Source organism: Aneurinibacillus thermoaerophilus (genome assembly GCF_900099925.1).
In the GTDB taxonomy this organism is placed as follows: Bacteria; Bacillota; Bacilli; order Aneurinibacillales; family Aneurinibacillaceae; genus Aneurinibacillus; species Aneurinibacillus thermoaerophilus.
Genome location: NZ_FNDE01000010.1, coordinates 1,812 through 59,482, shown reverse-complemented (window position 1 = coordinate 59,482; position 57,671 = coordinate 1,812). Strand labels below are relative to the sequence as shown.

General features: G+C 44.0%; 60 protein-coding genes, 3 pseudogenes and 2 riboswitches (1 of these 65 only partly in view). Of the genes and pseudogenes, 16 read left to right on the top strand and 47 right to left on the bottom strand.

The window, feature by feature from the left end; translation table 11 throughout:
• Together BLR88_RS07400 and BLR88_RS07395 are read right to left on the bottom strand one after the other, a co-directional pair.
• Window positions 1-479, bottom strand: a pseudogene (locus tag BLR88_RS07400) (YheC/YheD family endospore coat-associated protein) (it extends 549 nt beyond the left edge of the window).
• A gap of 21 nt (window positions 480-500) precedes the next feature.
• The gene (locus BLR88_RS07395) at window positions 501-1,712 is read right to left on the bottom strand and encodes an ATP-grasp domain-containing protein (protein ID WP_057898816.1); all 1,212 of its coding nucleotides are present in this window, start codon (window positions 1,710-1,712) and stop codon (window positions 501-503) included.
• Between the two features lie 270 nt (window positions 1,713-1,982).
• Between BLR88_RS07395 and BLR88_RS07390 the strand changes: the two genes are divergently transcribed.
• On the top strand, window positions 1,983-2,714 hold the full coding sequence (locus tag BLR88_RS07390; RefSeq protein WP_057898815.1) for a hypothetical protein: 732 nt from the start codon (window positions 1,983-1,985) through the stop codon (window positions 2,712-2,714).
• A gap of 400 nt (window positions 2,715-3,114) precedes the next feature.
• Here BLR88_RS07390 and BLR88_RS07385 read toward each other — a convergent pair whose 3' ends face one another.
• The gene (locus BLR88_RS07385) at window positions 3,115-4,482 is read right to left on the bottom strand and encodes a copper amine oxidase N-terminal domain-containing protein (protein WP_057898814.1); all 1,368 of its coding nucleotides are present in this window, start codon (window positions 4,480-4,482) and stop codon (window positions 3,115-3,117) included.
• Window positions 4,483-4,792: 310 nt separating this feature from the next.
• On the opposite strand from BLR88_RS07385, the gene BLR88_RS07380 reads away from it, so the two are divergent.
• The gene (locus BLR88_RS07380; protein WP_057898813.1) at window positions 4,793-5,173 is read left to right on the top strand and encodes an HAD-IIB family hydrolase; all 381 of its coding nucleotides are present in this window, start codon (window positions 4,793-4,795) and stop codon (window positions 5,171-5,173) included.
• A gap of 100 nt (window positions 5,174-5,273) precedes the next feature.
• On the opposite strand, the gene BLR88_RS07375 is transcribed toward BLR88_RS07380, so the two are convergent.
• The 3 genes and pseudogenes from BLR88_RS07375 to serC all read right to left on the bottom strand — a co-directional run bounded on the left by BLR88_RS07375 (window position 5,274) and on the right by serC (window position 9,619).
• On the bottom strand, window positions 5,274-7,367 hold the full coding sequence (locus tag BLR88_RS07375) for a molybdopterin-containing oxidoreductase family protein (RefSeq protein ID WP_091260322.1): 2,094 nt from the start codon (window positions 7,365-7,367) through the stop codon (window positions 5,274-5,276).
• A 69-nt stretch (window positions 7,368-7,436) separates the two neighbouring features.
• Window positions 7,437-8,336, bottom strand: a pseudogene (gene gnd, locus BLR88_RS07370) (phosphogluconate dehydrogenase (NAD(+)-dependent, decarboxylating)); the annotation flags it as partial.
• 185 nt (window positions 8,337-8,521) lie between these two features.
• Window positions 8,522-9,619 (bottom strand): 3-phosphoserine/phosphohydroxythreonine transaminase, encoded by a 1,098-nt coding sequence (gene serC, locus BLR88_RS07365; protein ID WP_057898810.1) that lies wholly within the window; start codon window positions 9,617-9,619, stop codon window positions 8,522-8,524.
• Window positions 9,620-9,786: 167 nt separating this feature from the next.
• On the opposite strand from serC, the gene BLR88_RS07360 reads away from it, so the two are divergent.
• Window positions 9,787-10,893, top strand: coding sequence for a deoxyribonuclease IV (locus BLR88_RS07360; protein WP_057898809.1), 1,107 nt, complete (start codon window positions 9,787-9,789; stop codon window positions 10,891-10,893).
• A gap of 76 nt (window positions 10,894-10,969) precedes the next feature.
• Here BLR88_RS07360 and BLR88_RS07355 read toward each other — a convergent pair whose 3' ends face one another.
• The gene (locus BLR88_RS07355) at window positions 10,970-11,854 is read right to left on the bottom strand and encodes a LysR family transcriptional regulator (RefSeq protein ID WP_091260320.1); all 885 of its coding nucleotides are present in this window, start codon (window positions 11,852-11,854) and stop codon (window positions 10,970-10,972) included.
• Window positions 11,855-12,021: 167 nt separating this feature from the next.
• On the opposite strand from BLR88_RS07355, the gene BLR88_RS07350 reads away from it, so the two are divergent.
• Window positions 12,022-13,053 carry a YeiH family protein gene (locus BLR88_RS07350; RefSeq protein ID WP_057900316.1) on the top strand — a complete coding sequence of 344 codons (1,032 nt, stop codon included), beginning with the start codon at window positions 12,022-12,024 and terminating at the stop codon, window positions 13,051-13,053.
• A gap of 119 nt (window positions 13,054-13,172) precedes the next feature.
• Here the strand turns inward: BLR88_RS07350 and BLR88_RS07345 are convergent, their stop codons facing one another.
• Window positions 13,173-14,285 carry an enoyl-CoA hydratase/isomerase family protein gene (locus BLR88_RS07345; RefSeq protein WP_091260319.1) on the bottom strand — a complete coding sequence of 371 codons (1,113 nt, stop codon included), beginning with the start codon at window positions 14,283-14,285 and terminating at the stop codon, window positions 13,173-13,175.
• 236 nt (window positions 14,286-14,521) lie between these two features.
• On the opposite strand from BLR88_RS07345, the gene BLR88_RS19490 reads away from it, so the two are divergent.
• The gene (locus BLR88_RS19490; protein ID WP_156424037.1) at window positions 14,522-14,680 is read left to right on the top strand and encodes a hypothetical protein; all 159 of its coding nucleotides are present in this window, start codon (window positions 14,522-14,524) and stop codon (window positions 14,678-14,680) included.
• A 53-nt stretch (window positions 14,681-14,733) separates the two neighbouring features.
• On the opposite strand, the gene BLR88_RS07340 is transcribed toward BLR88_RS19490, so the two are convergent.
• From BLR88_RS07340 to BLR88_RS18975, 3 genes are all read right to left on the bottom strand, one after another.
• Entirely contained in the window at window positions 14,734-14,919 is a 186-nt protein-coding gene (locus BLR88_RS07340; protein WP_057898806.1) for a type Z 30S ribosomal protein S14, read from the bottom strand.
• A gap of 191 nt (window positions 14,920-15,110) precedes the next feature.
• A complete protein-coding gene (locus BLR88_RS07335) occupies window positions 15,111-17,015 on the bottom strand; it encodes an ABC-F family ATP-binding cassette domain-containing protein (protein WP_057898805.1) in 1,905 nt (634 codons plus the stop codon).
• Window positions 17,016-17,054: 39 nt separating this feature from the next.
• Window positions 17,055-17,219 carry a TRAP transporter large permease subunit gene (locus BLR88_RS18975; protein WP_139184942.1) on the bottom strand — a complete coding sequence of 55 codons (165 nt, stop codon included), beginning with the start codon at window positions 17,217-17,219 and terminating at the stop codon, window positions 17,055-17,057.
• Between the two features lie 285 nt (window positions 17,220-17,504).
• Between BLR88_RS18975 and BLR88_RS07330 the strand changes: the two genes are divergently transcribed.
• Genes BLR88_RS07330 through BLR88_RS07320 form a run of 4 tightly spaced genes read left to right on the top strand, consistent with a single transcriptional unit; the run spans window position 17,505 to window position 19,374 of the window.
• Window positions 17,505-18,644 (top strand): IS110 family RNA-guided transposase, encoded by a 1,140-nt coding sequence (locus BLR88_RS07330; RefSeq protein WP_091260317.1) that lies wholly within the window; start codon window positions 17,505-17,507, stop codon window positions 18,642-18,644.
• Between the two features lie 2 nt (window positions 18,645-18,646).
• Complete coding sequence (locus BLR88_RS19485; RefSeq protein WP_156424036.1) at window positions 18,647-18,790, top strand: hypothetical protein; 144 nt, start codon at window positions 18,647-18,649, stop codon at window positions 18,788-18,790.
• The gene (locus BLR88_RS19480) at window positions 18,783-18,992 is read left to right on the top strand and encodes a hypothetical protein (protein ID WP_217639380.1); all 210 of its coding nucleotides are present in this window, start codon (window positions 18,783-18,785) and stop codon (window positions 18,990-18,992) included. Before BLR88_RS19485 ends, BLR88_RS19480 begins: the two co-directional genes overlap by 8 nt.
• Window positions 18,979-19,374, top strand: a complete 396-nt coding sequence (locus tag BLR88_RS07320; RefSeq protein ID WP_057898802.1) for a hypothetical protein — start codon at window positions 18,979-18,981, stop codon at window positions 19,372-19,374. The genes BLR88_RS19480 and BLR88_RS07320 overlap by 14 nt, the downstream gene beginning before the upstream one ends.
• Before the next feature lie 229 nt (window positions 19,375-19,603).
• Here BLR88_RS07320 and moaD read toward each other — a convergent pair whose 3' ends face one another.
• From moaD to BLR88_RS07255, 12 genes are all read right to left on the bottom strand, one after another.
• Window positions 19,604-19,846 (bottom strand): molybdopterin converting factor subunit 1, encoded by a 243-nt coding sequence (moaD, locus tag BLR88_RS07310; RefSeq protein ID WP_057898800.1) that lies wholly within the window; start codon window positions 19,844-19,846, stop codon window positions 19,604-19,606.
• On the bottom strand, window positions 19,843-20,310 hold the full coding sequence (locus BLR88_RS07305; protein ID WP_082705973.1) for a molybdenum cofactor biosynthesis protein MoaE: 468 nt from the start codon (window positions 20,308-20,310) through the stop codon (window positions 19,843-19,845). The genes moaD and BLR88_RS07305 overlap by 4 nt, the downstream gene beginning before the upstream one ends.
• Complete coding sequence (gene mobB, locus BLR88_RS07300; RefSeq protein WP_057898799.1) at window positions 20,307-20,810, bottom strand: molybdopterin-guanine dinucleotide biosynthesis protein B; 504 nt, start codon at window positions 20,808-20,810, stop codon at window positions 20,307-20,309. Before mobB ends, BLR88_RS07305 begins: the two co-directional genes overlap by 4 nt.
• 12 nt (window positions 20,811-20,822) lie before the next feature.
• The gene (locus BLR88_RS07295; protein ID WP_057898798.1) at window positions 20,823-22,076 is read right to left on the bottom strand and encodes a molybdopterin molybdotransferase MoeA; all 1,254 of its coding nucleotides are present in this window, start codon (window positions 22,074-22,076) and stop codon (window positions 20,823-20,825) included.
• Window positions 22,073-22,660: a molybdenum cofactor guanylyltransferase gene (locus tag BLR88_RS07290; RefSeq protein ID WP_057898797.1), complete on the bottom strand. Its 588-nt coding sequence runs from the start codon at window positions 22,658-22,660 to the stop codon at window positions 22,073-22,075. Before BLR88_RS07290 ends, BLR88_RS07295 begins: the two co-directional genes overlap by 4 nt.
• A gap of 130 nt (window positions 22,661-22,790) precedes the next feature.
• On the bottom strand, window positions 22,791-24,008 hold the full coding sequence (locus BLR88_RS07285) for an aminotransferase-like domain-containing protein (protein WP_057898796.1): 1,218 nt from the start codon (window positions 24,006-24,008) through the stop codon (window positions 22,791-22,793).
• Window positions 24,009-24,045: 37 nt separating this feature from the next.
• Window positions 24,046-24,276: a hypothetical protein gene (locus tag BLR88_RS07280; RefSeq protein WP_057898795.1), complete on the bottom strand. Its 231-nt coding sequence runs from the start codon at window positions 24,274-24,276 to the stop codon at window positions 24,046-24,048.
• Complete coding sequence (locus tag BLR88_RS07275) at window positions 24,269-25,027, bottom strand: CoA-transferase subunit beta (protein ID WP_057898794.1); 759 nt, start codon at window positions 25,025-25,027, stop codon at window positions 24,269-24,271. Before BLR88_RS07275 ends, BLR88_RS07280 begins: the two co-directional genes overlap by 8 nt.
• A gap of 5 nt (window positions 25,028-25,032) precedes the next feature.
• Window positions 25,033-26,049, bottom strand: coding sequence for a CoA transferase subunit A (locus BLR88_RS07270; protein WP_236781841.1), 1,017 nt, complete (start codon window positions 26,047-26,049; stop codon window positions 25,033-25,035).
• 37 nt (window positions 26,050-26,086) lie between these two features.
• Window positions 26,087-26,929 (bottom strand): MetQ/NlpA family ABC transporter substrate-binding protein, encoded by an 843-nt coding sequence (locus tag BLR88_RS07265; RefSeq protein ID WP_246615623.1) that lies wholly within the window; start codon window positions 26,927-26,929, stop codon window positions 26,087-26,089.
• A 177-nt stretch (window positions 26,930-27,106) separates the two neighbouring features.
• Window positions 27,107-27,216, bottom strand: a riboswitch (SAM riboswitch).
• Window positions 27,217-27,312: 96 nt separating this feature from the next.
• Window positions 27,313-28,170 carry a tyrosine-type recombinase/integrase gene (locus BLR88_RS07260; RefSeq protein WP_057898792.1) on the bottom strand — a complete coding sequence of 286 codons (858 nt, stop codon included), beginning with the start codon at window positions 28,168-28,170 and terminating at the stop codon, window positions 27,313-27,315.
• A gap of 303 nt (window positions 28,171-28,473) precedes the next feature.
• Window positions 28,474-29,655 carry a thiolase family protein gene (locus tag BLR88_RS07255; protein ID WP_057898791.1) on the bottom strand — a complete coding sequence of 394 codons (1,182 nt, stop codon included), beginning with the start codon at window positions 29,653-29,655 and terminating at the stop codon, window positions 28,474-28,476.
• A 207-nt stretch (window positions 29,656-29,862) separates the two neighbouring features.
• Between BLR88_RS07255 and BLR88_RS07250 the strand changes: the two genes are divergently transcribed.
• Window positions 29,863-30,291, top strand: a complete 429-nt coding sequence (locus BLR88_RS07250) for a L,D-transpeptidase (protein ID WP_409359887.1) — start codon at window positions 29,863-29,865, stop codon at window positions 30,289-30,291.
• Between the two features lie 166 nt (window positions 30,292-30,457).
• Here BLR88_RS07250 and BLR88_RS07245 read toward each other — a convergent pair whose 3' ends face one another.
• Together BLR88_RS07245 and BLR88_RS07240 are read right to left on the bottom strand one after the other, a co-directional pair.
• Window positions 30,458-30,967 (bottom strand): MogA/MoaB family molybdenum cofactor biosynthesis protein, encoded by a 510-nt coding sequence (locus tag BLR88_RS07245; RefSeq protein ID WP_057898789.1) that lies wholly within the window; start codon window positions 30,965-30,967, stop codon window positions 30,458-30,460.
• A 52-nt stretch (window positions 30,968-31,019) separates the two neighbouring features.
• Window positions 31,020-31,364 (bottom strand): thioredoxin family protein, encoded by a 345-nt coding sequence (locus tag BLR88_RS07240; RefSeq protein WP_057898788.1) that lies wholly within the window; start codon window positions 31,362-31,364, stop codon window positions 31,020-31,022.
• 171 nt (window positions 31,365-31,535) lie between these two features.
• On the opposite strand from BLR88_RS07240, the gene BLR88_RS07235 reads away from it, so the two are divergent.
• A complete protein-coding gene (locus BLR88_RS07235) occupies window positions 31,536-32,342 on the top strand; it encodes a DUF2935 domain-containing protein (RefSeq protein WP_091260314.1) in 807 nt (268 codons plus the stop codon).
• Here BLR88_RS07235 and BLR88_RS07230 read toward each other — a convergent pair.
• The 19 genes from BLR88_RS07230 to BLR88_RS07145 form a co-directional block, all read right to left on the bottom strand.
• Complete coding sequence (locus BLR88_RS07230; protein WP_057898786.1) at window positions 32,335-33,507, bottom strand: CaiB/BaiF CoA transferase family protein; 1,173 nt, start codon at window positions 33,505-33,507, stop codon at window positions 32,335-32,337. The genes BLR88_RS07235 and BLR88_RS07230 overlap by 8 nt on opposite strands.
• Before the next feature lie 66 nt (window positions 33,508-33,573).
• Entirely contained in the window at window positions 33,574-34,725 is a 1,152-nt protein-coding gene (locus BLR88_RS07225; protein WP_057898785.1) for a PASTA domain-containing protein, read from the bottom strand.
• Window positions 34,726-35,154: 429 nt separating this feature from the next.
• Window positions 35,155-36,429 (bottom strand): cation:dicarboxylate symporter family transporter, encoded by a 1,275-nt coding sequence (locus BLR88_RS07220; protein WP_057898784.1) that lies wholly within the window; start codon window positions 36,427-36,429, stop codon window positions 35,155-35,157.
• A gap of 228 nt (window positions 36,430-36,657) precedes the next feature.
• The gene (ispG, locus tag BLR88_RS07215) at window positions 36,658-37,761 is read right to left on the bottom strand and encodes a flavodoxin-dependent (E)-4-hydroxy-3-methylbut-2-enyl-diphosphate synthase (RefSeq protein ID WP_091260312.1); all 1,104 of its coding nucleotides are present in this window, start codon (window positions 37,759-37,761) and stop codon (window positions 36,658-36,660) included.
• A gap of 168 nt (window positions 37,762-37,929) precedes the next feature.
• Entirely contained in the window at window positions 37,930-38,127 is a 198-nt protein-coding gene (locus BLR88_RS07210; RefSeq protein WP_057898782.1) for a hypothetical protein, read from the bottom strand.
• A gap of 74 nt (window positions 38,128-38,201) precedes the next feature.
• Window positions 38,202-38,738 (bottom strand): D-glycero-alpha-D-manno-heptose-1,7-bisphosphate 7-phosphatase, encoded by a 537-nt coding sequence (locus tag BLR88_RS07205; RefSeq protein ID WP_057898781.1) that lies wholly within the window; start codon window positions 38,736-38,738, stop codon window positions 38,202-38,204.
• A gap of 218 nt (window positions 38,739-38,956) precedes the next feature.
• On the bottom strand, window positions 38,957-40,249 hold the full coding sequence (locus BLR88_RS07200) for an acetyl-CoA hydrolase/transferase family protein (RefSeq protein ID WP_057898780.1): 1,293 nt from the start codon (window positions 40,247-40,249) through the stop codon (window positions 38,957-38,959).
• Between the two features lie 219 nt (window positions 40,250-40,468).
• Window positions 40,469-40,870, bottom strand: a complete 402-nt coding sequence (gene speD, locus BLR88_RS07195) for an adenosylmethionine decarboxylase (protein WP_057898779.1) — start codon at window positions 40,868-40,870, stop codon at window positions 40,469-40,471.
• Between the two features lie 182 nt (window positions 40,871-41,052).
• Window positions 41,053-41,640 carry a hypothetical protein gene (locus tag BLR88_RS07190; protein ID WP_057898778.1) on the bottom strand — a complete coding sequence of 196 codons (588 nt, stop codon included), beginning with the start codon at window positions 41,638-41,640 and terminating at the stop codon, window positions 41,053-41,055.
• A 190-nt stretch (window positions 41,641-41,830) separates the two neighbouring features.
• Window positions 41,831-43,129: a homoserine dehydrogenase gene (locus tag BLR88_RS07185; protein ID WP_175493573.1), complete on the bottom strand. Its 1,299-nt coding sequence runs from the start codon at window positions 43,127-43,129 to the stop codon at window positions 41,831-41,833.
• A gap of 95 nt (window positions 43,130-43,224) precedes the next feature.
• A riboswitch (SAM riboswitch) is annotated at window positions 43,225-43,339 on the bottom strand.
• 112 nt (window positions 43,340-43,451) lie between these two features.
• The gene (locus BLR88_RS07180; RefSeq protein ID WP_057898776.1) at window positions 43,452-44,315 is read right to left on the bottom strand and encodes a DUF1002 domain-containing protein; all 864 of its coding nucleotides are present in this window, start codon (window positions 44,313-44,315) and stop codon (window positions 43,452-43,454) included.
• Between the two features lie 338 nt (window positions 44,316-44,653).
• Entirely contained in the window at window positions 44,654-44,968 is a 315-nt protein-coding gene (locus tag BLR88_RS07175) for a YbjQ family protein (RefSeq protein ID WP_057898775.1), read from the bottom strand.
• A gap of 260 nt (window positions 44,969-45,228) precedes the next feature.
• Window positions 45,229-45,795, bottom strand: coding sequence for a YyaL domain-containing protein (locus BLR88_RS07170; protein ID WP_057898774.1), 567 nt, complete (start codon window positions 45,793-45,795; stop codon window positions 45,229-45,231).
• A gap of 145 nt (window positions 45,796-45,940) precedes the next feature.
• Complete coding sequence (locus BLR88_RS20355) at window positions 45,941-46,063, bottom strand: polysaccharide deacetylase family protein (protein ID WP_302846663.1); 123 nt, start codon at window positions 46,061-46,063, stop codon at window positions 45,941-45,943.
• Between the two features lie 75 nt (window positions 46,064-46,138).
• A complete protein-coding gene (locus BLR88_RS07165) occupies window positions 46,139-47,275 on the bottom strand; it encodes a glycosyltransferase family 4 protein (protein WP_057898773.1) in 1,137 nt (378 codons plus the stop codon).
• 2 nt (window positions 47,276-47,277) lie between these two features.
• Complete coding sequence (locus BLR88_RS07160) at window positions 47,278-47,988, bottom strand: glycosyltransferase family 2 protein (RefSeq protein WP_057898772.1); 711 nt, start codon at window positions 47,986-47,988, stop codon at window positions 47,278-47,280.
• 270 nt (window positions 47,989-48,258) lie between these two features.
• A complete protein-coding gene (locus BLR88_RS07155; protein WP_091260305.1) occupies window positions 48,259-49,365 on the bottom strand; it encodes a glycosyltransferase family 4 protein in 1,107 nt (368 codons plus the stop codon).
• 214 nt (window positions 49,366-49,579) lie between these two features.
• Window positions 49,580-50,182 carry a DedA family protein gene (locus tag BLR88_RS07150; protein ID WP_057898770.1) on the bottom strand — a complete coding sequence of 201 codons (603 nt, stop codon included), beginning with the start codon at window positions 50,180-50,182 and terminating at the stop codon, window positions 49,580-49,582.
• A 5-nt stretch (window positions 50,183-50,187) separates the two neighbouring features.
• Window positions 50,188-50,805: an undecaprenyl-diphosphatase gene (locus tag BLR88_RS07145; protein WP_057898769.1), complete on the bottom strand. Its 618-nt coding sequence runs from the start codon at window positions 50,803-50,805 to the stop codon at window positions 50,188-50,190.
• Window positions 50,806-51,223: 418 nt separating this feature from the next.
• Between BLR88_RS07145 and BLR88_RS07140 the strand changes: the two genes are divergently transcribed.
• The 5 genes from BLR88_RS07140 (at window position 51,224) to BLR88_RS20095 (ending at window position 53,538) form a co-directional block, all read left to right on the top strand.
• Entirely contained in the window at window positions 51,224-51,664 is a 441-nt protein-coding gene (locus BLR88_RS07140; RefSeq protein WP_254778246.1) for an RNA polymerase sigma factor, read from the top strand.
• Window positions 51,637-51,747 carry a sigma factor-like helix-turn-helix DNA-binding protein gene (locus BLR88_RS20100; RefSeq protein WP_322787655.1) on the top strand — a complete coding sequence of 37 codons (111 nt, stop codon included), beginning with the start codon at window positions 51,637-51,639 and terminating at the stop codon, window positions 51,745-51,747. The genes BLR88_RS07140 and BLR88_RS20100 overlap by 28 nt, the downstream gene beginning before the upstream one ends.
• 336 nt (window positions 51,748-52,083) lie before the next feature.
• Window positions 52,084-52,737 carry a hypothetical protein gene (locus BLR88_RS07135; RefSeq protein ID WP_139184937.1) on the top strand — a complete coding sequence of 218 codons (654 nt, stop codon included), beginning with the start codon at window positions 52,084-52,086 and terminating at the stop codon, window positions 52,735-52,737.
• A gap of 133 nt (window positions 52,738-52,870) precedes the next feature.
• On the top strand, window positions 52,871-53,056 hold the full coding sequence (locus tag BLR88_RS07130) for a hypothetical protein (protein ID WP_091260302.1): 186 nt from the start codon (window positions 52,871-52,873) through the stop codon (window positions 53,054-53,056).
• Window positions 53,047-53,538, top strand: coding sequence for a phosphatase PAP2 family protein (locus BLR88_RS20095; protein ID WP_091260300.1), 492 nt, complete (start codon window positions 53,047-53,049; stop codon window positions 53,536-53,538). Before BLR88_RS07130 ends, BLR88_RS20095 begins: the two co-directional genes overlap by 10 nt.
• A 246-nt stretch (window positions 53,539-53,784) precedes the next feature.
• On the opposite strand, the pseudogene BLR88_RS07120 reads toward BLR88_RS20095, so the two are convergent.
• From BLR88_RS07120 to BLR88_RS19945, 3 genes and pseudogenes are all read right to left on the bottom strand, one after another.
• Window positions 53,785-55,915, bottom strand: a pseudogene (locus tag BLR88_RS07120) (thioredoxin domain-containing protein).
• A gap of 137 nt (window positions 55,916-56,052) precedes the next feature.
• Entirely contained in the window at window positions 56,053-56,931 is an 879-nt protein-coding gene (locus tag BLR88_RS07110; RefSeq protein WP_091260295.1) for a DNA adenine methylase, read from the bottom strand.
• A 39-nt stretch (window positions 56,932-56,970) separates the two neighbouring features.
• Window positions 56,971-57,671, bottom strand: a 701-nt coding sequence (locus BLR88_RS19945) for a hypothetical protein (protein WP_217639379.1), incomplete at its 5' end; no start/stop codon positions are given.

The following is a 57,671-nucleotide window of genomic DNA, read 5'->3' as shown; positions in this document are numbered from 1 at the left end:
ATTATTTTCTTCTATAAAGATAACCCCAATCCCTTTATGACCGGATACAGGCTTTATGACTACATTTTGATGCGCAGCCAAAAATTCAAAAACATCTTTCATACTCTTTATCATCATAAAAGGAAGAAGATATTGAGAAAATTGGCCATTTTTCTTGACTCGTTCATACACACTCGTTTTACTGCCTAGCGAGTGACTTGTAAAAGGAATTTGTTCAGAAAGTTTTTCATGAATATCATACGCCTTCTCAGTCAAAGGACTGCCTGCATTATAAATCACATCAGGAAATGGCATTTTTCTTTCTATCCATCTCCTTTTTCCAATGCATACCCTAGAATCGTTTTCTTTTCCATATTCACTTTTCCGGGGGTAAAATAGAAAAAATCAACCCCTTCCGCCTTGGCAACAGCAGCAAATGCATATGCTTTTAGAACTTTCTCCGGGTGTTTACGATAATGGAGCATGCCGATTGTCGTCATGTTCCCCCTCCTTTCTTAAAATCAATAAAGATGAAAGTGGATTTCCTTGGCTGCGGCTTTCGCGATTGTTTTGGCTTCTTCCTTTGTAGAAGACGAAGCCATGACATAGGCATAACGGTGCCCCATCGATAATGGAGGATGCAAATACGTTCCCCGCTTTGGCTTAATATATACATCATCAACCCCTTCATATCGCCAAGCTCTGTTTCTTCCGGTTACCAATTGCAGTTCTCCTGACGAAGCTAACGTAATATACTGAGTAAAAACGAATTTCTTATATGTTTTTTGTAAGGACGGCGCTTCTCCAATAGCTATTTTAATAATTTGTTCAGCTAAATTAATGCCATAAGCAACCTCAATCATTTTGTTCATGGCTCCCCCGGATATTCTGGGATTCGCTTCTATCAGTTTCCATTGGTTTTTGTGGAATTTTAATTCCAGATGGCATGCCCCGTTTTTCATCCCTAACATTCGAATGATTGATATAACAGCACGCGAAAGACTTTCATATAAATGCTCCTCTACTTTTGCAAGCAAAGAATAGCCTGTTACAATAAAGCGTTGCTCTTTTGAAATTTCTTGTTCAATAATAGCTACAATGTTCACCTTATTTTGGTAAACCAACGTTTCTACCAAATATTGCGGTCCATCAATATATTCCTCAACTAAAATAGGGCTTCCTGGATACTTTTGCTTTAATTTGTTTACACAAGATTCAAACTCAGATTTGCGGTCAACTTTTAAAACGTCTTTCGAACCAGCTGAATGGGGAGCCTTTACAATGAGCGGGAATGTCAGCTCGTTTTCTTCTATAAAAAAAGATAAAGATCCTTGCTTATATATCGCATAATTCATATTAAAAGGAGTCTTTTGCAAAGCGCTGCGTGTTTGTATTTTATCTTCCATTTTTAAAATGGCTTCCTTGGACAGGTCTGTATGACAAAATTCCTCCGAAAGAACCGCGGCCGTATAAACAAGTCCATCAACAAAACTAACAATCGCCTCAATGATTTTTCCTTGTTTTTGTAGCTGTTTGATCTTTTCTCTCATTGATGGTACATCATCTAAATCAATCGATATTAATTCGTGGACATCGGAAAATTCCGCTCGTTGCTCCAGATTTAGCTTACGCCTCGTAAAGAGAACGGTATAAAAACCAAGCCGTTCGGCCGCCCGAATCGCTTCCCGACTCGAACCGGACTTGCTTGTTCCTATAAATACCATCGTTCTCATACAGCCAACCACCTCTTTTTCTCTCATTAAAGTAGAACCGCACATTGTCTCATTGTGTTTACAAATACAATGTATCTTATGCACGTACAAAACGGGTTGGTTATAGGTGAATGAACTGTATTTGAAAGCGACGGATATAAATTTCTCCACGTTTGTCGTCACCAATCCATTCTTTTTTGCATTCTCTATACAGTGTGAGGGTGTTGCAAAACTAACCTAAAGATAACATGTGATAACACCGTTCAGTATGAAAAAGAAAGGATGGATCGTATGCGTTCCTATATTATTTCCCAGGCTCAATACAATATATATAAAAATCAATCGATTATATACAAAGCTCAATCTGCTACATATAAAAATAAACATAGTACATCAACGCCAAAAAAAGTCGCAACATGCTTAGTGGCAAACCTGGAAGAGCAAAAAGAACTGGACGAGGAAATGCCAACAAATATTCAAAAGCAACTATTATCTGAAAGACGTACAAAGGTAGTGAGCAGCCAACAAACATCGGCTCCTTACGATGAAACCATATGTAACCGGTCTGTCCCTTTTAGTTGCAATATTGTGCTACCACAAGGATTCAGGCTTGCCCCTTCTTTTGCTCCTGACATTGCTTTTAACACAGAGGGGATCGAATGCATTATTGATACTTGTACACAAACCGCTGAACATATCCCTCATTTTGACCAAAAGGAAGCGAATTGTAGCGGGAGCCTTCAACGCGTGAGAGCGGTAGGCTATATCCAGTTTATTGTCAGTATCTCTAACATTACGGGAAACGTTGGCAGAGATTTAGCAGCGATTAGTCGCTTGGGCTCAGTTCACGTGAATCATACGATTTACTTTACGCGCGCTGAAAATCCCTGCCCGGATTTCAGTAACATCGTTGTTTCAGAACTACGTATTGATGAGGATCTCTCGTTTACAACGGATTGCGGAGAAACCGTTCTAAACATCAAAGGGACATTCGAACTTCCAGCCTATAATGAAAGCGAATAAAAGCATGCTATACATCCATATTTTCTCCCTTAATAGACTCACTAATACGGAAGCGATCATGCCGCCAACATAACGAAACAACGAAACGTTGAAAAAATTCCCGATGCAATTCCTGTCATCTTTTTGGGAACGGCCTGTAACATCCTTTAAAACAGTGGTGGCCATTCTACAACGGAAGGAACTTTATATTCTCGCGCTACCGTGCCCGCATGGGATAAAACCCCTATATACATTCCTAATATTTAGGCATAAAGAAAGTAGGGCACATTATGCACCCTACTTTCTTTATGACGAATACCTTTATAAATAATAATTAATAATGATTTAAAAATAATAGCCGTTGAACATCATACAAATGAAACTGAATGGATTTTAATGAATTATACCGGAAATCTACGATCTAGCTCAGTATAATTTTTTTGCTTGCCGGCTCCCACTTTGCTTTCACTCCTAAAAATGCGGCAACCACATCAAGCGGCACCATAATATGTGCATCTTTCATTTCAATATCTGTAGGAATCGGCACTTTCATACTGTTAATACCCACGATATCGCTTCCTGCCTGTAACTGAAGAATCTTTTTGTCTTTAAGAATGGTCATCGTTTGGCTTGCTTCATCCCAGAGCAACTCATTTTCATGAATCCCCAGCGCTTCGGCCAAATGATGAATCGGCGCATAAATGTGGTTCTTCTTCATGTAAGGAGCAATATTCATTTTTTTCTCTGTGTGCCCTATGTAATAAACCAGCTCTCCAACCGAAAAAGATATCTCTCTTTTTACTTCATGCTTTTCATCTGAACCGTTAACTGAAACGTACGGAAAAGACATCACCTTCGAATCTTTCAACTGTTTTTCATGCGCCAGAGCATCTCCCCATACGGTTAAATCATACAATCCATCTGCCATCGTACGGTTGGTAGAAATTTTAATATCAGAAACCTGGATGACGGAAGGTTTGGAACTTTCTTTTTTGATTTTAAAAGTAATTCCATTAGAATAAGAGTCATCTTTCAGTTCTTTCTCCTCTACCAGCTGAACCGAATGCTCATCGATTTGCAAATCTCCCTTGATGACTTTAACCGTCGGCACTTCACTAAAGCGCATACCAACTCTGGGAAGATGAAATGTAATATCGGCATTTCCCTCTTTTCTAAATGCACCTGCCACACGTTCAGTAAAAAGAAGATCGGGTGCCGGCTGAGCTTGAACACCTAAACGGAGCGGACGTTGTTTTTCGTTTTTAACGGGCTCAATGCTTGCGCCCTGAATAACCCTTGCAATCAAAACCTTGCTTTCCGTAACGCCATCCCCTTTAATTGTCGCTTTTAATTCTCCTTCTTGATCAATCCTGGCGACAAGGCGCATGGTTGCTGTCAGTTTATATTTCTCCTCTGAACGATAGGCTGGGACATGGATCGTAATTTTACTTGTTGTCGTTTCGACGCGTAAATCGCTATTATGCCAAACCTTAATTTTGTCCACCGATGAAAGCCCTTTTGGCAAGGAAAAAGTAACTTCCCTTCCAGGCAGGAATGTCCCAGGAATCAGCTCCTCGATTTCAACCGTGGTCAATGCATTTTCATCCTTCTTTCCCGCTACCAACGTATGAACTTTATCCACGGTAACGGATACCTTGTATTCTTCTTTTTCACTCTTCACCGATTTATCCGAACTACTCGCTTGTCCATATGACGGATACGAAAATAAAATAGAAGATATAACAAGTGTAGCCGATCCTACTCGTTGTATTGTCTTTCTTTTTATCACTTACATTCTCCCCTTAATAAATAAAAATGAAACTCATTATCAATTAAAAACAACAAAAAAAATAATCTAGCCGATTTACTTCCTCCTTTTTCATCTTTTAATCAATAATGATTATTATTATCAATATCAATTATAGTTTAGTTATTATTAGGTACACTGTCAATATCCTTTTCCATATACAGTTGGTACCATCAAGAAGTTTGTGTAAATAGGGGTCCGTACCCTCCGCCCGATGTGATATGATCATATGGGCAAAATTCGAATAAAAAGAAAAGGAGCGATGATATATTGTATAAAATGATTTCTATCGATGCTGTTATACTATGATGAACCTGAAGCACTTGATGCACTAGCAAAAGAGCTAAACGAAGAATTTGGGGAGGCGGCATATATTACGAAATCAAAGCCATATTTTCTTGAAGTTATGCACCCCGAAGCCAGCAAAGGCCAAGCGATTCTTCATCTGGCAAAAATGTTTGGCATTGACCGTTCGAAAATCATCGGCATCGGGGATAGCTATAATGACATCGATTTGATTAAAGTCGCCGGTCTCGGCGTCGCGATGGGCAACGCGCCGGAGTTTATTAAACAAAAAGCCGATTATGTAACGCGCTCCAACAATGAAGAAGGCGTGCGCCATGTCATCGAAGAGTTTGTACTGCAAAAAAGCACGAAATCAGGTTCATTTTAGCGATAACATTCGCATGACGCACGTATTATATCCGTATTTTACTCCTGTTTTGTGCTACAGTTCGGGCAGAGAGGTAAGGACGGTTGCTTTTTCCCTTTTCTTACACATCGCTGTCCGAATTCTTTTTATCATCCATTCCGTTTGCGTCTGCTGCCAGTTTCTCTACCTCCACTCTCGTTGAAAAGAAAGTGGCACCTCCTCCCATATCAGATAAACGGCTTGGCGTCAGAGCGTTCACAATGCGTTTTGTTCCTGGCTCATCCGCCCAGAGCCCCTGGCTGACAACCGCACCTGGCAAAACATTTTCTGCAACGAAAGCGGTCAGTTCGCATTCACCACGGTTATTATAGACACGAACCTTTTCTCCATGCTCAATGCCCCGTTTCCGGGCATCTTCCGGATGAATGTGCAGGCGCGGCGTTTTCTCCATCGCTACATGCTTAGCATTATTAGAAAACGTTGAGTTTAAGAAATTATGGTTCGGCGCCGAAACGAACAAAAGCGGAAACATCTCTTCTTCTTTAATAGGTTCGTATGTCGGGAGCGGCGGCAATCCCTCTTTTTCCATCCGCGTGGAATACAGTTCAATCTTGCCGCTCGGTGTCGGCAGGCGCCCGGGGAATTTCGGAGCCTTGCTACTATCGATTTTCATAAACCGTTTCTCATGCAGCGCTTCATACGTAATGCCGTCCAAGTATGGATTCGCCTCGCGGTCGAGAATTTGCCGAATCATCTCCTCTTCCGTATCTTTAAACGCTTGTTCTTCGAACCCCATCGCCTGTGCAAGCAGACGAAACACGTCCACATTGGATTTGCTTTCCCCGTATGGTTCAAGCACCGGCTCGTGCAAATGCACGTACAAATGCCAGTATGACGTGTACAAATCCAAATTTTCAAACGCCGATGTCGCCGGCAGCACAATATCGGCGTAACGGGCGGTCTCTGTTAAAAATAAATCATGCACAACCGTAAACAAATCTTCGCGCGCAAAACCCGCTTTTACTTTATTTGTATCCGGCGCCACGACAAGCGGGTTGCTATTGTAAACAAAAACAGAGTAAACGGGCGGATCGAGTTCAGTGAGCGCTTCGCCAATTTGATTCATATTAATGGAGCGTGTCTTCTGCTTCAGCAAATCCGGACGTTGCAATACTTGAAAATTGACGGCTGAGTAGTCGCTGTTTCCTTTAATGGCCCCTCCACCTTTGATATGCCACTGGCCGGTTAAGGCCGGAAGACAGGCAACGCTACGCACGAACATGCCACCATTGTCATGATGCTGTGGCCCATTGCCAATTCGGATAAATGCGGGCGATGTTGTACCGTACAAGCGCGCCAGCTTATAAATATCTTCCGCTGGTACTTTTGTGATGGCGGAAACCGTTTCCGGATCATATCGCTTAACATGTTCACGCAATTCCTCATGCCCGACTGTATGCGCAGTAAGAAACTCCTCATCCACCAGATTTTCAGCAAATAACACATGCATCAGTCCGAGTGCGAGTGCCGTATCAGTTCCCGGCAAAATCGGAATAAACCAGTCTGCCCAGCGGCCAGTCTGGTTTTTGTGTACATCAATGACGACAACCTGGGCACCGTTTTTCCGCGCTTTTTCTGCGAGCGTAACCTGATGCATATTCGTACTGACCGCATTGCAACCCCAGAAAATAAAAAGTTTCGCATGCACGGTTTCCTCCGGGTCGGTGCCATACCCACCGCCCAACGTATACATATATCCGGCTTTGCCAGCGGCATTGCAAATGGTACGCTCTAGCTGACTTGCGCCGAGTCGGTGAAAAAAACGGCGATCCATGCCTTCCGCGTTCAGAATTCCCATATTGCCGTAAAAGCTATACGGCAGAATGCTTTCCGCGCCATGTTCGCGGATAAGCGCTTTCCATTTAGATGAAATGGTTTCGATCGCTTCTTCCCATGTAATGCGGGCAAACTTGCCCTCTCCCTTCGCCCCGATGCGCTTTAGCGGGTATTTGAGTCGGTTCGGATCATGAATGCGCGCCGGCATGTTGCGCACTTTGTTGCAAATGGCCCCCTGTGTTACTGGGTGTGTCGAATCCCCTTCCACTTTGACGATTTTTCCATCCTTTTTATGTACAAGCAAGCCACACGTATCCGGACAATCAAGCGAACAAACGGAAGGAAATATTCCGTCTTTTTCTTTTGCGTACGAAGCCATCCGCTTTCCCTCTCCTTTCCATACTTACTTTAAGAAACGTTTACTCTCCTTTATCCCTTCTTCGTACCGTTACTTCTTCACGACCGCGTGTCCGCCAAATTCGTTGCGCAGTGCGGCGACAACTTTGCCATGGAACGTATCGTCTTCAAGCGAACGAAAGCGCATGAACTGGGACAGCGCGATAACTGGAGCGCTCGCTTGCAGTTCCATCGCAGTCTCCACTGTCCAGATTCCTTCACCGGACGAATGCATAACGCCTTTAATATTTTCTAGTCTCGGTTGTTTGGAAAACGCGTTTTGCATCAGTTCCATCAGCCAACTGCGGATAACGGAACCGTTGTTCCATACACGGGCCACCGCTTCGTAATCATAGTCAAACGGACTTTTGTCCAGAATTTCAAACCCTTCACCGATGGCCTGCATCATCCCATATTCAATACCGTTGTGCACCATTTTTAAGAAGTGGCCGCTGCCCGGCTGTCCTGCTTTGAGAAAACCGTTCGGCACAGAAATGCTTTCAAACAACGGAGTGATATAAGCAAGCGCTTCCGGGTCGCCGCCGACCATGGCACATATCCCGTGCCGCGCACCTTCCGTGCCGCCGCTTGTGCCACAATCGACGAAATAAATTCCTTTTTCCTTAAGCTGCGTATAGCGAGCGAGCGTATCTTTATAATTGGAATTCCCGGCATCGATTAAAATATCACCCTTTTCGAGATAGGGTACCAACTCCTCGATCACTTGACTGGTGATTTTTCCAGCTGGTACCAACATAATAATAACACGTGGCGCCTTTAGTTTTTCCGCGAGTGCGGCCAGAGAATCAGCTCCTATCGCACCTTCTTTCGCAATGCGTTCCACGTGTTCGCCTACCGTATCATAGGCAACGACTTCATGCTTCTTGTCCAACATGTTTAACGCCAGATTGTATCCCATTTTTCCGAGTCCGACCAATCCTACTTCCATTTCTTTGCCACTCCTTTGTTTTTTTGTCTTCGCTCCTTACTCTAACATGTTGCACGGAGACGCAGCAATGCTTCAGAATCAGAATGAAAAAACAATAAAGAAGATGCACGCGCACATAACTGCTTTCTGCCCGGCAAAGTTACACAGGCAAAAACCAAGCACACTGCATCTTCTTCCTGCTTTCTTCATTATCCGTTTTTCTTCATAAAGTCTTTCATGAATTCGCTGAGTACCTTGCAGCTTTCATACGGCACAGCATTGTAAATGGACGCGCGACAACCTCCGACGGAACGGTGACCGTTCAGACCTACAAAACCTGCTTCTTTTGCTTCGGCGAGGAACTTTTTCTCCAGCTCTTCAGAAGCGAGACGGAACGTAATGTTCATCAGGGAACGGCTGTCTTTTTCCGCATGTCCTCTATAGAAACCTTCACTTTGATCAATAACATCGTAAATGAGTGCCGCTTTTTCTTTATTCATTTTCGCAAGCGCTTCAAGGCCACCTTGCTCTTTTGCCCACTCAAGCACAAGGCTAAGCATATAAATCCCAAACGTCGGCGGCGTGTTATAGAGGGAGTTGTTTTTCACATGTGTATCATAACGAAACATTGTCGGCACGTTCGCGTTAGCACGCTCCAGCATGTCCGGTCGCAAGATGACGACGGTAACACCGGAAGGCCCCAGATTCTTTTGTGCACCCGCATAGATCATCGCGAACTTGCTGACATCGATCGGATGGGACAGGATATCGCTTGACATATCCGCAATGAGTGGTAAATCACCGGTATCGGGAAACGTAAACCACTCGGTGCCAAAAATCGTATTATTGGACGTAAGATGCACATACGCCGTATTGTCTTCGTATTTCAACTCATCCAGCGCCGGAATACGGTTGTAATTTGTTTCTTTTGTGGAAGCGACCACGTATGTTTCGCCAAGCATTTTCGCTTCTTTATGTGCTTTCTCAGACCAAGAACCGGTCATAATGTATCCCGCTTTTTTACCTTGTGCAAGAAAATTCATCGGAATGGTCGCAAACTGCGTGCTGGCCCCGCCCTGCAAAAACAGAACGTGATAGTCTTCCGGAATATTCATTAGCTCTTTTAAGGACGCGATCGCCTCGTTATGTACCTGCTCGTAAGTGGCACTGCGGTGACTTAATTCCATCACGGACATGCCAGTTCCCTGGAAGTTTACAAGTTCTTGTTGAGCCTTTTCCAAAACGGCGAACGGCAAAGCGGACGGGCCCGCATTAAAGTTATAGGCGCGTTGTGCCTGTTTTAACATCTCTATTCACTCCTTGGTCGGTTTAGAAAAAACTTTGTCTTTATCCTACACCTAATTTTCATAAAAGAAAAGAGAGGTTTTCATTCAATCTGAATACTTTTACACTTTTTAAAGATTGAGGGGAGGGATTTTCTGATACAATAGGACGTTGGAGGAGTGATATATAGATGAAAATTGGATCGCATGTTTCGTTTTCAAAAAAAGGATTATTAAACGCGGTGGAAGAAGCCATTAGCTACGGTTCCACTTCGTTTATGGTGTATACGGGGGCACCACAAAACACAAAACGAAAACCGATGGAAGAACAATACGTCGCAGAAGGCCTGGAACTAATGAAGCAGCACGGGATCGATGACATTGTTGTACATGCTCCCTATATTATCAATCTCGGTTCCTATAAACCGAACACATTTGAACTTGCGGTTTCGTTTTTGCAGGAAGAGATCAAGCGAGCTGAATATCTTGGGGTAAAAAACATTGTGCTACATCCGGGAGCATACACAGACAAAGACCCGGAATACGGCATCAATCGGATTGCCGAAGGACTAAATGAAGTGCTGCATCGGGGGCAGACCGTCAACATCGCGCTTGAGACGATGGCGGGCAAAGGCTCCGAAGTGGGCCGTACATTTGAAGAATTAGCGGCAATTATCGATAAAGTGACATTGAACGACAAACTGACGATTTGCTTTGACACATGTCATACGCATGACGCCGGATATGATATCGTGAACGACTTTGACGGCGTAATGGAACATTTTGACCGGATAATTGGGCTTGATCGTCTTGCCGTCTTCCATATCAATGACAGCAAAAACTTCCGTGGCGCCGCGAAAGATCGGCATGCGCCCGTTGGTTCCGGACTTATCGGATTTGACGCCATCCATTACATCGTTCACCACGAAGTCGCACGGAACAAACCGATTATTCTAGAAACACCATGGATCGGCAAAAACAAAAATGACCAATCTCCAATGTATGAAATCGAAATCGCTCTTCTGCGTGGTACAGTGGAAGAACGTTTTACGGATAACTTCCGTAGCGATGTCGAACGACTGACTGCTTATTTCGCCAAAGAAGGTATTGACCGCCGCGAATATGTGGTACAAAATTGGGAAGTGCTACAGGATAAACAATTGAAAAAAGCAGATCCGCGCGAACCGCTTGAGAAGCTATTCGACACGGTCGTAGACGCAGAGCTTTTACCAAGCGAGTCTGAAGAAGGCATTTACAAACGCCTGATTGCTTGGCTGGCTGGTCTTCAAACAAACTAAATTGAAAAAGAAAAAACGGGGAGGAAATTCAAATTTCCTCCCCGTTTTTTCTTTGAAGTCCAACCGTGTATCACATCTACTCCAATTTTTGCACAAGGCTGGAAAGAAAAACTTCAACCAGTCTCGTTCTTTCCGCATGCGCCGGATAAATGTACGAAAACCGCCGCAAAAACGGCTCGCTTTGAAGTGATAATTCAGCAAGTTCGCCGTGCTGCAAATGCTTTTTGACCACCCAGCGGGATAACAGCGTAATCCCCAATCCGGCAATAACCGCTTCTTTGACCCCCTGATTGCTGCTTAATGTAATCATTTTTTTCACTCTAAGACCGAATGCCCGGATCACGTAGTCAGAATAGACGCGTGTGCCGGAACCTTCCTCCCTCACTACCCACGTTTCATCCTGTAGTTCATCAGGTGTTACTGTCCCACGCGCTGCAAGCGGATGTGCAATGGGGACAACAAGCACCATTTCGTCTTGCATAAACGGGGTAATCCGCAATTCTTTATCGCTCGTTTGTCCTTCAATTAAACCGATATCCATCTGTAACAGTTTCACAGCTTCAGCAATGCGTTTTGTATTGCCGATCGTTACCTCCACTTCGACCTCCGAGTACCTGCGGCTGAAGTCGGCCAGCAAAACCGGCAGCACGTACTCCCCGATAGTGAAGCTCGCTCCAATGCGGAGCTTTCCTGTTACCGTGTGTTGATGCGCGTAGATGTCTTCTTTCGTCTTTTCATATAGGTTTACAATTTGTTTGGCTCTTTCATACAACATTTTTCCCACCGTCGTAACATACAGATGCTTCGGCGAACGATCAATCAGTTTTGCCTGGAACTCCGTTTCAAGATGTTTAATATGAAGACTTACGCTTGGTTGGGATAAACGAAGCTTTTCCCCTGCTCTCGTAAAACTTTTTTCTTCCACCACCGTAATAAATGTACGCAATGCGTCGTAGTACATATATCTTCCCTTCTATCATTAAAAATATTAATCTTTAGCATAATATATCTATATTTTACTTATCATTTAATCTTTCATATATTGAAAAATGAAAAAAGATTATGAGAGGAGGGCGAAACATGGATCAAACAGCTATGCAAAAACCTTCTGCCAGCAAAGACGTTTCTATTGAGAAGACATCTCCCGAAAAAAAAGGGACTGTTCTTCCGTTTCTGCTGGGTATCGGCCTAACATTGCTGATTGCCGTAGTAGCAAAATATGTGGCGATGCTTCCTTTACTTAGCATCATCGGTCAATTGGTCATCGCTATTCTGCTCGGGATGCTATGGCGATCGACTCTTCCTGTCCCGGAAAGAGCACATAGTGGAATCACTTTCTCCAGCAAAAAGCTGCTACGTTGGGGAATTATTTTGCTTGGTATGAGGCTGAATTTATCCGATATTATAGCGTCCGGACCGAAAGTGTTCACGATTGCGGCCGCTGATATCGCATTTGCGCTCTTGGTTGTATACTGGCTTACCCGGCTATTTAACGTTGACAGGAAACTGGGCATGCTGACGGCATGCGGAACAGCGATTTGCGGTGCAGCGGCCGTGGCGGCGGTAGCTCCGCAAGTCAAAGCGGACGAAAAAGAAACAGCGGTCGGCGTTGCGATCATCGCCGTGCTCGGTACACTATTCACGCTAGCCTATACGCTATTGTATCCAGTACTAGGACTTACGGAGAAGGGTTTCGGCGTGTTTTCCGGAGCAACATTACACGAAATCGCCCATGTCATTGCCGCAGCGGCGCCGGGCGGGCAGGCGGCAATGGATATTGCCATTATTGTGAAACTGACGCGAGTAGCATTACTCGTACCCGTAGCGATACTCATCGGCTGGTGGTTTCAGCGGCACGCGGCAAAACAAGCCGGGCAGAATGACGATAAACGCACTTCTTTGCAAATTCCTTGGTTTATTTTAGGTTTTCTGCTTATGAGCGGAGTCAATACGCTAGGTATTATACCGGAAAATGTCGCCGCCCAGATTGTTACAGCAGCCTACCTGCTGATTGCGATGGCAATGGCCGGGCTTGGGCTTAACATTGAAGCAAGCGCGTTTAAAAAAATGGGAGCCCGTCCTTTCTGGGCGGGATTCATTGGCTCGATCCTGCTTTCCTTGTTTGGTTTTGCTCTTGTTTGCTTCCTAAGACTTTCTTAAGCGCTAAAACGAAAAAACCTGACATCATCCTTACATCACATCGTAGGATGTTCTGCCAGGTTTTTTCTATGCATGTGTTATCCATATCATAAACAATCAGTTATTTGCTTTTCCTGCATCTATTCATCCGCAAGCGGATGCTGTCCACCTTCCCACGGGTTTTTGAAAAACGCTTCCACATCTTCACGCTTTACCTCTTCAATAGAAGCCGGTCTCCAGTTCGGATTACGGTCTTTGTCCACAAGCACGGAACGTACACCTTCGTAGAAATCGTGACTGTGCATGAAATGCATGCTCATGTTCATCTCCATACGGAAACAATCAGCAGCCGACATGTTTTTGCCACGGATAAGCTGTTCAAGCGCCACGGCCATCGAAATCGGGGATTTGCTGCGCAGCGTTTTGGCGGTTTCAGCCGCCCATTCGTCTCCTTCTGCGGCAGATGCATCCAAGGAAGCGAGAATGTCTGCGACAGAGTTATGTGCGAAATGTTTGTCCACTTTGTCTTGCACGTTTGCAAGCTGTGATTCCGGCACCTCTTTCACCGTGTATTTTTGGATAATTTCACGCAGTTTGTCTTCCACCACTTTACGTCCGCCGCATGCGATCCAATCCATGGTCTGCACGTCTTTTTTCAGCGCGTCCCAATTCGTGGATTCCATGTAATGGTCAGCTGCTCCAAGATAAATCGCGTCCGCGCCGTTGAACAAGTGTGCAGTCAATGCGAGATAACGTCCCATATGGCCAGGCATTTGGTTTAAGAAGTAACTGCCCCCCACATCCGGAAAGAAACCAATATTCATCTCTGGCATGGATAATTTCGAGCGCTCAGTCACCACGCGGTCACTGGCAAAGATCGATAAGCCGACACCGCCCCCCATGACAATCCCATTCATGTAAGCAACAATCGGCTTTGTATAACGATATAACGCAAGGTTCATTTTATATTCGGTAGAAAAAAACGTAAGCGCATGTGCCTCCACATTATCGTTACGCTTATCGTAGAACGAGCGCATATCTCCACCAGCACAGAGCCCTTTTTCGCCAGCACCTTCAATTATAATAATCGCAACGGAATCGTCTTGTTCCCATTCAGTCAATCTTTTTCCAATTTCCTCCACCATTCTAATAGACAAAGCGTTAATTGCTTTCGGTCGGTTTAACAGAATATGTCCGACTCCATTTGTTACACTAAACAGCACCTCATTGTTTGCTTGTACCGCGTTCTCCACTCTATAACCTCCTGTTTTTTCTTTCTATTCAGTATTTTTTTCGACAAAATTTGCGAAATTCCTTCATAATTTCTTATGTAAAAGCGGCCCATCAATCACTTTATCATCTATGAATGAAAGATGAAGAATTCGTGCGATTGTTGGAGCGATAGGTACGATATGTTCATTTGTTACATACCTTGTGAAAAGAAAAGAATTCTGACGCAAAACCTGAATACGAGCAGGTGACCTTTATAATGAAACGAAAAAAGGGCAAACAGAAAAAAGGCGAAGAAATTTTCTCGCCCCAAAATTTACAACTGATCGGACAGGTGCTGGCTACGATTGGCGCTGTTCTCCAGACTATCGGATACGTACAGGAGCTAGAAGAAGAAAACAATAAGAAAAATGGATAACGTATGAAACCCGAAGCCTATATCGACTTCGGGTCTGTTCTCAAGCATCCACATTACCAGCTTGCTTTTTTCACGCCAGGCAACTGCCCCTGGTAAGCCAGTTCCCGGATGCAAATTCGGCACAACTTAAATTTGCGGTATACGGAATGCGGACGACCGCACCGCTCGCAGCGGGTATATGCGCGAACTTTGAATTTCGGCTTCCGCTTGGATTTTGCGATCATTGATTTTTTGGCCATAGCTTCCTCCTTTACATTTATTAACATCTATCCTATCACACAAAGCGTTATCTATATCAATACAACTCGATATATCGACATTTTTTCATGGGATCGAGAGAAATAAAAAAGACACCCGACAATGTCGAAACATCAAGTCAAATGTATATATATATCATATCACTGCTTGCGTTTGAGCGCAAAACCGCATTTCAATTTTTCTGCGCCTCTATTTCTTCCACAAGCAAACTTAATTCCGCCCAGCGCTCCACTTTTGCTTCCAGCTCGGCGTCGATCTTTTCTTTTGCGGCGGTCAATTCCTGCAATTTGCCATAGTCGGTAGCGGCCAGCGCCATTTCCTCTTCAAGCTCCTGGCTGCGCCGCTCCAGTTCGCTAATCTCTTGCTCAATCGTTTCAAACTCCCGTTTTTCTTTGTATGACAGGCGGCGCGGCTTGTCTTTTTTCTCACGGAGAGCAAGCTCCTTCTTCCCTTTTACGACTTCAGTCGCTTTTTGCTCTTCCCGTTTCTTTACTTCCAAATATTCGCTATAATTGCCGATATACTCCCGAATTACGCCATCACCTTCAAATGCAAATAGGCGGTCCGCCATACGATCGAGAAAATACCGATCGTGTGACACGGTAATAACAGCACCAGGGAACGTTTCGAGATAGTCTTCCAGAATGGAAAGCGTCTGGATATCCAGATCATTCGTGGGTTCGTCCAATAGCAAAACGTTCGGCTCACCCATTAAGACACGAAGCAAATACAAGCGGCGCTTTTCCCCGCCGGATAACCTGCCAAGCGGCGTCCCATGCATATCGGATGGAAACAAGAAGCGTTCCAAAAGTTGGCCTGCCGAAAGTGTTTTGCCGTCCGCAAGATGAATGATATGCCCGGCTTCTTTAATATAATCAATAACACGCTGCGTTTCGTCCATTTCTGTATTTTCCTGTCCGTAATAACCAAGCCGTACAGTCGGTCCCAGCACCGCCGTCCCTTCCGTCGGTTCGAGACGACCAGCAATGATTTGCAATAAAGTTGTTTTGCCGCTCCCGTTCGGCCCGACGATACCGACACGGTCGCCAGGGACAGCGATGTAGCTGAAATCGCGGATGAGCGTTTTTCCGTCAAATGATATCGAAACATGATCAAGCTCGATGATTTTTTTGCCAAGTCGCTGCGTTTTTAGCTCAATTTGTAGCGTTTTGCTTCGTTCCTGTGGCTTGTTTTCCTGTAGTTCACGGATGCGGTCGATACGGGCTTTCTGCTTCGTTGTACGCGCCTTCGCCCCGCGCCTGAGCCAGGCAAGCTCGCGGCGCAAAATATTCTGCCGGGTCGCTTCCATCGCCGCCTCACGCTCTTCGCGCGCCGCTTTTTGTTCCAGAAAATAACCATAATTTCCGGCATATGAGTACAGCTTCCCTCTATCAAGTTCAATAATACGATGGACAACACGATCAAGAAAATATCTATCATGCGTGATCAAAAGCAGCGCCCCTTTGAAACGCGACAGATAACTTTCCAGCCATTCTATCGTCTCGTTATCGAGATGGTTGGTCGGCTCATCCAAAATCAACAAATCAGCCGGATTAATCAGGGCGCGCGCCATCGCCACCCGCTTGCGCTGCCCCCCGGAAAGCAAGCGGGTTTCCGCAGAAAAGTTATCGATGCCAAGACGCGTTAAAATTGTTTTGGCGTTCGTTTCCAAATCCCAGGCACCAGCGCGATCCATTTGCTCGTTAAGGCTAGCCAGCTTCTGCTGGAGCTTTTCATTTTCCGGATGTCGAGCTAATTGCTCTATCGTCTGTTCATATTCTTTAACCAGTTGGATCAACGGAGAATCGCCCAGAAAAACTTGATCCAGTACCGTTCCTTCTTCTTCAAATGCTGGATTCTGCGGAAGATATTCGACGCGTATGCGATTTCCGATAGTGATCGTTCCGGTATCAGGTGGAATGATGCCGGCCAATACTTTCAGCAACGTCGATTTGCCTGTGCCATTCACACCAATCAGACCGATTCGCTCCCTTTCCTGAATACCGAAGGAAATGTTTTCAAACAGCGTTTTTATGCCATACGATTTAGAAAGATTTTCTGCCGTCAAGATGTTCATAAATACAACGATCCTTTTCTATGTAATCATCTAGTTTTCTCATCTTTTATTATAAATGAAATGTGAGCGAAACAAAGCCGAGTTCAATAAAATTTCAGGGATATTTCCCCATTTGATTGTCTTGTAAATCACAATTCCAACAAAAAAACTGTAAAACACAGCTACGACCGCTGATTCAGTCGAAATAAAAATCCCGCTGTAAATTCCGCATTCATCAAAATGAACAAATGTTTACAGGAGCTAGTTTTACGATTTGTTTAATGACAAAAAATTATTAATATAAATAATTTTTATAATATTTCGTTGATTAAAGTTTATTAAGTATATATAATCAAACATAAAGCAATAAAAAATGAATTTGTACTTTTTTATTTATAGATGATATTGCAAAACTAACATAAAAATTCAATATTATGAATAAGTACGCACAACTGACAGTGGAAATAGTAGCGATTTTTACCATACCAACGAGGCTACTCAAAAGAGAGTTTGTTCTTTAGGCAGCAGAATACATGCTCAATTTCTTTTTCAAGTACACGCCGTGGCTTCGAATCCTTCTATTATTGGATACAAAGTTTGATGACAGAACATCAAAAGACAGAAGTTATTGTCGGTTTAGAACCTACTGGGCATTATTGGTTAACACTAGCTGCTTTTTTACGAAATCGTAAGATTTCGATCGTCGTTGTTAATCCTATGCATGTAAAAAAGTCAAAAGAATTAGATGATAATTCGCCAACAAAGAACGATCCGAAGGATGCGCGTGTGATTGCACAACTCGTGAAAGATGGGCGATACTCTGTACCTTATTTCCCGAATGGTGTATACGCCGAGTTGCGGGAAGCTGTGAAAATAAGAGACGATATCTCTTGCGAGATTCAGCGTATTCAAGGAAACATTCATAACTGGTTAGATCGCTACTTTCCAGAGTTTCTGGAGGTATTTGCAAGCTGGGAAGACAAAGCAGCTTTAGAAACGCTTAAACACTTTCCTTTGCCTCAAGATATCATCGAAGCAGGCTCTTCCGTCATTCTGTCTGTATGGCAGAATAAGATGAAGAGAGGATTACGGCCCGTACGGGCCGTTGAACTTGTGGAACAAGCTAGGCATTCTATTGGCTTGCATGAAGGTGCCAAAATGGCTCAATTGGAACTAAAAACATTGCTCATGAGCTATGAACTAAAGGAACAATTACTTAATCAAGTTATGAAAGAGAGCGAAGAGCTACTGGCTCATATCCCAGGGGTTCAAGAGATTCTAACAATCCCTGGAATGGGAATAACCACCGTGGCGGGTTTTTTTGCCGAAGTTGGAGATTTGTCGCGATACCGGCATCCTCGACAACTTCAAAAATTATCCAGATTGAGTTTAAAAGAAAATCGTTCTGGAAAATATCGTGGAAAAACACAGATTACTAAGCGAGGACGTCCTCGGCTTCGTACTTTACTCTATCGAGTCATTCGACCAATGGTGCTCGTAAATCCAGCTTTTCAAGCACTGCATACCTACTATACGACACGCCAGGAAAATCCATTACGCAAGCAACAATCGTTGATTGCCTTATGTTGTCGTTTACTTCGTATCATATTTGTGCTTGTACGTAAACAAATCGCTCGGGAAAAACGCTAAATATGTCAACCATCAAGCGTTGGACCGACGAAGGCTATCTCGAAGAAGTGATTGACGAACGTGAACGGTTTTGGGCACTAAAGCTGAAGCAGGGAAAAAAAACGCAACCTCTACTCCGTGTCCATCGTTTTTTCTTTTTTGTATGAAAAAAGATATATCGCTCCTCTCTATGATATATTGGACGAAGTAATGTATACTGACGGAGACGAAATGCTGTACGCAGTTGTAACAGATGTGCGAATGAGCGAGGGCCGCTTCTTATATAAAATCCAGTTAGAAGATTACACGGTATTGCAGGATATAGACGAAAAAGCACTGGCAGGTGTACAAGAACATGGTCAAAATTGAAATGAAAAATACAAATGAAAATATTTTGGTTGCAAGAAAATTTCGAGATAAGAACAAATACAATGTAGAAAATTTTAATCTTTATTTCAGCGAAGATAACAGTACCATTATTATTGAAGGGAACAAACTGCTGATTCCCTGCAAAAAGTTTCCCCTCCCTAACATAAAAATAAAAGGCTTGCTTCATCCGCGCGGCGAAGAATTCGAACTTGTAGACGGAGAAAAGGGAAAAACAGTAAACCTTCATTTGGATGCCGAATTGGTAAAAGAGATTAACGCGATTCGAAGCTATGTCAAAAGTAAAACGCAGCATGAAGCTCTGCTTGAAGTGTTTAAGAAAGGATTGGAACAGTACAAAAAAGAACAGGGCGGAACAGAATAGCGATGAAGCACCCCCGTCGAGCAAACGAGGAAACACTCGCGAGGTGTGTTTCAAACATTGCTTTTTCCATGTGGAGCGTGTGGGACGGAGAAAGATCAACAATGGTCTCCTTCCTCAAAGTACCTAGATGTTTTGCCGATTCGACTGAAGAGCCACAAAGCGGCCGTTTGGCTTTTTTGAGGAAAAAGAGCGAACAGCAACACCCGCGAGTGCTTCTTATCATGTAGAATCAGCCACCGCTAACGGGTGGAATGAATGCTACTTCGTCGCCGTCTTGCAACGGGTTCGCAAAGGCGGCAAATTCCTGATTCACCGCGACCATTGCGGCTGGAATCCGGGAGGCAAGCGACGGATATTGTTCGGCAAGCCACCTTTTCACGTCTTCCGTGGTCATTCCTTCCTGCCACGTCATTTCGATCGTTTCTTTGCCTGCCTCTTCCGCCATGGCTGCAAAAAGTTTGATCGTAATCAAGCGTCTTTTCCTCCAATCTCCGGTTTTCCGGTCGGGTATGGTGTGATTTCTTTTTGATCACCAATCCATTCTTCCCCATCTTCCCAATGCTCTTTTTTCCAAATCGGGACGATTTCTTTCATTCGTTCGATGGCGTAACGAGAATATTCGTAAGAATCCGCTCGGTGCGGAGTCGCAACTGCAATGGTGACAGCGATATCGCTAATGTCGAGCCGCCCGATGCGATGGGTAATAGCGACGCGGGCCTCCGGGCACTTCTCCTGAATTTCGCGGCCGATTCGTTCCAGTTGTTTCTCCGCCATTTCTTTGTAAGCAGCATATTCAAGATACAGTGTTTTTTTACCTTTCGTTAGTTCACGCACGGTACCGACGAATAAATTAACGGCACCGCAGTTCGGATGAATCACTTTGCGCATGACCTGCTCTACAGATATCGTATCTTCCACAATTTCAAACAGCTTCAATCCGTTTCTCCTCCAAGATAAAGTAACACTTCCTTCATCAGGCCGGTTACATCATTTATGTGATACTGTGGACATGAAATGTTGGGAAGGGGTTCCCAGGCGGCAACCATAAGCACAGATGTAACATTCTCCAATAACTCTGTATGTTCCGGATGCCGGAGAACGACGATTTTCGGATAATCGGCCCATTTATATCCCTCAATAAACACCACATCCATATCTTCATACATCGGGAGCAATTCTTCAATGGAGCGCCGTTCCTGAATCATGATCGCCGTTTTGGCGGCAGAGGTAATGGATACAATGCACGCACCCGCTTCCCTGTGTTGCCATGTGTCCTTGCCCGGTTTATCCACATCAAAATCGTGGGCGTCATGCTTAATAGTTCCGACTTTATAGCCACATGCGGTCAGCCTAGCGATCAGTTTGACAAGCAATGTCGTCTTCCCGCTGCCTGAATAACCGACAACCTGTAATACGTGCGGCCTGTGTTGCGTCATAATGCTCTCCCCTTATTCTCCCGCATTGTACGGTAGCAATAGAATCGTAGCTTTATCCCCTCTGCTTATGCCGCTTCCTCCCGGCGGGATACGAAGCAGACAATTCGCGTCGGTGATATTGGTCACGACACCGGATTTATCCTGACCAACCGGGTAGACGACTATTTTTCCGTCTTCTACCGTCCAGGAACTGCGGACGTACCGCGTGAACGAAGATGGCTTTTTCATATCGAGCCCCATTGTCGCTTCGATTTCAGGTAAAGTCACTTGTTTTTTCCCTTGCATCGTCTGCAACAGCGGACGGACAAACAGCTCGAATCCGACGAAACAAGCGCCTGGATTACCGGAAAGCCCGAAGATGAATTTATCCTTATAGCGAACCGCTGACGTTACGCTGCCCGGGCGCATCGCGATTTTGTTGAACAAAAGTTCTGCTTTCAAACGTTGAAAAACTTCGACCATAATATCAAAATCGCCGACTGACACGCCGCCGGACGTAATCAGTATATCGGTTTCCTCCAGAATGGAAAGCACCGTTTCTACCGCTTTATCCGGGTTATCTTCAAGGTTGCCATATAATACGGGAATGCCTCCTGCCTGACGAACTTGGCTTGCCGTCATATAGCTATTACTGTTGCGAATTTTTCCGTAGCGCAGCGGCTCCTCCGGCTGCAAAAGTTCCGAGCCGGTGGCCAGAATCCCAATTTTCGGCTGGCAATATACAGGCACCTGTGCATAACCGAACGTGGCAAGTAGGGCCATCTCTCCCGGACCGATGCGTTTGCCGGCCTCAATAAGCAAATCGCCTGTTTTCGCCTCTTCTCCCAATTGAATAACATTCTCACCAGGTTTCATTTCCTTTTTAATACCAACGATTTTTTTCGTTGGCGCTTCGTTTTCCGTTGTCATCTCAAACATAATAACACAGTCGGCTCCTTTTGGAATGGCGGCGCCGGTCATAATGCGTGCGGCCTGTCTTTTTCCGACAAAAAAAGCTGGCTCATCACCGCAGGCAATCGCTCCGACAATTTCCAGTTCAACAGGTTTGGTGATGCAAGCGCCAATGGTGTCTTCTGAGCGTACAGCAAACCCATCGTACGGAGATTTTGGGAAATGTGGCACATCATTAGTGGCACGAATCGGCTCCGCCAGCCTGCGGCCTTCGCTTTCCGTCAACGGAACAAGCTCCACGGCGCCTGTTTCGGCAAATGCAAGAATACGTTGCTGGGCTTCCGCCACCTGAATGGGTTCTCGGTGAAACCTCATGTTCTCTCTCCCTTTCGAAAATGATTGTACTCTTCCATCGTATTTACGTTATAAAAAGGATCGGCTGCAAAATAAGGCGTGGCGTCCCACTGTTTCACTCTGGATGCCTGTATCACATCGAACATACGTCGCCGTCCACTTTGCAAAAGCTTGATGACAAGCGGATATAACCTGCGGTGGTAAAGCGCACATAACGGATGCGCCCGTCCATTCCACAGCGGGAGAACGATATCAAAATCGGCACGCAACTCGTCCGACTGCGCACGCAACATTCGTAACAGTTCCAGAGTAAGCGCGGGCATATCGCACGCTACCACCAGTAATACATCGTGCTTAGATACACGCATGGCGGTCGCTATACCGCCAAGAGGTCCCTGCCCTAGTATGTCGTCTGAATATATAGGAACACTGTCTGAAATCATGGTCAACCGTTCCCGGTGATTGGACACAATTAGACAACTATTCGCCACTAAATCAAGCAATTTCCATGTCCGCTCAATGAACGTAACGCCGCTCACTGGAAGCAGCTCTTTGGGCCTTCCCATCCGCGAGCTCCGCCCGCCAGCGAGAATCACGCCTTCCATTCGCTCGCTCCTTCTCTACAAAAGTTGGTATTATTCATCTATTTTACCTTATTTACAATTTAAAAAAACGGTTGATGAAAGATAAAGAGAGCGAACGCGCAGCTTCGCTCTCTTTATCTTTCCTAGTTTCTTATATTTCCGTCAACGCTTTATCCGTTGTAATGGCTTCATACGCTTCTTCAAGGACGCTGACAAGCTGACTCATGCCAAATTCGATTTTCTCCGGAACAGAGTGCGTATAATTGAGACGGAACGTGTTATGTTTCGGTTCTTCTACATAGAACGGGGAACCCGGAACGTACGCTACGCCTTTTTCAATCGCTTTAGGAAGCAGCGATTTCGTATTGATTTTCTCATGCAGAGAAACCCAGAAGAACATGCCTCCCTGCGGAACGACATACTCGAGACCAGGCAAGTCTAATCTTTGCAGCTGGTTAAGCATGGCATGCATTCTTTCTTTGTAAACGGCGCGCAATACCGCAATATGCCCGTTCAAATCAAAATCGCGCAGCAAATAATACAGGGCCTGCTGGTCGATGGAACTGGAATGAAGATCAGCAGCTTGCTTGGCTTGCGCCATCATTCGGATGATCTGATAGGGCCCCATTACCCAGCCAGTGCGCAAGGCGGGCACGACCGTTTTGGAAAACGTGCTCGTATACAGTACCGTTTCACCGTTATCAAGCGCAGCAATGGGTGTGTAATTGGCCGCTTCATCGAATTGAATTTCTCCGTACGGATCATCTTCAAAAATAATGACATTATATTTTTTCGCAAGGCGCAACAGGTGTTCGCGGCGCTCAAGCGACCATACTTTGCCGCTCGGATTGGAAAATGTCGGCACAACATATACGAATTTCGGCAGATGAGTTTTCATTTTTTTCTCTAGGTCTTCCGGCAACATACCGAACGCGTCCGATTCAACCGGAATGACCTGTGCTTCGTACGATTGGAATACCTGAAGCGCCGCTAGATATGTAGGATTCTCCGTAAGAATAATGTCGCCCGGGTTCAGCATAATGCGGGCGAACAAGTCAATCGCTTGCTGGGAACCGGTTGTAAGCAAAATATTTTGCGTATCCATACGAATGTTCTTGCGCTGCGCCATCCGTTCCGCAATCGCTTCGCGCAACAGAATAAACCCTTCGGTTAAACCATATTGCAGCGAATGTTTTCCGCTCTCAAATACCCGCTTATATGCTTCTTCTACCGCTTCAAGCGGAAACAAATCATCATCGGGCAATCCACCAGCGAACGAGATGATGTTCCCTTGGTCAATAACTTTTAAAATATCCCGGACCGCGGATGATTGGAAGTTCCGGGTTCGTTGTGCAAATGCGTATTTCATAATCCAGCCACCTCGATATGCTTTGCTTTTTAAAATATTAAAAATACATTATACCTTTTGAGCGAGATTGGCAAGACCTTACGCTATTTTTCTTCCAGATTTTTTGGAATAGACGGATAAAATGCGTTCGCTTGCAAAGCCGTTCTTCAGGCAGAACACCCAAAACATCCAAGTAGTCCAATGTTGGAGATAGCCCATGTTTTTTCCGTTTTTCAAACGGTTTTGCTGAAACGAAAAAGCAAACTTCACTTTTATCAAAATTAGCCAAGCACGATTCCGCCTGGATCTAAAGTATATAATATCTTCAATTCCTCTTGTGTCGGCTCAGGGAGGTAACTCCAATTCGGATCAATATCAATGGCAAAACCGCTGTTCTCCTGCACTTGCTCCAGTTTCACTCCTTCGTATAAGTGCAAAAGAGTCAATCGACGCGTTTCTTTGGGAAAACCGTAAACACCTAACTGCGTCACCACGCGGTACGGCCCCGTATCCGCGGGCAATCCTCGGCTCTCACGTGCACCTGGACCGTCAAAGTATCCCGGACTGGTGATAAAATCGAGTTTGGGCGTAAATTTTCTTTTATCCTGCTTCATTAAAATAATCGTTCTCCAGCAGAAGGAAGCGATATCCGCTCCGCCACCGGAACCGGGAAGTCTGACTTTCGGATTTTCCCAGCTTCCAATCACCGTTGTATTTAAATTTCCATAAGGATCAATTTCCGCTCCCCCAAGAAACCCATACTCGACAAAACCCGCCTGTGCGAGGCTCATTACATAATCCATGGAACCGACAATAATTCCGTTCTGAAACGTCAACGACTCACTCACCTGAATGGGCAATCTTCCGGTCGGCTGGCCCCCGACTCCGCCTCCCTCATAGATAGTAAGCAGGCCCGGTGCATGCGTCCGCTGGGCCAAGACCGCAGATAAAAGCGGCATTCCCGTTCCAACAAATACACTTTTATTGTTTTCCAATAATCTTGAAGAAGCAACGATCATCCGTTCCATATCTGTTGCCATAGCTCTTACCTCCTTTTCGCTACCGGCGGATAATCCGCAATTCCTTTCTCAATATGCTCCAGTTCACGCAGTACGCGCAGACCCCCGATTCGCTCCAAGTACTCATAGTGGTCTTTTGTGCCCCGGATATACGTGTTGAGATACTCTTCCACACCTTCATCGGTCAACGACGCGTCCAGCCATTCCTGCCAGTGTATTTCATCAAAGGAATACAGATATGGAACCTGGTTCGGATGAGAACCGTACGGCACTTCAACGACTGAATCCACTACAAAATAAGGGATTTTCGTATGGTCAGGACGCTTTCGAATTTCATCCGTTGCCACAATTTTTTCCGTCGTGACAATAACGTGCTTGGCAGCATGGGCCAGTTCGAAATCTTCTGTGATATTGCCGTCAATTTGACAGTTACCATATTTATCCGCACGATGGACATGCAGAATCACAACATCGGGATAGCAGGCAGGAATCAATTCCACCGGCCTTCCAGTAAACGGGTCTTGTATGCGTACAGAACCACTGTAGTGCAGCGTGTCGGTGCCGATTGCCGTGCGTGTGGGATAAAACGACAGGCCCTTCATAGCAGCCGTAAAACGCCATTGGAAGGCGGCATTTGTTGTCTCAGAAATGACCTTTAACTTTCCACTTTCTACTGCCGCACGAGCTGGACGGGACAGTCCTCTAATTTCATCCCCGAAGCCATAGGCCACTTCCGCTTTTGAAACTAGTCCGGCGGCTGTTAACAAATTCCAGTCATGCTGAGAACCTTTGGCTCCTACTGTCAAATCGCCGATCCCCTGTCGAATTATTTCGTAGACGGCAGCCATAGGGGTACGCACGGAACCCATACCGCCAAAGACAATATAGCTTCCCGGTTTGACACCCCAGCTTATCGCTTCTCGTAACGTTGTTCTTTTGTCGCGCAGTTCTACCGATTTATGCTGACGTCGGTATGCCCGTATCTCATCCGGGTCCGCCCATCCAAACAGGTAGGGGTTTACTTGTGTTGCTTCGCTTGTCATCAGCGATCTCATCTCCTTACTTAAACCATTCAGCCCATTATTTTTGATAATCTGGCTTTACGAATCCTTCAAATTCTTTATCTGTAATTTCTTTAAATTCAGATGATTTGTAAGCTTCAACTAAATCTTTCACAAACATTTTATCTTTGTCTTCTGTTCTAACTGTTAATACGATCATGTAGTGAGGTGGCGTTTTTTCCAACGCAACCGCTTCTTTAAGCTTTAATCCGGATGCGATGGCAAAGTTTCCGTTAATAAATGCGTAATCGGCGTCATCAAGCGAACGTGGAAGTTGGGCCGCCTCCAGCGGAAGAATAGTAAGTTTTTTAATGTTTTGTGCAATATCTTTTTCAGAGGCTTTGGTTGGATCGATCCCTTCTTTCAGCTTAATCCAGCCAAACTGGTCAAGCATGGTTAAAGCTCGTGCCTGATTTACTGGATCGTTCGGCAGTGTAACCGTTGCCCCTTCCTGAATATCATTCAATGACTTATGTTTCCTAGAATATAGCCCTATCGGCGCTGTCGGCACTTCAAGCACCCCTGTAAGATGCAAGTTATGGTCTTGCGCAAACTTTTTCAAGTATAGTGGATTTTGAAATACGTTGGCATCCAGCGAACCTTCGGCCAACGCTTTGTTTGGCTGCACATAATCACTGAACTCAACCACTTCAATTTTATACCCTTTCTTCTCAAGAATCGGTTTAATCCCTTTGTTAATCTGATCGCTGTATGGTCCTGCTGTAGCACCGATTTTCAATTCCTTTTTCTCTCCGTTTGCTTTACCGGCTGCAGCTGTTTCTTCCTTCGCCGAGCCGCAAGCTGATGCAATCATTGAAAAAATGAGAATAAGCGCCATAATGAATACAGACTTTGTTTTCACCGGAAATCCTCCTCAACAAGTTATATACTTTCTGAATCCAGCCCATCCCTTACACGTCTACATGAAATCTATGTACCGACAATATTTTTTTACTCTTTCACCTCCTGAATGAATAAAAAAATTGGCCTCTTGTTACACAAGAGGCCGACGGATGATGAAAAGTTGTCACATCGCACCTCCTTATCTTTCAGGACATAAATCCTGTTGGAATTGGCACCGTTTGGATGTAGTCTCCAATGGTTGCCGAGGTTTCACCGGGCCAGTCCCTCCACCTCTCTAGATAAGAAAGTAAGTATTCAAAGCAGTTTACTTTGTGTTATTTTATTACTACAGTTCCAATTAGTCAACTAAGTTTAATTACATGATATACAAATTTTATCTTCCTATCTTTGTGCCGCGATTTCTTCCATAATGTGATCAGGCAAAATCAACTGCTCGATGCCAAGCATATCGGCCACTTCGTCCCGGCTGTAACCGCGCAGCATCTTCTGCACAACAAACGTGTTGCGCAGTTTTTGCGCATGGATGTGCAGCCCCGCTTTTTTGCCGAGCGTGTTCAGAATAAATTGGATGCTGCGCGGGCTCATTCTTTCCCCCTGCCGTGATGTAAACACAAACGGTGAATCCCCGCTGACTTCTTTGTATGCCCGTAAAAATCTGGCTTCGTGCGCCGTGAGGACAACCCGTCGTATATTTCCAAGCGAAATGCCGATAATTGTGCTGTCATTTTCCCATATGATTTCGTTCCACAATAAATTCGACGCCTCCTGAATTCGCAGCCCTCCCCATAGAAACAGCGAGATAAGCGCCATGTTGCGCAAATAGATCTCCTGCTTATTTTTCGCGGCCGCATCCTGTTCGACGGTACGAAGCAAAAAGTCCACTTCCTCATCCGTTAAATAGAACGCCTGCTCCTCCTTTTTATCCGGTCGCCGCTTCAGTTTAGCGCACGGATCAATGCCAATTACACCTTTAAGCCATAAAAAATGAAAGTAGGATTTGAGCGCCGATATTTTTTTGTTAACGGTCGACACCTGACGCCCTGCTTTCAATTCTTCTTCGATAAATTGGGTTACTGTCGAGTAACCGATTTGATGCAATTCCATATGGGGATGCACCCTGCCAAGCCAGGCGAAAAAGATGGTCATTTCCATCATATAAGAATGAATCGTTAAATCAGCTCTCATCTGCTCGATCAGATATTGTTCGTACTCATCGTGGTAGCTGAAGCGATAGTTCATAGCACTCCCTCCTTCTTTTTTGGTGTGTTTGGTTTATGGTTTGTTATTTTATACGCAGTATTTTTATACATTAATTTTATTGAATCTTCTTCCTTTTCTCAAGCTTTTTTAGCCGAGAATTTACCGCAGCTTTCATACAGACTATTAATAAAAGTAAAACGCCAGCAGAAAATCTTTAATGACGCCGGAGAAGAGGAGTACATATAACGGATGTGCTTTATCACAGCAACGCAACGAAGGCAGCAGAAAAAAGAAAGAGCACGGGGCAACATTTCCGCGCTCTTTTATTATGCTTATTCATCTTTATATCGTCATATTTTCATAAATGACTGACAGCCCCATGCCACCAGCCATACAAAGCGTTACCATACCATACTTCACACCTGAACGCAGCATCTCATTCATCAGCGTGACCGTCAACTTCGCTCCGGTTGCACCCACGGGATGGCCCAGCGCAATAGCGCCCCCATTCACATTCACGACATCCGGGTTCAAGTCGAGCTCTTTTATTACTGCAAGCGCCTGGGCCGCAAACGCTTCGTTTAGCTCGATCCGCCCAATATCCTCTAACTTTAATCCCGCTTTCTCCAATGCCTTGCGTGTCGCCGGCACCGGGCCGATCCCCATAATATTCGGTTCCACGCCCGCGCTCGCGAAAGCTTTCACCTTTAGCAACGGTGTAAGCCCTTTTTCTTCCGCTTTTTCACGTGACATCATCAGTACGGCTGCCGCTCCGTCATTCATCGGGCAAGCGTTGCCCGCCGTAATCGTGCCGTCTTTTTTAAAGACCGGACGAAGCTGCGCCAGGCTGTCAAGATTAATATCAGCGCGAACCGACTCATCCGTCGTAAACAGCTGCACCTCTTTCCGCCCGGTCACTTTTACCGGGACAATCTCATCGTTAAAATGCCCGTTCTCAATCGCCTGCAACGCTTTTTTGTGACTATCGTACGCAAACTTATCCTGTTCTTCACGACTGATGCCGTAGCGTTCAGCTAAACGTTCTGCTGTCATGCCCATATGTTCGTTTTCAAGCGAGCAAATAAGTCCGTCTGCAAGCAGCGCATCTTCCATTTCAATGTTTCCAAATTTGCTGCCCCACCTGTTTTTCACAAGGTATGGTACATTGCTCATGCTTTCTACACCTCCGGCGATAACAACGTCTTCTTGGCCTGCCGCTATCGTAAGCGCGGCCGTCGTAATCGCTTTCAGGCCGGAGCCGCATGCTTTTATGACAACATGAGCCGGGGCGCTGCGTGGGAATCCTGCGCGCTGGGATGCAATGCGCGCAGAGTTCAATCCGCCGCCGTGCACATATCCGTGCCCAAAAATAATTTCATTAACCTCTTCTTTCTTCAGCGAAGTTTTCGTCATCAATCCTTCCAACACCTGCACACCTAGCTCAACCGCCGGCACGTCGCGCAACGATTTTCCAAACGCTCCTACAGGCGTACGTGCACCCGCTACGATCACCGCTTCTTTCATATTCTTCTTCCTCTCCTTCTTCAGCCAGTCTTATGCACCTTCTTCGTCTCCATCATAAGAAAAAAGCAGGGCGCAAGACATCCGCCGCGGCATCTGAAAATCACACAAATTTTTATACATTGTGTACAAACGCAGTACCTTTACCGCTAACACGCTTTCGTCACTACCATGATCGTTTCCTCAGTTATTCTTTGCAACCCATCGACCTTGATTTTCAACAATGATTCCGTCATTACGTTTTTGTTACCCATCCATGCCCGGCCAACCCTCTCTTCATACGATAAGAAAGGAGGTGATCGCTTGGCATACTCTATTCATGTTTCCCTTTTTGCCCACACGCTGACGCTTCAGCAAAATAATCGCGCGATCAAAACATACCCCATCGGCGTCGGAAAAATGCTCACACGTACACCTATCGGCACATTTTATATCATCAACAAAGCTCCCAATCCCGGGGGGCCGTACGGCACCATGTGGATTGGCCTTTCCAAAAAACATTACGGCATACACGGCACCAACAACCCGGCTTCCATCGGCAAAAACGTATCGAAAGGTTGCATTCGGATGCACAACCGAGACGTCAATGAACTGGCACGGATCGTCCCTATTGGAACGCCGGTATACATTCGTCCATAGTCAACTTCCCCACCTCCGCTAACACTTGGGGGTAAAGAGCCTATGCGGTTTGGGATAAAAAAAGCACCCTCGTCATCCAAAGGTGCTCTAAGAATAAGTTATGATTGCTTGATTAGCAATCCATCTTTATGTCCCAGCGTCGCTACGCTGGTTTTCTTTTCCTTTTCTATTTTTTATATATCTCCCTTATCACATGACCTAATTCAGGAATAATCAACTTGCTCATCGCAAGTCGCACCGCACCCGAAGAGCCCGGCATGGAGAAAATAGCTCGGTCTTTATATACGCCCGCAATTGCCCGACTCAAAATGGCCGCTGAACCGATATCTTCCGTATAACTGAGCATGCGGAAAATCTCGCCAAACCCCGGCAACTCTTTTTCTAACAAAGAAGCGACCACTTCATACGTCACATCCCGCTTCGCAATCCCTGTTCCTCCGTTCAAAAGAATAGCATGCACATCCGAAGCGGATACCGCTTCTTCGATTGCCGCCGCAATCGCATCCCGCTCGTCTTTGACAATCTGGTAGCGCACGACCGGATGGCCTGCTTCTATTAGAAATCTGCGAATAAGCTGCCCGCTTTTATCCGTTTCCTCATTTCGGGTATCGCTTACCGTAATAATCATGCAGCCGACCTGCTTCGGTGCTTCTTTTTTATGTTCCGCTACTGACACGTGGATCTTCCTCCCCTTTTCCCGTGAATACCGGCTCACGTAAACATAAGGTTTATTTTTGCAGCGCTTCCGCTACCTGCACAGCACGATTAAGGAACGTTTCGATCTCCTCACGTGTTTTGCCAGCGCGGCTTACAAAGCGAACAATCTCCCTGCCGTTCCGAAATGCGACAAAACTCGGAATACCAAAAATGTTAAGCTCTTCGGAAAGCTCGGGAAACGCATCACGATCCACGCTGATGAATGTTACCTTATCTTTATACGCCTCTTCAACTTCCGGCATAAATGGGTCAATCCGGTGGCAATCCGGGCACCAATCGGTATAAAATTTCGCAACAGTAAGCTCATCGGATTGAATCGCTTCCCGAAATTGTTCAGCTGTTTTGATTTCTTGCATAAATATTCACTCCTTGACATTGGTGTAATCGTTTTTCAAGAGAACTATCTCTTTCATTATCTTATCTTTTTCCTGCGCAAAAAAACACGAACAGCCTCTCTTTCATTTTTCTAAATTCTCTTCTTCTCTCATAACAATATTACTAGCAACTGTTACGAGGGAGGAAAATGCATGTCCAACCTTTTTGCTGAACGTTCACTCCACGAAATCCGCTTCTGGAGCCAGATTATGAAAGAACACGCCTTTTTTCTACGCCTCGGGTTTACTTCTGACCAATCACGGCTGATTCAAGAAGCAAACCAATTTTACCATATGTTCGAAAACATTGAGGAGCGCGCAGGTGCTTTTGCTGCTGATACTGACCATGAAGCGATCGCACGCTTTAATATGGAAGTGTATCAGGCGACGACCCACCTTTGGACCTATAAGCGCAACGTGCTTGGGCTCATTCTATCCTGTAAAATCCACGCTCATCTCTTTCCATCGTTCATTGATCATATAAGCCGGGAAGCCGCCTACTTTATGAACCGGCTTGAACAATTGAATCGCGGCATGCTCGATCCGCTACCAGACACTGTGATTAATGAGAATGTTTTCTTTCTCCGCCTGATGGCCGATCATGCAAAATTTATCGCGCACATGCTCGATCCGTCGGAGCGAAACCTTATCAGCGAAGCGACCGATTTAAGCTATCAGTTCGAGCAATTGCTATTCCAGATGGTCGATCTTGAATCGATGCGCCCTGCTTCGCAAACCGCGGGCATTTTAACCCGGCTCCTTGAGGAACATCGCGAAGCCATGCAAAACATCCACGCCTTTAAACAAACGATACGTGAGTTACTGGATCTGTGCTGCCTCCGGGGCATCATACATCCGCTTTTTGCTGATCATACGTACCGGGAAGCGAACCATTTCCTTGAGCTGCTCGGACATCTGGAAGCGAGCTTGACAGCAGGACCGGAGCCCTCCGCTAAATAATGCTTTTTTCTTTTAATTCTTGAATCATCTTGTCATCATATCCTAACCCGCGCAACACTTCTTCCGTCTGCGCGCCGCGCGCAGGCGGAAAAGCTTGCGCTTCAATGTTCGCCTCAGCCAGCAAAGGATTCTTCACCTGTGTAACGGAAGGGTGCTCGTTCCAGCGCGCAAACATGCCCCGGTCAAGCAAATGCGGATCGTCCAATGCCTCTGCCAACGATAATACCGGTGTCAGACAAACGTCTTCTTCTTTAAAAATATCCATAATCTGCTCAGCTGTATATTTCTTGAAATAGGCCGTTACTTCCTTTTTAATGCACAGCTGCTTGGCAGGCTCCAAATAATCCGGCATGTGATCATCAAGTCCGGCCACTTCACAAAAGCGCTTCCAAAACTTCGCCTCAAGCGCTCCGAGAGCCATCCATTTCCCATCCTTTGTCTCATAAACATTATAGCAAGCAAGCGCCCCGGTCAGCGGATTGAACGAAGGTCTGCCACTTTCTCGGGCCGCAAGATGGTACCCCAGTGCCGGAATCATAAACGGCAACACACCATCCGTCATGGCAACATCAAGATATGTGCCTTTTCCTGTTCGCTCCCTGCCAAAAAGCGCAAGCAAAATTCCGCTAACCGCGTGTAATGTACCGGCCCCTATATCCGCGATCTGAACCGGAGGAAGCCATGGCATGGGCGTCTTTCCTGAGTGAATGCAATCATGGAGCAACCCGGTAAATCCTATATAATTCAGATCATGGCCGGCCTTTTTCGCATACGGCCCGTTCTGTCCGTATCCAGTAATCGAGCAATAAACAAGACGCGGATTTATTTCGCACAATGCCTCATAGTCCAATCCAAGCCTCCGCATAACGCCCGGACGAAATCCTTCCACCAGTATATCGGCCTTGCAGACCATCTTCCGTAAAATCTCTTTTCCCTCTTCCTGCCGCAAATCGAGCGTCATGCTTCGTTTGCCACGGTTAACGAGTTGGTAAAGCGCACCCGCACCCGCAAGCATCGGTTCCATTTCGCGCGCATAATCTCCCAATCCGGGGTCTTCAATCTTTACTACATCCGCTCCCCAATCCGCCAGATACATCGTACACAACGGCCCTGGAAGCAACCGGGTTAAATCAAGCACCTTGATTCCATGCAACGTCCGATGCATATTCTCCCTTCTCTCTATAGATTTTTTCCTTTCAAATAAAAAAATAGCACACTAAGGTGCTATTGGCTATTCACTAACCCACAGTTCTACAACTTCGACTCTCGGAATTTTCTCACCAGGTTTTGGGTTTTGCTTCAACACAGTCCCTTTTTTAAAGAACGAAGATTCAAGATAATATTTATAACGCAAGCCCGATTCACTTAGCTTCTGGCTGGCTTCCTGAAGGGATAGACCTTCTACGTCCGGCACCTCTACTCCCGCTTTATTTTCTTCCGACTGCTGTCCGCCTGTCTCTTGGGAAATCGTTTCAACCGATTTAGCCGAACTCGGTTTATCGTTTTGTGCAAATGCGAACGCCACTACACAAACGATTGCTACCAGCGCAACCGCAGCCAAGCGTTTAGGCGACAGGCCTGGAACCTTGCGTTTTTTCGCTTCTACGTGGGCGCGCGTTTTTAGCGGAGCTGAAAGCAGCCCATGCGATGTTGTATTCTTTCCCTCTTCCTGCACAGAAAAAGGACGAAGGCCCGCTTGTGTCTTTTTAATATAATGATAAAGAGATGTAATATCTTCCAGCGTTTGCGCCAGCATTCTTTCATACTGTTCTGCCCTATTCTTCTGTTCACGACGCCAGATCGCCCGGAGCGATTTGCGGATAATAAATAGATCTCCCGGATATGATAAAGACATTTCTTCAATGACTTGCTCAAGCGGTAGCTCAATCTTTACCTCGCCGAACATCATATAATGCATAAGACGAAACATATCGCTAATTTCACGGCCGACGGCTTCTTCAGATACAGCCCAGCTATTGATCACTTTCACTTCTCCAGTTTCCGTTAACCAAAGATTATTTTTAGTAAAAAGCAACCCCCGGCCTTTCGTTTGGCTGGCCTCTTGCAAAATTTGCACAAACTGGCGAGCCATACCAAGCGCCTCCTTCAAAGACAGTGCACGCGACTTGGCCGCCGTGCCAAGCAGCAGGCCCGGGATGTATTCCAAGACGACAAACGCTTCGTTTTCCGTCTCCCCTCGATCCAGGATTTGCAGAACGGATGAGCCGTGCATCATGCATTCCGGGTACGACGATCTGCGCGGAAAAATATAGAGAAGAACATCGCGCTTTAAAATTTTATCGTGCCCGCGGTGAAGCTGCCCTATTTCATCCTCGTGCAGCAGCATATCCGGCACATAACGCTCGTACAATCCTTTTTTCATATGCAATCATACCCCTCACATCGGTTTCTCAAGCTGTCGTTCTAGTCCGTATGACTTTCTTCAAGACTGAAAAACTGTCGTATCTTTCTTGCATCACCATACACAGCACACAGTCCCCAGGTTGAATCACGGTGCTTCCTGTCGGATTTTTAATGATGTAGCTGTTTCTTTTTTATATTCATGATTTTTACATCTTGTTGTGCCAAATTCAACTCTTTTAGCGGAATAGTTATTACCTGTTTATCCTTACTTATACAGTACTAAAAAACGATGTGCAACAAACATCCTCCTACTTCATCTATATGTCTGTCTACTACCTAATATTAAAGAAGACATCTTTGGATGCAAGCGAATTTTAGTTGCATTTTGTAATAAAAATAAAAGCCTCCCTATTTTTTCCTAGGGAGACTTTTCTGTTCTATACATCATTTAGTTACTTTCCGCAGCATGGCTAAGTTTTTGAATGTAATAATCTGCTTCTTTTTTGTTGAATTGGCCTTCCCATTTGGACATGACAATGCCAGCTACCGTGTTACCCAATACGTTTACAACCGTACGTGCCATATCAAGCAAACGGTCAATACCTGCAATGAACGCCAAACCTTCCACCGGAATACCAACAGAGCCGAGCGTTGCCAGCAACACAACGAAGGATACACCCGGTACACCGGCAATCCCTTTTGATGTCAGCATCAGAACAAGCACAAATGTAATCTGTTGGGTAATAGAAAGCTCAATGCCGTACATCTGCGCGATAAAAATGCCAGCTAACGCTTGATATAGTGTACTTCCATCCAGATTAAACGAATAGCCGGTCGGGATAACAAAGGATACGATCGATTTCGGACAGCCCATTTTCTCAAGCTTTTCCATAATGCGCGGAAGTACGGTTTCGCTGCTGGAAGTGGAATAAGCCAGCAACAGTTCTTCTTTTAATACGCCCATTAAGCGGAAGATACTAATGCCTGCCCATTTTGAAATAACGCCCAATATGACAACAACAAAGAATATCATCGTGAGATACACTGTAATAAACAACTTGCCAAGCGGAATGAGAGAAGATACCCCGAACTTGGAAACTGTTACGCCAATTAACGCAAATACACCGAACGGTGCAAACCGCATAACCATATTCGTTACGTTAAACATTGTATCCGCTACCAGTTCAAAGAAATTCAATAACGGTTTGCCGCGTTCGCCAAGCTTGGCCAAACCAAGACCAAACATCACTGCAAAGAAAATAACTGCCAGCATGTCCGCTTTGGCCATGGATTCAATGATATTGGTCGGTACAATGTTAACAAGCGTTTCCGCAAAACCGTGCGCTTTTGTTTCTTCTGTTGTGTGAACATACTTACTGATATCTGTTTGAGAAAGATGAGACATGTCCACACCAACGCCGGGCTTAAAAATGTTCGCTACTAAAAGACCAATAATGATAGCGATCGTTGTTACAATTTCGAAGTAAATGATTGTTTTACCGCCGAGCTTACCAAGTTTCTTAACATCACCGACTCCAGCTACACCGACAATAAGCGTAGAAATGACAATCGGCACAACAATCATCTTAATAAGATGAATAAAAATGGTTCCGATCGGCTCAAGAATTTCTGCTACTTTCGGATTGCCATAGAAAATCGCACCCACGGCGATACCGAGGATCAGACCAAGCAGAATTTGTCCTACGAGTCCGAATTTCTTCATTTTGTCACCGCTTTCATTCAGGATTCTCAACTTTATGTTAATTATCTATAAATTAAGTGTAATCTCGATCGACAAAATCCTACATAAAAACTCATAAAAATACAGATTAAGAAAGCCTCGTGGGCATTGCCACTCACTTTTTTCCGCAACAAAGTGAAACAGCCACTTATCCACTCAAACAAAAAACGCATAAATCCATATTGTGAATTCATGCGTTCTCTTTTCATCTTATTTCATATGTGCCGGACGTGGCAACGAACCAGTCCGATGATAAATCTCGGCCAGTTCATCAATTTCTTTTTTCAATTCTTCTACAAGCTTCTCTTCCGGAATTTTGCGGGCGATTTCACCATGTTTAAACAGCAGTCCTTCTCCGCGCGCCCCGGCAATACCTATATCTGCTTCGCGTGCCTCACCCGGTCCGTTGACCGCACAGCCGAGCACCGCAACTTTAATGGGTGCCTTCACTTTTGCAATATATTCTTCAATTTCATTGGCCACAGAGATTAAATCAATCTCGATCCGCCCGCACGTCGGGCAGGAAATCAATGTTGCTGCATCAGACAAAAGGCCGAACGTCTTCAGCAGTTCACGACCCACTTTAATTTCTTCCACGGGGTCGGCACTCAGCGACACGCGCAGCGTCGATCCGATACCTTGCGCCAGCAACGCTCCGAGGCCAGCGGCGCTTTTTACCGTACCAGCAAACAATGTGCCCGCTTCCGTAATGCCGAGGTGAAGCGGATAGCGAAACGCTGCGGCCGCCTTCTGATATGCTTCGATCGCCAACGGTACATTGGAAGCTTTCAACGATACAATAATATCATGAAAATCGAGCTCTTCTAAAATTTGGATATGGTGTAGCGCGCTCTCGACCATCGCGTCAGCTGTCGGATAGCCATACTTCTCCAACAGATGCTTTTCCAAAGAACCGGCATTCACCCCGATTCGAATCGGCACGCCATGTGCTTTGCAGGCCCGGACAACTTCCTCGACTTTTTCGCGCCTTCCGATATTACCAGGGTTAATCCGCACTTTATCAATCCCATTCTCAATCGCTTTCAACGCAAGTCTATAGTCAAAATGAATATCGGATACAAGCGGAATGGAAATCTGCTTTTTAATCTCCTTAATGGCTTCCGCTGCTTCCATGTTGTTCACAGTCACACGCACAATCTGGCAGCCCGCTTCTTCAAGGCGGTAAATTTGCTCCACGGTCGCTTTTATGTCCGCGGTTTTTGTCGTGGTCATGCTCTGCACGATCACCTGATTGCTGCCGCCGATTGTCAAATTCCCTACCTTCACAGGTCTGGTTTGTGTACGATGATACATCCTTTACGTCTCCTTTTCAGGAATATATTTGTTTCTTGCCTTTTCTATCTTATCATAAAATAGAAAACGCGAGAATGTATCATCTACGGCAATAACGCTTCACACTAACAGCTTATGGTTTAGCGCATTGACCAGCTCTTCTTCAACCCCTCCTCCTTTTGTAGCCTTTTATGATTCGAACAACCGGTTGATGTCTACGCCCCGTTCCCGCAAAATCTGACGTAGCACCTGTTTGTGCTGCTGCTCAGTGTACGTATTCATCCCGAGCGTTAATGCGGCCGACATCTCAATATCGTACAAAATGTCTTCGAGTTCGCTCGTCGGTAAACTGCTGTAACGTTCATAAAGACTTTTGTGTTCGCTCATCTTCCGTTTCCCCCATGCCATATATCGTATTCGTTACCCATGTATAAACGCTATCTTTATATGTTATACAACTTCTATATATGGTGTTCGCTTGTACCGACAAGCGAGGCCACCGCCTCCGCGAGCGAACCAAAAACATAGTCCGGTTGCGGTTCTTTTCCCTTTAGATTTTCTTTACCGATATACACCGTTTTTAAACCAGCTCGATGCCCGGCTTGAATATCTGTATAAAAGTCGCCCACCATATAACTTTTAGAAGGTTCAATATTATATCGTTTTATTAAATCAAATATCATTCCCGGTTCCGGTTTACGGCAAGTACACCCTTCCTGCGGTTTATGAGTACAAGCCAAAATTTCCGCTAACATCCCACCCGCTTCTTTAATTTTTTCTTCCATATAGTTATGAATTTCAGCGAGCGCTTCCCGTTTCATGTATCCCAAACCAACACCGCCTTGGTTTGTTACGACAAACACTTTGTATCCTCGCTCATGAAGCGTGCGTATCGCCTCGAGCGCTCCCGGTATAAAAACAAACTGTCCAACATGGTTGATCGGGTGAGGATTTTCGTTAATGACCCCATCACGATCCAAAAAAAAGGCTTTTGTCATCCGTACCCCTCTTTAGATGTAAGAAAAATGATGTATTCATATGAAAATACTACAAATATATTCATCATTATGATAAATAATCGTTTCGTTTATTGATGTAGAAGCGAAACTGCAAAATATGCTCTTTTTATTGTTTCGCTTCGTGCTGGTATGTATCCTTCCAAACAGAGGAAAAAAACCGCTCCGGAGTCTGGAACGGTTCTTTATCCTTTGGTAATTTAATATAACAAACCAAACTTCCTCGCCTCGAATTCCAGTTCTTCCCTAAATTTCGGATGAGCAATTGCTAAAAGCGCTTTTGTACGCTCAGCAATGCTTTTTCCGCGCAAGGAAGCCACACCGTATTCCGTCACAATGTGATCTACATCGTTTTTTGAAGTAGTGACAACCGAGCCGAGCGTAAGCTGCGGACGAATGCGGGAGATCGAGCCATCACGCGTGGTAGAGTGCAAGCAAATAAAGCCCTTTCCGTTCTTAGCAAAACGGATTCCGCGTGCAAAGTCCGCCTGACCTCCGCTGGAACTATAATAACGTCCAGCAATCGTTTCCGAGGCGCACTGTCCCATAAAGTCCACTTCTGTCGTCGCATTGATGGAGACGATGTTATCCTCCTGTCCGATAATACGCGGGTCATTGACATAATCAACCGGCAGCATTTCTACGCTGGTATTCTCATCAATAAAATCATACAATTTCTTTGTGCCAAGCGCAAAGGTTCCGACAATTTTTCCTCTATGCGTTTTCTTTTCAATACCGTTGACGATTCCTTGCTCCGCTAGATCAACAATACCGTCCGTTATAAGCTCTGTATGAATACCGAGATTTTTATGATCTTGCAAAAACCCGATAATCGCGTTCGGAATGGCGCCGATTCCTACTTGCAACGTCGCTCCGTTCGGAATCCGTTCCACCACATAGGCAGCAATTTTGCGGTCGATATCGGTCACTTCCTTTTCTTTTACCTCGTACAGCGGATAATCTACTTCAATGTAGCCAAGAATCTGGCTAATATGTATCTGATTCGATCCGAAGGTACGCGGCATGTTTGGATTCACTTCAAGGAAAAACGGTACTTTTCCAATAAAGGAAGCAACATAGTCAGCCTGCGTACCAAGCGAGAAATATCCGTGCTCATCCATCGGCGCGGCAGCGGCCAGCACGAGCGACATTTTCGTTGTTTCCCGTAATAGACGCGGTACCTCATGAAAATGATTGGGAACAAGATCGCATTCGCCAGCAAGAAACGCTTTGCGCGAGGCGCCGCTTAAGAAATACGCAACATGGCGCAAATGTTTCCGGTATTTTCCGTGAATGTAGTCGCGCTCTTTAAGCGCATGCATCTGGTGAATACGCACGTCGAACCAGCGCTCCGCATGTTTCTCAATCGTATCCAAAAGCACGAGCGGCTCACCGTTCGCGAGCGGAACAATAATGTCATCCCCGCTCTTGATGTACGCTAATACATCTTGTGGCGTTTTTCGTTTGTTCTCCAAATCAATGAACTGATCCATTCATTCAACCTCCATATATACAGTTAACTTGATATATCAGCATCGTATTTTCTTACCACAGGGCGAATATCAAAACATCAAAAACTGTACAGCGAGTATTTTTCCTTTATTCATCATAAATGCCAAAGCTTATGCAAGCAACCAATTTTCTGTTAAGAATAAGTGAAAAGTCCACCCCGCAGTTTCAGGGTGGACTTTCTTCTATACCGTTATTTTCTTTTACATGTTTTGCTTTTGCTTCGTGATTTCAGATTCCAAAACCTGCAGCTCGCCCATACCACGAATCAGCTTACGGGTATAGAGCTTTTCGGGCTGCAAAATGTTGACCATATATTCGATCGCAAGTTCCGGATCAACCGTCTCGCCACACGTGTAGCAATCGAGCGCAGCAAACCCTTTTTCCGGATATGTATGAATCGAAATATGGCTTTCAGATAATAGAACCAGTACTGTTGCCCCTTGCGGTTCGAATTGCTTCGATTGTACGGACAAAACCGTAGCACCGCAGGCCTCCGCAGCTTCAACAAGATGATGCTGCAAAAACTCCGCACTGTTCAACTTTTCAAAATCGACACCCCAAGTATCAATCGCAACATGTCTTCCGAAAGTAGAATATTCCACTTTTCGGTCCCCCCCCTCCTAGCAATTTTGTGTTGAAAATCTCGCTAGGACCTACGTCATTCACTATATTTCGAGGAGAAACTTCCTTGAGTGAATCCTGGTTCCTAATCTTTTCACAACAAAGAAGATAGCATGTTTCTAAAAAATTTGCAACAGTTTCTTATGGATACTTGGGAAACTTTTTACGCTTCTAATACAAACAATTGATGAGAGAGCGTAGCTAACTGACGATCCACCTCTTCCGTTGGCAAATGTGCTGCTTGGCGTTGATTGCGAAAATCGAGCAACTGATCAATATGCACCCTAAGCCATGCGATTTGATCTTCAGCGCCCTGCGCTTCGTATAGACGCTGCAAGTCTCCTACCGTATCCCGGTATTCAAAGACAAGCGTTTCGCTATCTCCTTTCCGTTCGATAATTTTCATAACTTTCCCTTCTTTGTAATGATAAATCATCGTATACGCTGGATATACCCGATAAACGACAGCGTCCCCTTTAAAGCGGCGCACAGCCTGGCGCATTTGGTTCGCCAATTTGGCGTCCCGAATAGTATACCTGCCCTCAAAAGTGTACATATTTCCGATCAGTTTAAAGGATAGGGGGATTTCTTTTTCCCTATCAAACAGTACGATTTCCTTTTCACCATTGTCATACACTCGAACTTCTGTCTCAAACTCTGCACATTGAAACATTTCGATAAAAGATTGCAACTGCCAAGTACTTAATTCAAGCACAAGCTTCTTGTATTCGGTGGCTACTCGTTGAGCCATACAAATCTCTCCCATATATTTTTTCCTATCGTAATTATTATACCGAAAAGCTATATCTATTCTCCAATCGCTTATACAATAGAAAAAGTGAGGATAGAAGAGAAACAAAAAGATAATTTCGCTAAATAGCTGTTGATTCTTGTCTATATCCGTTATATTATGAAAAATTACATTTTTGTTTACCTGACATTTATTTTACCAGTACTGCGGCATCTTCTCTTGCTGCGCTCAGCCGTTCGTCTAACACCGGGCGAAGCTTGAGTTCCGCCTGTAAGTCGTCGGCCAATGCTTTCAACGCGTACACATCCGGATTGCTGATTACGGCAGCTACATGTACTTCGCTCCCACTGCTAACTGTTTCCACCGCGTGCAAAAACCCTTCTCCACCTGATAAAAAGGAAATCAGACGAATTTTCTGACTGTCATTCGTTTGTTTTGAAAAGGTAAAGAACGCCAGCACCACTTTTTCCACACCTGTGCTTTGCTCCACGTCTTCTCTCATGAGCCCCTCTTTATCGGGTGTAAATGTCCAACCACGAACAATGTTTAACATATCTTCCACAATCGCGCTTCCTGTAGGCAGCGCTCCTGCTCCCTTTCCGGTAAATGATACATCTCCAACTACATCGCCGGTAATAAAAACACCATTGCATTCATTTTTAACTCCGGAGAGTGGATGAGCGTACGGCACCAACGTCGGCACAACCCGTAAGCAGCATCCTGCGTCCGTGCGTTCTGCGGAAGCAAGCAACTTAATACGGTATCCCAGCTTCTCACATACTTTCATCTCTTCACCGGTTATGGACGCAATTCCTTCGCGCTCCTGTTCCAGTACCGGGGTGTCGGGGCCGAAGCACAGATTAGCTATAATCTGAATTTTGTTAAATGCATCATACCCTTCTACATCCGCCGTAGGATCAGCCTCTGCAAAGCCAAATTCCTGTGCCTGTTCCAGCGCTTCTTGATATGTGAGTCCTTCTTCTTCCATCTTGGTTAAAATATAGTTGGTCGTACCGTTTAAAATACCGTATACACGCGTAATCCGGTTTGCCTTTAATAGCTGGCTTAACGCATTTAAAATTGGAATGCCGCCACCTACGCTCGCTTCGTATAGGAGCGAAACACCATTTTTGTCAGCCAGCCTGTGCAAATGTGTGCCATAGGCAGCGATCATTTCCTTATTCGCAGATACAACGTGGCACTTCCGTTCAATCGCTTGCTCGATATAACCGAGTGCGGGGGAAATCCCGCCCATCGCATCAATCACAATCTCCGGATTTTTCTCCCAAATGGTTTCGATCTCTGTAGTCAAAAGTTCCCGTTTTACTTTCACGCGGCGCGGCTTTTTAACATCGCGCACCAGAACGCCTACCACTTCAAACTTGACCCCCGCCTGCTTTTCGATTCGTGTAGCATGTGTATGTAAAATCGTCATAACTCCTGAACCGACTGTACCCAACCCAAGTAACGCAATTTTCCAAGTTTTCATAACGTATCCCTCCCAAAATCTATAGCCTGCGAAATAAAAAACCCTCTTCCAGAGAAGAGGGCTGTTGGACCATATCGATCCGCAACACGTTCCTCCTCTCATCTGCCAAAGCTTATACACAAGCTTTGATGGAATTAGCACCTTTCAGGCTTTTGCCTGCGGTTGCTGAGGTTTCATCGGGCCATTTCCCTCCGCCTCTCTGGATAAGAGTTTTCCGTTTCGTTCGCTATTTAATTGATTTAAAAATTATACTATCGTGTTTTTCCGCGAATGTCAAATATTTGTACAAGCTTTTTTTATGGTTTTCCGCCAGAGATTCAAGCTACTTGAACCAAGAGAGAATTTGCTCGATCAAATGTTTCAAAAATAAAAGAATTTCCTGTACGAGCGATTTTGCTTCCGGGTTGTTATTCAGGAACTCTTGAATTTTTCCTTTATAGCTTGAAACCTGCTCCAGCGTTTTGTTCCAGTCAATATCTAAATTTTGGATTTTACGTAGAATGCTGACGAGGGATTCAATCTCCGCGTCGGAAAGATTCAGTCCCATCTGATCCGCTACGCTGCGAATCATTTCGCGCAATTGGTCGTCAGACAATTTACTCGTCTGTTTGGCCAGTTCCGCTTTCAGGCGTGTCAGAAGCTCAGCCGCTTTTTCTTTATCGCCGATCGTCTCACCGATTTTCGCGGTGGTGACCATCTCTTCGTTTGCCACTTTTTTCTGCGTTTCATCAATTTTTTTCCCGGTTACCGTTTCATACGCCTTCATAATTCCTGTCAGCGCAGCCGTGCCAGACACCGGGAACGGGGCATCAATTTTTACAATCGCGTCTTTTACACCCGCCGTCGCCAATGCGTTTTCGTACATGGCTTTGCTAACCCAGGTAATATTGTTTGTTTCAACCACAATCCCCTTGCCAGGTTCAGCGATTTGAATCATCGCCGACGAAATGGCACGGGTACCGATCACGCTTTTACTGAGCAAACCTTCCAGATATTTATGCTCCTCCGCGTTAGTGACGGTAATTTCTTGCGCGTTCGGCGCATTAAACCTGCTTTTGATTTGTTCTTTCTGCGCCGGTTTTAAATCCTGGCCAAGCGTGATAATGGTGTCACCCACCGCAGCGTCCGCATACGCGGTCGCAGTCGTCAGGATAAAAAGAAGTAGGGCTAAAAGCAGCCTCCTCACTTCTATTCACTCCTCCCCATCTGAAATGATATCCCATCTGAATTATAGCACAGAGAAGAAAAACAGCCAGAGCTGTGCGCATATACATGCGACAATGGAGTCATTTCACCCGCGCAGCGCCGACTCCATCAAGAGTTCCCTGTTTCTAACCAACAATTATGTCGGTTAACTAACTTACAGCCAAACTATAATCGGTAAAAACAAACAAGTCAACTCCCTAAAGAAGTGGTGGTTTACTCTCAAACACGATACAATATGTTATTTATCGTTTTTATATGCGTATATGCGGTAGCGAAAAAGAGGGTGTCCCACCACTTTTGGGGACACCCTCATAGATCTTATCTTACTTTTACCGCTGTTCCTGTAGCGATACACATCATCATACCATCGCGCAACGTTTCAAAATCTAAATCTACCCCAACAACCGCGTCGGCTCCCATCGCTCGCGCTTTATCTGCCATCTCTTTCAAAGCAATTTCCCGCCCCTCCGCGAGTTTGCTTTCATACGCGCCGCTACGACCACCGATAATGTCTGTAATCCCGGCCAAAAAATCCCGTACCACGTTTGATCCCATGATGGCCTCGCCTGAAATCACACCCAGGTACTCCTGAATTTCTCTTCCTTGAATCGTCGGCGTTGTCGTAATGATCATACCATGATTCCTCCCTTAACAAGTGTGCGCCTTACAAAGCGTTCACTATGTTTTACGGTTCACTTACCGTATCGTTTCAAAAATCTGGCTCACATGAAACATTCGCGAACAAGCGCATGGAAAGTTTCCCTTTTCTAACTATTAAAAAAAAAGCACATATTCCTGTATCCATTCAAAGAAATATGTACTTTCGTGAACTCCCCACCACTTAGCTATCGCTTGAAGAGGAGACTTCTTGGCTGTTCAGTTAAACAGGCCTGTCAGTGTAGTCGTTCTCTGACCATTTGTACATCCGTAACCGGGGCCTGGCACGCAAAATTTTCACACACGTACACAGTCGCTTTGCCCTTTCGAGCGGTTTTATCGGTGAGCAGCGGGGCAAGCAGCAGCAATTTCTCACGTGTTTCATCCGTCACAACCGATACGACGCTGTTCGGTATGAAGTGCGCTCGAATTTCCTGAATCATCTCCTCTGCCACCTTTTTATCCGGCGCCGCAATAATAATTTCCTTGGTTGGTCCAAACAGGAACTGAATCGCCATCATGAAATGGGCATGTGCCTGTGGATAAAGAGAAATCTCCCCAGCAAACGCCGAGATTTGTTCGCTGGAAAGACGCATAATATCGTTTTTTCCCGTCAGGCGTGCCAATCTAAGCAGATTCATCGCTGTTACCGAGTTGCCGGACGGCATCGCTCCATCATATAATTCTTTCGGTCGAACCAGCAATTGTTCGCCGTCACTGCCATAGAAATAAAAGCCACCCTCTTCATTGTCCCAGAAGAGCGCAAACTGCTTCTCCTGAAGCTGAAGCGCGATCGAACACAAACTGTAAAAGCTTTGGATAAAATATTAAATATCCTTTCTAAACAAGAATACAAATTTGTTACAATTTCTGATCTAGTCCATCAAAACCTAAAAGAAAACACACAAAAAATGGAGAACCCATACCCCTCCATTTTTTGTGTGTCAGTTACCTAATCCCCACCATGTTTTTAAATTGCTGTGTTGTAGTGGTTGAAAGAATTCCGTAGCGCGGAATTTCAAAAGGCGGAGTGCCTGGTTGAACTTTGCCGGGACGAGTGGTAAAAGCCATTGTATACCCTGCTTTTTTAAGCAATTGAATAGTACCCTCAACAGTTTAAGTACTTGTTCGTAGTTTAATAGGAACTTATGGAGAGGGCGGAATAAGGGAAGCATAGGTGTTCAATAATGTTTTTGTAACTTGCTCGATCCCAAAATTTTCCTTAATAAAAAGGCGGTTTTGTCGTCCCCAAATCAATCTTTGTCTCTTTGAAGTAGAAAGAACCGTTTTTATATTTTTTGCGAGGAGAGAACTCGTGCATGGCTGAATAGAATTATGATCACCAAAGTAGTAATACCAGGCTTGCTGAAGGTTGTTAGGATATAGAGTACCAAAAAAACCATGCCGTCCTGCAGAAACGACCAGACGAGAACATGCCATCGCCTCCAGGGCGACACGTCCTGTGCCAACGACACAGTTACTGATTGAATATAAAGAACTCATCATGGTATATTCACCTAAAAAATGAATAAATTTGTATTTAGATTTACCTTGAACTTTTTCTATCATTTTTTTAATCTCACCATCATGAAAGCCCTTCCCAGCAATAATCAAATGCAAAGAGGGAAAATATCTTTTGCGTAAATAACAGCAGGCTTGAATAACCTGTTTACATATTTTTGCCTTTTCCCAACTTAATCGAGCTGCGTACAGAACAACCGGGGCATGTAAGGGAATCCTCATTTTTTTAAGAAGATTCGTTTTTTGTAAGGGTCGGTATTGTTTTAGATTGATTCCGTTAGGAATTAACGTAGAAGAAATATTTTGTTGCATGAGCCAATGTTGTATCGGTTGACTCACACTGATGATAGTACCACCATTTTCCGCAATATCACGTAGATTTTCTAAGCTTTCATACGTACCATGTACTGTAAACACGAAAGGAATGCCTAGTTCTCTGGCGACAGGAAAAGCAAATCGTGCTGAAGTTGTTTGATGACCATGTACAACGGTGATTTTCTCCCACTTCATAATTTCCCTTAGTATATTCTTCGTTTCTTCCCATATATCAGAAGAAACGCTTCCTTCTACTTTGCACTCAATTGGATAAATAGGACAACCAAGGGACAAAAAAGAGCGATGTAGAGGCCCTGTTTTCCCAACGATAACAACATGTACCCCCTGTTTTATCATTTCTTTGGCTATGGCTAAAACGTGTGTCTCTGTACCACCAATATATAATCCGTCCATAATGATTAAAACACGTTCGTTTTGTAGCGTCATTGTCATTTATCCTCTTCTTTACCGAAGTATTTTCTTGAACGCTGTAGCGAATGGGCACGATAGTAGTAGAGAACTTCAGGAATATTGTTAATAGGTATACCGTTATTAAGAAACTTGACAATAAACTCGTAGTCCTCTGCCCCCTCCATTCTCCTTGTCAGGCCACCTATTTGGTCAAATATCGAACCTCGAAACATAATCGTTCCATGGCACACACAATGTCCACCTGCGGCATATGTTTCCCTGATATCATTACCATATTTAATCCAGTTAGCTTGTTCCTGTTTATTGAATGCGCCATTTGTAAAGGAGGCGTAGTTTGTTCCAACCAAGCCCACTTCGGGATGACTACGAAGGAACTGTACTTGTTTTTCCAAGCGTTTCGGATGGGATAAATCATCGGAATCCTGAATGGCGATAAATTCCCCTCTTGCCATAAATAATCCCGTCGTTACAGCCCCAGGAAACCCAATATTTCGCGGCATCTTAACTTCTAGAACACGACGCTTGCGCGAAAGTGCTACACCTGATGATTTTCTCCATGCCTCAATGACCTGGGAAGTTCTATCTGTTGAAGCATCATTAACGATGATAATTTCAATATTGTTATAGCTTTGTTTGCGCAAACTATCCAAACATTTTCTAATATAGCGCGCTCGATTATAAGCCGTAACAATAATGCTTACACGTCCCGGAACTCTTTGAAATGACATCCTTTCTTCCTCCTCATGTTGTTATAGTAGGATTTCTATCGCTTAGTACAAATTATGTGGCAAAGAATTGAGTGTATGAGCTTGTACCTATTTATTAAAAATATACTTTTTTCTCTATCACTTAAAATAAAACTCTATCACTCTTTGCTTGCTTGATTGAGTGTGTTTTTTCTAATTTGAAAGAGAAAATTATGCTAATTTTGCAACAAGCTCAAGTATGTTAGAATTCAAAACGAGTCTTCATCATTCTAATTATGTTTTATGAAAGAGTTACTTTTGTAAAATTTTTGTATAGAATTGCTGATAATCAGCTGCAACACGTTCCCAGCTAAAATGGGAAAGTACCGTTTTTCTTCCTACTTCAGCTAATTTTTTTGCATACGCAGGTTCATTGAAAATCTTATTTATTTCTTTAGCAAAAGCTACAGGATTTTTATAATCAAGAATAAGTATACCGTTCTGTCCATTGATAATTTCTACAACCCCACCACGTCTTGATGCAATTACAGGTAGTTCACTAGCCATAGCTTCTACACTAACCAGTCCGAACGCTTCGTGGAATTGAGTTGGAAAAACAAAACAATCCCCTAACCAATACATTTTATACATAACAGAGGGTTTCACACTCCCTGTAAATAATACAGGGACCTTTCTTCGTTTTGCTTCACGCATAAGCCTTGCTTTATAACCTTTTAGATATGGACCTACTAAAACAAGACGAACGGAAGGAATCGTTTTTTTGACAAGACTAGCGGCTTTAATAAGGATATGCACACCTTTTCCTGGAATAATTCGCCCAGCGTATAAAATAATAAAAGAAGACGGGAGAGCATAGCGAGCGTACATATCACTTTTTTCTTCAGGAGTAGGCTTCCTAAAACGGGACAAGTCTGTTCCTAGGTGAATTGCAGTAATTTTATTTTCATAATGTGGAAATTTACTCGCGTAGTAATTTCGAAGAAATTGACTATTACATATAATTGCAGTTGATTTACGAATAACATCATGTTTTTCTTTTATCGTTAAGAAGTTCATAAAAGTTAAGGAATGTAGCACAAGAACAAGTGGAATATTAGGAAAGTGACGACGCAGAATCGGAATAAAGCGGGGACGGTTATCAACCTGAATACAGTCAAATTTATGAGATTTTATATAGTGTATGACATTACGTACATAACCTTTTCCACCTGGAACTCGGACAATAGTTAGGTTTCCACTTTCAGAAATACGGGGAAGGCTGTTTGATTTCCGACTAATAATAGTAACATTATTTTGTAATGCGAGTCGCTTAGCAGTTTGATATATACTGATTTCAACTGAACCTCCAGTAGTTTCTGAAACAGAAAGCATTGGAGGGGCCACTATTAAAATGTCCAACTCTCGCTCCCCCCTTTTTAATATTAATGTTATGCAATAAAATAGAAAAGACTAAATAGTATCTGCCTAAATTCTCTTTTATTATTTTGAAAAATTAAAGATTACGAATATCACACTCTGCAAGGAGTAGATGAGCCAGAGACTAACTAAAAACACTGAAAGAAGAACTCGTATACAAAATCTTTCCACTTGTTCATTTGTACAAAAAATTATATTATTCAAACTTAGTTCTCTTTTTCTTAAACACAGTAAATAAGAAATATAAAACGGTGGCTAAAATTACGATTACAATCACAAGTTGAACGTATGGGTTTGCTGTTTCATTTATTCGCCCCCAATTATCACCTAATTTATTTCCTAAATAAATAAAAAGCATAGACCACGGAATGATGGCCAAGATGGTGTATAAAGTAAACTTTTTGAAGCTCATTTTAGAGATTCCAGCTGGTATAGAAATAGCATGTCTCACGATTGGAATAAAACGGGCACTAAAAATAACACCGGGCCCATACTTAGTAAACCATGATTCAGCTACATTAATATGTTTTTCATGAATGAACAAGTATTTTCCGTATTTCTTTAGGAAAGGCCTTCCTCCAAATCTCCCTATCCAATACAGAAACCATTGAGCAATTGTACCACCAATAATTCCAGCAATAACCGCCTCAAAAAAGCTGATTTTTCCTTGTGATACGAGATATCCCCCATAAGCCAGTACAATCTCGCTTGGGATAAATTCCACCATTAACCCTAACATAATACCTACATACCCCAAACTTGTAAGTGATAGTAAAAAGACAGAAGCATATTCTTTCATGTTTTTCACCCTACTGGTTGCTTACTTTTATTACCATTTACAGGTAAAATTCGCTGTTCTACCCTCTCATATAAAACAAGGCCTCGATGTAAAAGAAGAGCAATGATTCCCCATTTTTGGAGCCACTTATGTATGGCTTTCGCTGAGAAAATCCCTAGTAAAATCCCGGCAAATACATCCCCAGGATAATGTGCCCCTACCCAAATACGTGAGAAAGCAATGCCGGCTGCCAGTGTAAGCCATACAAACCCTTCCTTTTTACGAAAAATCAAGATCGATGTAGCAATAACAAAAGCAGCTGTAGCGTGATCGCTTGGAAAGGAAGCATTTACGGCATGTGGAATTAACTGAATAACATGATGAGTAACAAAAGGCCGATCACGATATAAAAAATCCCCGATTAACCCACTGATACCAAGAGCTACACAAGCAGCTACTAAAGATTGAATAACCATCCAGCGATTTTCTTTCTTTCGAGTAAACCAATAAAAAATAATCCCTACGTAAAATACATTTTCACCATCCTGAGCTAAAAAACGCATAATAGGGTTTAAAAAAAGATAAACCACAGCTAGATGGTTAATAAATTGAAACAAATGATAATCTAAGTTAAGTAACGCCATGATTTATTGCCTCCATATTTTTTAATCTCTCAAATCAAAGGACTGACTATGCTACAAAAAAGTTCAGCTAAATTTTAAAAATAATGATGGACATATGAATACTCCCATGATTGAACAGTAAAAAATGCTTAAATGGATGTTATATAGAGAGTTAAAAAAAGAAAGCAAAGAACTTAAGATAATGAAATAGGCTTCAAAGAAACAACAATGAAAATGGTGGATTTATTAAAGAATGCTTTGCTTGTTGTTAACTTTTACAGCAGTCGTATATTGATGAAGTGTAATAAAAATATTTCCAAATGAACTTTTTGGGTGAACGCCCAGTCCTTTTAAGTGAAATTGTTGAATGGAATAAAATCGAAGGCATCGTGTTGCATAAAATAATGGAATGATAGGCCGGTTAGGGGGTTGATAGCGTGTGGAGCAAGAACTTTATACGTTAATTCAAAAAGCGAAACGGAGAGACAAAGAAGTATTCGCGCAGCTAGTCACTCGCTACAAAGGTGTTGTATTTCGGCAGGCATATGCAATGCTGAATGATCGTATGGAAGCAGAGGACGTTTCCCAGGAGGCATTTATGAAGGTTCACGCTTCTTTTAGCAAATTAGGGAGCGAATACGCCTTTGCTTCCTGGTTAACCCGTATCGTTTCTCGATTGTGTTATGACCGGCTCCAGAGAAAAAAGCAGCGGGAGGAAAAGGTGATATGGGAAGGAAGTAAAGAACAGCCTTTTTCCCCTGCGAACCATCTAGATACCATGGAGCATAAACAGCTGCAGCTAAGCATTGAAGAGGCCCTGCAAAAACTTTCTCCCGAACAAAAGATGGTTATATACAAGGCTTTACATATGATGAGATAGCTGATATCTTACAAGTCCCTGTTGGAACAATTAAATCTCGTCTTCATACGGCTCGTCTCGCTTTGAGACTGGTAGTGCTGTAACTTTACTTTTGCTTTTTATGGTAAGCCTATCGCCTTTGGCTACGCTTAGCATTGGCCTTTTTTCTTCGTTAGTTACGATTATGGTGAGCGTACTTCAAGTTGTTCCTGTATTCGCGGCCTCGCTTCCTTCCCTTTTCATTGGGATAGCAGGGGCTACGGTTTTTCTTTTGTTCTTATTAATCTGGTCATTGCGTCGGTTCCTTCTTATGAAGATACCAGGATAAGGAAGTGATAGTCTTGCTAAAAATAAACCAACGATTTTTGTTATGTTTCATCGTCAGTTTCCTATTTTCCTTTTCAAGCACAACGGTTTTTGCTGCGAACGAAGATGTGTTTATGCATCAAAGTACCGTTATTCCTGATAAACAATCGGTTGAAAATGTGATTGTTATCGGTGGAGATGCAACGATTTATGGAACGGTGCGTGAGGCTATTGTTATTTTTAATGGTGATCTTACCGTTAAGAAATCAGCGAAAATTGAAGGCATTATTTTGGTAATCGGAGGGAGCATTCACCAGGAACCGGGAGCCCATGTAACGGATAATGTTCTGAGTTTGGCATTCGATAATGCGACAAAAAATAGTCTGTTCATTGCTAGCATTACTCTTCTCAGTATCTGGCTGGTGAGAATAGCGTGCAGTCTCCTTCTTTTTATTTTGTCGCCTCTTACGGTGTACCTATTGAAACATCGAATAGATCCATTCGTTGCTTACGTATATCGTTCACCGATCCAACTGCTTACCATTGGATTTATTGGCAGCCTGTTGGTTATTGCTCTCAGTATTTTACTGTCCATCACCATGATCGGGATTCCATTTGTTATTTTTCTGCTACTTCTTGTGCTGCTGTTCTTCATCGTAGGACTGGCTGCCGTCAGCATAAGAATGGGAGAATGGTTGCCGAAAAGTACCGAAAGACCCGCCACAATAAAAGCAGCAACAGGAGCTGGACTCGTCATTGCAGGTATCAACCTCCCTTTATTTGGTTGAATTCTACTTCTATATCAGATTTGGATTTCATTGGGAATTATGACAGTATGGATTTGGGAAAAGATAAGTAAGAAAAAACAAATGGCCTCGTGATAATAAAAAGGGGGAAATGAAATCTTATAGGCGAGGAGGAATGCTTATTCTAGGAACAACGATTCTATTTCTTGGACTGGTCATTTTTATGGTTGATTTAATTCAGGATTATCTAAACAACGAATTTGAAGAATGTAATACCATTATTGTGGCACTGATCCCTTTACTCTTTGACTCCGATTGGAATGGAATCAAAATAGTAAAGCGGGATTACGAATGTTTCTAACAGATAAAATCAAAAGCTATTTCCGGTCTCCGCTTCAAAAGTTTGGCGCACATTTACTTTGGGGAATTGTAGCCGCCATCCTTTTTCTAGGCTTATTTGCAAAATTGGTGGAAGAATTTTCATCTCAAGAGGTAACAACCTTCCATAGAGTGGTCACCGATTTTATTCAAAATTTTTTCAGCGAAATAGTTGCCAAGGTGGCTATCTTTATTACGCACATCGGTTCAGGCGTTACACTCATATGTGTTATACTCTTGGTAGGAAGTTATCTGTTGTTTCGTTTGCACCACGTTTGGGAAACTGTTATTCTTGCTACCAGTTTGTTGGAGGGTTCCTTGCTGAATGGTATACTAAAATTAATCTTCCGACGTACCCGTGCAGATATCAAACATTTGGTAAAAGTGGGGGGTACAGCTTTCCAAGCGGACATGGCATGGTATCAGCTACATTTTATGGAATGCCCGGTTATTTGCTATGGCTAAATCTGCGTGAGCATTCTAGACTTATGCTATCCCGGTGTGTTGTTGTATTTACCTTTGCTTTAATTGCAGCGATTGGAATGTGAATCCATCGGTTGTTGTACCAACTTTCAATGTATTGGAAGATGCGTAGCTTTGATGTTTGGCACTTTATGATATGATATTATGTTAATAAAATAGACACAAAAAAGTGGAGAAGCGTCCGGAAAGAACTTTCTCCACTTTTTATTTTTACTTTAGAACATACATTTATTTCAATTGGCGTTTCAATTCTTCAAGGCTTGTCACAGGCTTCTGGCATGCAAAGTTTTCACAAATGTAGACTGTCGCCTTTCCATCCTGTGTCGTTTTATCCGTCAACACAGGCGCAAGCAGGAGTAATTTTTCCCGCGTCTCATCTGTGATAACTGATACTACCGCATTCGGCATAAAACGAGTCTGAACTTCCTGAACGATTTCCTGTGCGGCTTCCCGGTTCGGTGCAGCAACAATGATTTCTTTCACCGGACCAAACAAAAACTGCGCCGCCATCATAAAATGCGCGTGTGCCTGTGGATACAGGGCTACCTCTCCCGCAAATGCAGCGATTTGCTCATCCGCTAAGCGGGCAATGTCTTCTTTACCAGTAAGACGAGCGAGCCGCAACAAGTTCAGCGCTGCCACAGAGTTCCCCGAAGGTATGGCTCCGTCATACAATTCTTTTGGTCGAAACAACAACGCTTCGCCGTCACTGCCGTAAAAATAAAAGCCACCCTCTTCATTGTCCCAGAAAAGCGCAACCTGCTTTTCCTGAAGCTCAAGCGCGTATGACAAATAATCCGTATTAAAAGTGGCTTCATACAGTTCAAGCAGCCCCCAGATCAGAAACGCATAATCGTCCAAATAACCGAGAAACGCCGCCTCTTCGTCCCGATACCGCGCAAGAAGACGCCCATCTTCCCGTTGCAGTCGATTCTGAATAAAACGGAGCGCCCGTTCAGCTGCCGCCACGTATATCGTGTCACCTAGCACTACTGTCCCGCGTGCCAGCGCCGCAATCATCAGACCGTTCCATGCGGTCAAAATTTTATCGTCTTTGTGCGGATGCACGCGCGTTTCCCGTGCCGTGAATAATTTCTCCCGGCACTTCTCGATGAACGGCTTCAGTTCGTCCAGTTCCATTCCTTCTTCCCGTGCCGCCTGATCCAGCGACTTGCGAACAAGGTTAGGAATACTTGTGTTGTGTTCAAAATTGCCATGCTCCGTAATATCGTAAATCCGACAGAAACGCGTGCCGTCTTCTTCTCCAAGAATTTGGCGAATTTCTTCTGGACGCCAGACATAGAACTTGCCCTCTTCGCCCTCGGAATCGGCGTCTTCCGCCGAATAAAATCCGCCTTCCGGGTGCGTCATATCACGCAACACATATGTGAAAATTTGGCGCGCTGTTTCTGCGTACTCTTCTTTTTTCGTTGCTTGGTAGGCATCAAGATAAATGAGTGCGAGCAAGGCGTTGTCATACAACATCTTTTCAAAGTGCGGAACAAGCCATTCCCGGTCAACCGAATAGCGCGCAAATCCGAAGCCGATATGATCGTAGATGCCGCCGCGGCGCATAGCATCAAGCGTTTTTTCAACCATGGCAAGCGCGCGTTCTTCCCCTGTCAGTTTCCAGTGTCTCAGCAGAAAGGCTAAGTTATGTGGCGAAGGGAACTTAGGTGCCGACCCGAACCCGCCGTATTCACCGTCAAACGTGCTTACATATTGGCTGTACGCTTCTTGCAGCGTCTGTTCGGTAAGTTCGCCGTTTCCTTTTGTTTTTATACGATGTTCCTGAATAGCCTGCGTGATCTGTTTACCGGTACGGACAACGCGATCCCGGTCTTCAAGCCACTTGCTATGAATTTGATTTAAAATATCGACAAGCCCCGGGCGGCCGTATTTGCTCTGTTTCGGAAAATAGGTGCCGGCAAAAAAAGGTTCTTTGTCAGGCGTCATGATGATGGTGAGCGGCCAGCCGCCATGCCCGGTCATGGCCTGGCAAACGGTCATGTAGATCTGGTCGACGTCCGGACGTTCTTCCCGGTCAACTTTGATCGAGACATAGTGTTCGTTCAGAATTGCCGCGACTTCTTCGTCTTCGAAGCTTTCTCGCTCCATGACATGACACCAGTGGCATGTCGGCATTCGCACATCCTTTGTTCATTATTCGCGCCCCGCAGGGCTACGAATAGCCGATGGACAAGAACACTGGCTTGCCTTCTCTTGCCGCTTTATGGAATGCTTCTTGACCCCAAGGGAACCAATCCACAGGGTTGTAAGCGTGCTGTAGCAGATATGGGGATTTTTCATTGATTAAACGATTGGCCTTTTTATGTTGATTATCAAGAAATTCTTTCATAAAAATATTCAACCCCTTATAGGTTAATGATCTATATTATACCTAAAAAAAGTAATTTTTATCATCAAAACAGATATTGGTGATAAGGACAAATTTAAAAAGATGTGAACAAACAAAGTTCACATCTTGAAATGTACCTAAAGTATATTGGTTTTAGAAAACTTGACTGGTGGTAATGGTAAGTTGGAAATTAATAATTCTTTTCCAGAGGACCGTTTTCCTTTTGAAACTGTATAATCTAAGTAAAAAGGAGAGTATTTTGCATTCATACCACTGTAAAGACCACAAATATATGGTTCATCGTCGTAACTAATAAGCCAATCAAAATGTTTGTTATTCCGAACAAAATTTGCAAGTTTCTTATGATCGTTAATTGTGTAGTAATGACGGTATAATTTATGTCCCTTACTGAAATAAGGTGGGTCAAAATATACAAAATGTCGTTTTTTTAGGAAATTAGCCTTATAACCATTCAAAAATGTAATGGCATCATCCCAATAAACTTCTACCTTCTCCTTAATTAAGGATAAATTCTTAATTAAATCTATTAGGACTGGTTTGTTAAACCTACAATCTATTTTATAATTTGAGTTTTGAGTTATTCCACCAATTGGATTTGCTTTTAAAATACCCGAAAAATTAGTCCTATTAAAAAATAAACCAGCAACACCTAGTTCCATTATTTTATCATCATGAGGAACAGTAACCTCTCGTAGCGGCTTCATCTTCAACCAAGTTTCAATATCTACGGGAAGAGTTTCTATCCTATTGCACAATTCATCTGTTGCACTGAATACACACTTCCAAAAAGAATAAATAAGAACATCTCTCTCAACTAAAATTAATCTATCTATAATATTGTTCTTTAAGAGTTCAAGTCCTACTACTGCGCTTCCAGCATATGGTTCAATGAAAGTACATCCATGGAGATTATTACATTTAATTAGATTCCCAATATAAGGTACGAGTTGTCTCTTGGCACCTGGATAACGCAAGGGATTTATCGTTGTAGTCATCCTAAGACTCCCTTCTTCTAAAAAAAATAATAACTTATTTTATAAATATTCTATAATAAGCCTAATTAATGATAACATTCCACCGCTTGCCAAACCTTCTAAAGTTGCAGAAGTTGTGCGAATTAATCCTGGATTATGTACATTTGAATTAAGAAAATCTCGTGAACGGGCGCTCTTTATTTGTCGAAATGCTTTTCTCATATTTTCCAATGGTAATGCAATGTTTATATTGCTATCAACATGTGATTCAATATTGCTTAACATTGGTAACCTATATTTTTGCAACAAGCTACCCCATAAATTAGTCTTCTTTAGTTGTAATATCAATGCTTGTTCATATGCCGTACGCAATAACATTCCTGCACTCACAGGAAATTCTTCATAAATTTTTACCGTTCTACCACTAATCTTCATAGTTTTATTTGACATACGATAAAGTTCATCTAAAGCAACAATTAAACCTACCTGATCATCATTTTGAGGCGAAAGTTTATCCCAACAAATATGCTCGAAGAATTTTCCAGGAGTGCTTCCACCACCACTAGGAGGTTTTCCTCCACCTAGTGAGTCTGTTCCATGTTGCCCTCCACCTGGTGAATCTGTTCCATGTTGCCCTCCACCTGGTGAATCTGTTCCACGTTGTTCTCCATCTGGTGTGTCTGTTCCACGTTGTTCTCCATTTGGTATGTCTGTTCCATGTTGTTCTCCATTTGGTATGTCTGTTCCATGTTGTTCTCCAT

Bases quoted from the DNA above. Each gene is read 5' to 3' on its own strand.
- BLR88_RS07150 (WP_057898770.1), bottom strand. From the start codon at position 50,182: ATGAAAGAATATGCTTCTGTCTTTTTACTATCACTTACAAGTTTGGGG.
- mobB (WP_057898799.1), bottom strand. From the start codon at position 20,810: ATGACGCAACACAGGCCGCACGTATTACAGGTTGTCGGTTATTCAGGC.
- BLR88_RS07395 (WP_057898816.1), bottom strand. From the start codon at position 1,712: ATGAGAACGATGGTATTTATAGGAACAAGCAAGTCCGGTTCGAGTCGG.
- BLR88_RS07145 (WP_057898769.1), bottom strand. From the start codon at position 50,805: ATGGCGTTACTTAACTTAGATTATCATTTGTTTCAATTTATTAACCAT.
- BLR88_RS07340 (WP_057898806.1), bottom strand. From the start codon at position 14,919: ATGGCCAAAAAATCAATGATCGCAAAATCCAAGCGGAAGCCGAAATTC.
- BLR88_RS07225 (WP_057898785.1), bottom strand. From the start codon at position 34,725: ATGAAAAAAGGATTGTACGAGCGTTATGTGCCGGATATGCTGCTGCAC.
- BLR88_RS07165 (WP_057898773.1), bottom strand. From the start codon at position 47,275: ATGACGCTACAAAACGAACGTGTTTTAATCATTATGGACGGATTATAT.
- BLR88_RS07130 (WP_091260302.1), top strand. From the start codon at position 52,871: ATGCTTATTCTAGGAACAACGATTCTATTTCTTGGACTGGTCATTTTT.
- BLR88_RS07285 (WP_057898796.1), bottom strand. From the start codon at position 24,008: ATGAAATACGCATTTGCACAACGAACCCGGAACTTCCAATCATCCGCG.
- BLR88_RS07205 (WP_057898781.1), bottom strand. From the start codon at position 38,738: ATGACAAAAGCCTTTTTTTTGGATCGTGATGGGGTCATTAACGAAAAT.
- BLR88_RS07275 (WP_057898794.1), bottom strand. From the start codon at position 25,027: ATGGCAACAGATATGGAACGGATGATCGTTGCTTCTTCAAGATTATTG.
- BLR88_RS07295 (WP_057898798.1), bottom strand. From the start codon at position 22,076: ATGAGGTTTCACCGAGAACCCATTCAGGTGGCGGAAGCCCAGCAACGT.
- BLR88_RS07220 (WP_057898784.1), bottom strand. From the start codon at position 36,429: ATGAAGAAATTCGGACTCGTAGGACAAATTCTGCTTGGTCTGATCCTC.
- BLR88_RS07290 (WP_057898797.1), bottom strand. From the start codon at position 22,660: ATGGAAGGCGTGATTCTCGCTGGCGGGCGGAGCTCGCGGATGGGAAGG.
- BLR88_RS07240 (WP_057898788.1), bottom strand. From the start codon at position 31,364: ATGCAAGAAATCAAAACAGCTGAACAATTTCGGGAAGCGATTCAATCC.
- BLR88_RS07110 (WP_091260295.1), bottom strand. From the start codon at position 56,931: ATGACTACAACGATAAATCCCTTGCGTTATCCAGGTGCCAAGAGACAA.
- BLR88_RS07185 (WP_175493573.1), bottom strand. From the start codon at position 43,129: ATGAAAACTTGGAAAATTGCGTTACTTGGGTTGGGTACAGTCGGTTCA.
- BLR88_RS07335 (WP_057898805.1), bottom strand. From the start codon at position 17,015: ATGAACATCTTGACGGCAGAAAATCTTTCTAAATCGTATGGCATAAAA.
- BLR88_RS07200 (WP_057898780.1), bottom strand. From the start codon at position 40,249: ATGGATCAGTTCATTGATTTGGAGAACAAACGAAAAACGCCACAAGAT.
- BLR88_RS07160 (WP_057898772.1), bottom strand. From the start codon at position 47,988: ATGTCATTTCAAAGAGTTCCGGGACGTGTAAGCATTATTGTTACGGCT.
- BLR88_RS07375 (WP_091260322.1), bottom strand. From the start codon at position 7,367: ATGGCTTCGTACGCAAAAGAAAAAGACGGAATATTTCCTTCCGTTTGT.
- BLR88_RS07235 (WP_091260314.1), top strand. From the start codon at position 31,536: ATGTCCAACCTTTTTGCTGAACGTTCACTCCACGAAATCCGCTTCTGG.
- BLR88_RS07270 (WP_236781841.1), bottom strand. From the start codon at position 26,049: ATGACAAGCGAAGCAACACAAGTAAACCCCTACCTGTTTGGATGGGCG.
- BLR88_RS07360 (WP_057898809.1), top strand. From the start codon at position 9,787: ATGAAAATTGGATCGCATGTTTCGTTTTCAAAAAAAGGATTATTAAAC.
- BLR88_RS07255 (WP_057898791.1), bottom strand. From the start codon at position 29,655: ATGAAAGAAGCGGTGATCGTAGCGGGTGCACGTACGCCTGTAGGAGCG.
- BLR88_RS20095 (WP_091260300.1), top strand. From the start codon at position 53,047: ATGTTTCTAACAGATAAAATCAAAAGCTATTTCCGGTCTCCGCTTCAA.
- serC (WP_057898810.1), bottom strand. From the start codon at position 9,619: ATGTTAAAACAGGCACAACGCGCCTATAACTTTAATGCGGGCCCGTCC.
- BLR88_RS07175 (WP_057898775.1), bottom strand. From the start codon at position 44,968: ATGATCATTACGACAACGCCGACGATTCAAGGAAGAGAAATTCAGGAG.
- BLR88_RS07135 (WP_139184937.1), top strand. From the start codon at position 52,084: ATGCATCAAAGTACCGTTATTCCTGATAAACAATCGGTTGAAAATGTG.
- BLR88_RS07390 (WP_057898815.1), top strand. From the start codon at position 1,983: ATGCGTTCCTATATTATTTCCCAGGCTCAATACAATATATATAAAAAT.
- ispG (WP_091260312.1), bottom strand. From the start codon at position 37,761: ATGTATCATCGTACACAAACCAGACCTGTGAAGGTAGGGAATTTGACA.
- BLR88_RS07210 (WP_057898782.1), bottom strand. From the start codon at position 38,127: ATGAGCGAACACAAAAGTCTTTATGAACGTTACAGCAGTTTACCGACG.
- BLR88_RS19490 (WP_156424037.1), top strand. From the start codon at position 14,522: ATGAAACGAAAAAAGGGCAAACAGAAAAAAGGCGAAGAAATTTTCTCG.
- BLR88_RS19485 (WP_156424036.1), top strand. From the start codon at position 18,647: ATGTCAACCATCAAGCGTTGGACCGACGAAGGCTATCTCGAAGAAGTG.
- BLR88_RS07380 (WP_057898813.1), top strand. From the start codon at position 4,793: ATGCTGTTATACTATGATGAACCTGAAGCACTTGATGCACTAGCAAAA.
- BLR88_RS07355 (WP_091260320.1), bottom strand. From the start codon at position 11,854: ATGTACTACGACGCATTGCGTACATTTATTACGGTGGTGGAAGAAAAA.
- BLR88_RS07320 (WP_057898802.1), top strand. From the start codon at position 18,979: ATGGTCAAAATTGAAATGAAAAATACAAATGAAAATATTTTGGTTGCA.
- BLR88_RS20355 (WP_302846663.1), bottom strand. From the start codon at position 46,063: ATGGCTTTTACCACTCGTCCCGGCAAAGTTCAACCAGGCACTCCGCCT.
- BLR88_RS07190 (WP_057898778.1), bottom strand. From the start codon at position 41,640: ATGGCTCAACGAGTAGCCACCGAATACAAGAAGCTTGTGCTTGAATTA.
- BLR88_RS07260 (WP_057898792.1), bottom strand. From the start codon at position 28,170: ATGAACTATCGCTTCAGCTACCACGATGAGTACGAACAATATCTGATC.
- BLR88_RS07230 (WP_057898786.1), bottom strand. From the start codon at position 33,507: ATGCATCGGACGTTGCATGGAATCAAGGTGCTTGATTTAACCCGGTTG.